At 66.7% G+C, this 54,239-nt stretch carries 58 protein-coding genes, 1 tRNA gene, 1 pseudogene and 1 riboswitch (1 of these 61 cut by a window edge); of the genes and pseudogenes, 27 read left to right on the top strand and 33 right to left on the bottom strand.

From position 1 onward, the window contains the following. Nucleotides 1-172 precede the first annotated feature (172 nt). Nucleotides 173-276, top strand: a riboswitch (TPP riboswitch). Between the two features lie 67 nt (nt 277-343). Genes thiD through ACDP63_RS06945 form a run of 10 tightly spaced genes read left to right on the top strand, consistent with a single transcriptional unit; the run spans nt 344 to nt 7,802 of the window. Then, nucleotides 344-1,171, top strand: a complete 828-nt coding sequence (gene thiD, locus ACDP63_RS06990; protein ID WP_024842862.1) for a bifunctional hydroxymethylpyrimidine kinase/phosphomethylpyrimidine kinase — start codon at nt 344-346, stop codon at nt 1,169-1,171. Further along, complete coding sequence (locus ACDP63_RS06985; RefSeq protein WP_147427454.1) at nt 1,168-2,145, top strand: FAD-dependent oxidoreductase; 978 nt, start codon at nt 1,168-1,170, stop codon at nt 2,143-2,145. Before thiD ends, ACDP63_RS06985 begins: the two co-directional genes overlap by 4 nt. Beyond that, nucleotides 2,129-2,326: a sulfur carrier protein ThiS gene (thiS, locus tag ACDP63_RS06980; protein ID WP_024842860.1), complete on the top strand. Its 198-nt coding sequence runs from the start codon at nt 2,129-2,131 to the stop codon at nt 2,324-2,326. The genes ACDP63_RS06985 and thiS overlap by 17 nt, the downstream gene beginning before the upstream one ends. A 1-nt stretch (nt 2,327) precedes the next feature. After that, nucleotides 2,328-3,092 (top strand): thiazole synthase, encoded by a 765-nt coding sequence (locus ACDP63_RS06975; protein WP_024842859.1) that lies wholly within the window; start codon nt 2,328-2,330, stop codon nt 3,090-3,092. Then, nucleotides 3,089-3,685, top strand: coding sequence for a thiamine phosphate synthase (locus ACDP63_RS06970; RefSeq protein WP_024842858.1), 597 nt, complete (start codon nt 3,089-3,091; stop codon nt 3,683-3,685). The genes ACDP63_RS06975 and ACDP63_RS06970 overlap by 4 nt, the downstream gene beginning before the upstream one ends. Further along, complete coding sequence (locus ACDP63_RS06965) at nt 3,682-4,659, top strand: HesA/MoeB/ThiF family protein (protein WP_024842857.1); 978 nt, start codon at nt 3,682-3,684, stop codon at nt 4,657-4,659. Before ACDP63_RS06970 ends, ACDP63_RS06965 begins: the two co-directional genes overlap by 4 nt. Next, a complete protein-coding gene (locus tag ACDP63_RS06960; protein WP_024842856.1) occupies nt 4,656-5,612 on the top strand; it encodes an ABC transporter substrate-binding protein in 957 nt (318 codons plus the stop codon). The genes ACDP63_RS06965 and ACDP63_RS06960 overlap by 4 nt, the downstream gene beginning before the upstream one ends. After that, the gene (gene tenA / locus ACDP63_RS06955; protein WP_409927874.1) at nt 5,609-6,283 is read left to right on the top strand and encodes a thiaminase II; all 675 of its coding nucleotides are present in this window, start codon (nt 5,609-5,611) and stop codon (nt 6,281-6,283) included. The genes ACDP63_RS06960 and tenA overlap by 4 nt, the downstream gene beginning before the upstream one ends. After that, nucleotides 6,280-7,074 carry an ABC transporter ATP-binding protein gene (locus ACDP63_RS06950; RefSeq protein ID WP_024842854.1) on the top strand — a complete coding sequence of 265 codons (795 nt, stop codon included), beginning with the start codon at nt 6,280-6,282 and terminating at the stop codon, nt 7,072-7,074. Before tenA ends, ACDP63_RS06950 begins: the two co-directional genes overlap by 4 nt. Then, nucleotides 7,071-7,802: an ABC transporter permease gene (locus ACDP63_RS06945; protein WP_024842853.1), complete on the top strand. Its 732-nt coding sequence runs from the start codon at nt 7,071-7,073 to the stop codon at nt 7,800-7,802. The genes ACDP63_RS06950 and ACDP63_RS06945 overlap by 4 nt, the downstream gene beginning before the upstream one ends. On the opposite strand, the gene mobA is transcribed toward ACDP63_RS06945, so the two are convergent. The 7 genes from mobA to ACDP63_RS06910 are packed head-to-tail and all read right to left on the bottom strand — an operon-like array spanning nt 7,799 to nt 13,314. Beyond that, a complete protein-coding gene (mobA, locus tag ACDP63_RS06940; protein ID WP_024842852.1) occupies nt 7,799-8,401 on the bottom strand; it encodes a molybdenum cofactor guanylyltransferase MobA in 603 nt (200 codons plus the stop codon). The genes ACDP63_RS06945 and mobA overlap by 4 nt on opposite strands. Next, nucleotides 8,398-8,994, bottom strand: a complete 597-nt coding sequence (locus ACDP63_RS06935; protein ID WP_024842851.1) for a hypothetical protein — start codon at nt 8,992-8,994, stop codon at nt 8,398-8,400. Before ACDP63_RS06935 ends, mobA begins: the two co-directional genes overlap by 4 nt. Continuing rightward, nucleotides 8,991-9,827 carry an ABC transporter permease gene (locus ACDP63_RS06930; RefSeq protein ID WP_147427452.1) on the bottom strand — a complete coding sequence of 279 codons (837 nt, stop codon included), beginning with the start codon at nt 9,825-9,827 and terminating at the stop codon, nt 8,991-8,993. The genes ACDP63_RS06935 and ACDP63_RS06930 overlap by 4 nt, the downstream gene beginning before the upstream one ends. After that, complete coding sequence (locus ACDP63_RS06925; RefSeq protein ID WP_147427451.1) at nt 9,824-10,543, bottom strand: ABC transporter ATP-binding protein; 720 nt, start codon at nt 10,541-10,543, stop codon at nt 9,824-9,826. The genes ACDP63_RS06930 and ACDP63_RS06925 overlap by 4 nt, the downstream gene beginning before the upstream one ends. Nucleotides 10,544-10,580: 37 nt before the next feature. Further along, complete coding sequence (locus tag ACDP63_RS06920) at nt 10,581-11,159, bottom strand: hypothetical protein (RefSeq protein ID WP_147427450.1); 579 nt, start codon at nt 11,157-11,159, stop codon at nt 10,581-10,583. 26 nt (nt 11,160-11,185) lie between these two features. Beyond that, complete coding sequence (locus ACDP63_RS06915) at nt 11,186-12,157, bottom strand: YVTN family beta-propeller repeat protein (protein ID WP_147427449.1); 972 nt, start codon at nt 12,155-12,157, stop codon at nt 11,186-11,188. An 8-nt stretch (nt 12,158-12,165) separates the two neighbouring features. Further along, nucleotides 12,166-13,314 (bottom strand): ABC transporter substrate-binding protein, encoded by a 1,149-nt coding sequence (locus ACDP63_RS06910; RefSeq protein ID WP_231486586.1) that lies wholly within the window; start codon nt 13,312-13,314, stop codon nt 12,166-12,168. Between the two features lie 190 nt (nt 13,315-13,504). On the opposite strand from ACDP63_RS06910, the gene ACDP63_RS06905 reads away from it, so the two are divergent. Then, a complete protein-coding gene (locus ACDP63_RS06905; RefSeq protein ID WP_024842845.1) occupies nt 13,505-14,020 on the top strand; it encodes a DUF3280 domain-containing protein in 516 nt (171 codons plus the stop codon). A 3-nt stretch (nt 14,021-14,023) separates the two neighbouring features. Continuing rightward, nucleotides 14,024-14,575, top strand: coding sequence for an SRPBCC family protein (locus ACDP63_RS06900; RefSeq protein ID WP_024842844.1), 552 nt, complete (start codon nt 14,024-14,026; stop codon nt 14,573-14,575). 9 nt (nt 14,576-14,584) lie between these two features. Here ACDP63_RS06900 and ACDP63_RS06895 read toward each other — a convergent pair whose 3' ends face one another. The 14 genes from ACDP63_RS06895 to rph all read right to left on the bottom strand — a co-directional run bounded on the left by ACDP63_RS06895 (nt 14,585) and on the right by rph (nt 25,911). After that, on the bottom strand, nt 14,585-15,115 hold the full coding sequence (locus ACDP63_RS06895; protein WP_024842843.1) for a PQQ-dependent catabolism-associated CXXCW motif protein: 531 nt from the start codon (nt 15,113-15,115) through the stop codon (nt 14,585-14,587). Further along, entirely contained in the window at nt 15,112-15,924 is an 813-nt protein-coding gene (locus ACDP63_RS06890; RefSeq protein WP_024842842.1) for a substrate-binding domain-containing protein, read from the bottom strand. Before ACDP63_RS06890 ends, ACDP63_RS06895 begins: the two co-directional genes overlap by 4 nt. Next, nucleotides 15,921-16,601 (bottom strand): c-type cytochrome, methanol metabolism-related, encoded by a 681-nt coding sequence (locus ACDP63_RS06885; protein ID WP_024842841.1) that lies wholly within the window; start codon nt 16,599-16,601, stop codon nt 15,921-15,923. The genes ACDP63_RS06890 and ACDP63_RS06885 overlap by 4 nt, the downstream gene beginning before the upstream one ends. Nucleotides 16,602-16,702: 101 nt before the next feature. Continuing rightward, entirely contained in the window at nt 16,703-18,505 is a 1,803-nt protein-coding gene (locus ACDP63_RS06880; protein WP_024842840.1) for a methanol/ethanol family PQQ-dependent dehydrogenase, read from the bottom strand. Nucleotides 18,506-18,692: 187 nt separating this feature from the next. Next, entirely contained in the window at nt 18,693-19,532 is an 840-nt protein-coding gene (gene fghA, locus ACDP63_RS06875; RefSeq protein ID WP_024842839.1) for an S-formylglutathione hydrolase, read from the bottom strand. Next, complete coding sequence (locus ACDP63_RS06870; protein WP_028709796.1) at nt 19,516-20,049, bottom strand: GNAT family N-acetyltransferase; 534 nt, start codon at nt 20,047-20,049, stop codon at nt 19,516-19,518. Before ACDP63_RS06870 ends, fghA begins: the two co-directional genes overlap by 17 nt. A gap of 10 nt (nt 20,050-20,059) precedes the next feature. Next, entirely contained in the window at nt 20,060-20,695 is a 636-nt protein-coding gene (locus ACDP63_RS06865) for an ATP-dependent Clp protease proteolytic subunit (RefSeq protein WP_024842837.1), read from the bottom strand. A 75-nt stretch (nt 20,696-20,770) separates the two neighbouring features. Continuing rightward, entirely contained in the window at nt 20,771-21,898 is a 1,128-nt protein-coding gene (locus ACDP63_RS06860; protein WP_024842836.1) for an S-(hydroxymethyl)glutathione dehydrogenase/class III alcohol dehydrogenase, read from the bottom strand. Nucleotides 21,899-21,996: 98 nt separating this feature from the next. Continuing rightward, entirely contained in the window at nt 21,997-22,581 is a 585-nt protein-coding gene (gfa, locus tag ACDP63_RS06855) for an S-(hydroxymethyl)glutathione synthase (protein WP_036747088.1), read from the bottom strand. Between the two features lie 90 nt (nt 22,582-22,671). Further along, complete coding sequence (locus ACDP63_RS06850) at nt 22,672-23,025, bottom strand: YbaN family protein (protein ID WP_024842834.1); 354 nt, start codon at nt 23,023-23,025, stop codon at nt 22,672-22,674. 1 nt (nt 23,026) lies between these two features. After that, nucleotides 23,027-24,220, bottom strand: a complete 1,194-nt coding sequence (hemW, locus tag ACDP63_RS06845) for a radical SAM family heme chaperone HemW (protein WP_024842833.1) — start codon at nt 24,218-24,220, stop codon at nt 23,027-23,029. A gap of 8 nt (nt 24,221-24,228) precedes the next feature. Beyond that, a complete protein-coding gene (locus ACDP63_RS06840; protein ID WP_024842832.1) occupies nt 24,229-24,603 on the bottom strand; it encodes a RidA family protein in 375 nt (124 codons plus the stop codon). Further along, nucleotides 24,596-25,201 (bottom strand): RdgB/HAM1 family non-canonical purine NTP pyrophosphatase, encoded by a 606-nt coding sequence (gene rdgB / locus ACDP63_RS06835; RefSeq protein WP_028709794.1) that lies wholly within the window; start codon nt 25,199-25,201, stop codon nt 24,596-24,598. The genes ACDP63_RS06840 and rdgB overlap by 8 nt, the downstream gene beginning before the upstream one ends. Then, the gene (gene rph / locus ACDP63_RS06830; protein WP_024842830.1) at nt 25,189-25,911 is read right to left on the bottom strand and encodes a ribonuclease PH; all 723 of its coding nucleotides are present in this window, start codon (nt 25,909-25,911) and stop codon (nt 25,189-25,191) included. Before rph ends, rdgB begins: the two co-directional genes overlap by 13 nt. An 85-nt stretch (nt 25,912-25,996) precedes the next feature. On the opposite strand from rph, the gene hrcA reads away from it, so the two are divergent. Next, complete coding sequence (gene hrcA, locus ACDP63_RS06825) at nt 25,997-27,052, top strand: heat-inducible transcriptional repressor HrcA (protein WP_024842829.1); 1,056 nt, start codon at nt 25,997-25,999, stop codon at nt 27,050-27,052. 7 nt (nt 27,053-27,059) lie between these two features. After that, nucleotides 27,060-27,602, top strand: a complete 543-nt coding sequence (locus ACDP63_RS06820; RefSeq protein WP_024842828.1) for a nucleotide exchange factor GrpE — start codon at nt 27,060-27,062, stop codon at nt 27,600-27,602. A 111-nt stretch (nt 27,603-27,713) separates the two neighbouring features. Here ACDP63_RS06820 and ACDP63_RS06815 read toward each other — a convergent pair whose 3' ends face one another. The 7 genes from ACDP63_RS06815 to ACDP63_RS06785 form a co-directional block, all read right to left on the bottom strand. Next, on the bottom strand, nt 27,714-28,592 hold the full coding sequence (locus ACDP63_RS06815; protein ID WP_024842827.1) for a ParB/RepB/Spo0J family partition protein: 879 nt from the start codon (nt 28,590-28,592) through the stop codon (nt 27,714-27,716). A gap of 9 nt (nt 28,593-28,601) precedes the next feature. After that, entirely contained in the window at nt 28,602-29,378 is a 777-nt protein-coding gene (locus ACDP63_RS06810) for a ParA family protein (protein ID WP_024842826.1), read from the bottom strand. Beyond that, nucleotides 29,371-29,952, bottom strand: a complete 582-nt coding sequence (gene rsmG / locus ACDP63_RS06805; protein ID WP_024842825.1) for a 16S rRNA (guanine(527)-N(7))-methyltransferase RsmG — start codon at nt 29,950-29,952, stop codon at nt 29,371-29,373. The genes ACDP63_RS06810 and rsmG overlap by 8 nt, the downstream gene beginning before the upstream one ends. Further along, complete coding sequence (mnmG, locus tag ACDP63_RS06800; RefSeq protein ID WP_024842824.1) at nt 29,952-31,811, bottom strand: tRNA uridine-5-carboxymethylaminomethyl(34) synthesis enzyme MnmG; 1,860 nt, start codon at nt 31,809-31,811, stop codon at nt 29,952-29,954. The genes rsmG and mnmG overlap by 1 nt, the downstream gene beginning before the upstream one ends. Before the next feature lie 8 nt (nt 31,812-31,819). Beyond that, the gene (mnmE, locus tag ACDP63_RS06795) at nt 31,820-33,079 is read right to left on the bottom strand and encodes a tRNA uridine-5-carboxymethylaminomethyl(34) synthesis GTPase MnmE (RefSeq protein ID WP_024842823.1); all 1,260 of its coding nucleotides are present in this window, start codon (nt 33,077-33,079) and stop codon (nt 31,820-31,822) included. A 16-nt stretch (nt 33,080-33,095) separates the two neighbouring features. Further along, the gene (gene rho / locus ACDP63_RS06790) at nt 33,096-34,367 is read right to left on the bottom strand and encodes a transcription termination factor Rho (RefSeq protein ID WP_024842822.1); all 1,272 of its coding nucleotides are present in this window, start codon (nt 34,365-34,367) and stop codon (nt 33,096-33,098) included. A 125-nt stretch (nt 34,368-34,492) separates the two neighbouring features. Further along, nucleotides 34,493-34,939, bottom strand: a complete 447-nt coding sequence (locus ACDP63_RS06785; RefSeq protein ID WP_024842821.1) for a CopD family protein — start codon at nt 34,937-34,939, stop codon at nt 34,493-34,495. A 587-nt stretch (nt 34,940-35,526) separates the two neighbouring features. On the opposite strand from ACDP63_RS06785, the gene ACDP63_RS06780 reads away from it, so the two are divergent. From ACDP63_RS06780 to ACDP63_RS06735, 10 genes and pseudogenes are all read left to right on the top strand, one after another. Continuing rightward, nucleotides 35,527-36,765 (top strand): aromatic ring-hydroxylating oxygenase subunit alpha, encoded by a 1,239-nt coding sequence (locus tag ACDP63_RS06780; RefSeq protein WP_024842820.1) that lies wholly within the window; start codon nt 35,527-35,529, stop codon nt 36,763-36,765. Then, nucleotides 36,765-37,841 (top strand): hybrid-cluster NAD(P)-dependent oxidoreductase, encoded by a 1,077-nt coding sequence (locus ACDP63_RS06775; protein WP_024842819.1) that lies wholly within the window; start codon nt 36,765-36,767, stop codon nt 37,839-37,841. Before ACDP63_RS06780 ends, ACDP63_RS06775 begins: the two co-directional genes overlap by 1 nt. A gap of 159 nt (nt 37,842-38,000) precedes the next feature. Continuing rightward, nucleotides 38,001-41,084 (top strand): formate dehydrogenase-N subunit alpha, encoded by a 3,084-nt coding sequence (fdnG, locus tag ACDP63_RS06770; RefSeq protein WP_081750439.1) that lies wholly within the window; start codon nt 38,001-38,003, stop codon nt 41,082-41,084. Next, entirely contained in the window at nt 41,081-42,079 is a 999-nt protein-coding gene (fdxH, locus tag ACDP63_RS06765; protein ID WP_024842816.1) for a formate dehydrogenase subunit beta, read from the top strand. Before fdnG ends, fdxH begins: the two co-directional genes overlap by 4 nt. Then, on the top strand, nt 42,079-42,765 hold the full coding sequence (locus ACDP63_RS06760; RefSeq protein WP_024842815.1) for a formate dehydrogenase subunit gamma: 687 nt from the start codon (nt 42,079-42,081) through the stop codon (nt 42,763-42,765). Before fdxH ends, ACDP63_RS06760 begins: the two co-directional genes overlap by 1 nt. Before the next feature lie 24 nt (nt 42,766-42,789). Further along, a complete protein-coding gene (gene fdhE, locus ACDP63_RS06755; RefSeq protein ID WP_409927873.1) occupies nt 42,790-43,698 on the top strand; it encodes a formate dehydrogenase accessory protein FdhE in 909 nt (302 codons plus the stop codon). A 19-nt stretch (nt 43,699-43,717) separates the two neighbouring features. Then, nucleotides 43,718-45,535: pseudogene (selB, locus tag ACDP63_RS06750) on the top strand (selenocysteine-specific translation elongation factor); the annotation flags it as partial. Nucleotides 45,536-45,649: 114 nt separating this feature from the next. Next, nucleotides 45,650-45,745: transfer RNA gene (locus tag ACDP63_RS06745), tRNA-Sec, on the top strand. Between the two features lie 20 nt (nt 45,746-45,765). After that, nucleotides 45,766-46,821 (top strand): aldo/keto reductase, encoded by a 1,056-nt coding sequence (locus ACDP63_RS06740; RefSeq protein ID WP_024842811.1) that lies wholly within the window; start codon nt 45,766-45,768, stop codon nt 46,819-46,821. Nucleotides 46,822-46,905: 84 nt separating this feature from the next. Then, complete coding sequence (locus ACDP63_RS06735) at nt 46,906-47,871, top strand: NAD(P)H-dependent flavin oxidoreductase (RefSeq protein WP_024842810.1); 966 nt, start codon at nt 46,906-46,908, stop codon at nt 47,869-47,871. Between the two features lie 121 nt (nt 47,872-47,992). Here ACDP63_RS06735 and ACDP63_RS06730 read toward each other — a convergent pair whose 3' ends face one another. Continuing rightward, nucleotides 47,993-48,796: a response regulator gene (locus tag ACDP63_RS06730; protein WP_024842809.1), complete on the bottom strand. Its 804-nt coding sequence runs from the start codon at nt 48,794-48,796 to the stop codon at nt 47,993-47,995. 93 nt (nt 48,797-48,889) lie between these two features. Here ACDP63_RS06730 and ACDP63_RS06725 point away from each other — a divergent pair, with 93 nt between their 5' ends. Genes ACDP63_RS06725 through ACDP63_RS06715 form a run of 3 tightly spaced genes read left to right on the top strand, consistent with a single transcriptional unit; the run spans nt 48,890 to nt 51,426 of the window. Continuing rightward, nucleotides 48,890-49,036: a NepR family anti-sigma factor gene (locus ACDP63_RS06725; RefSeq protein ID WP_019352327.1), complete on the top strand. Its 147-nt coding sequence runs from the start codon at nt 48,890-48,892 to the stop codon at nt 49,034-49,036. A 5-nt stretch (nt 49,037-49,041) separates the two neighbouring features. Next, nucleotides 49,042-49,635: an RNA polymerase sigma factor gene (locus ACDP63_RS06720; RefSeq protein ID WP_024842808.1), complete on the top strand. Its 594-nt coding sequence runs from the start codon at nt 49,042-49,044 to the stop codon at nt 49,633-49,635. A 9-nt stretch (nt 49,636-49,644) separates the two neighbouring features. Beyond that, complete coding sequence (locus tag ACDP63_RS06715; protein ID WP_024842807.1) at nt 49,645-51,426, top strand: histidine kinase dimerization/phosphoacceptor domain -containing protein; 1,782 nt, start codon at nt 49,645-49,647, stop codon at nt 51,424-51,426. 157 nt (nt 51,427-51,583) lie between these two features. Here ACDP63_RS06715 and ACDP63_RS06710 read toward each other — a convergent pair whose 3' ends face one another. The 4 genes from ACDP63_RS06710 to coaE form a co-directional block, all read right to left on the bottom strand. Further along, nucleotides 51,584-51,976, bottom strand: a complete 393-nt coding sequence (locus ACDP63_RS06710) for a GFA family protein (RefSeq protein WP_024842806.1) — start codon at nt 51,974-51,976, stop codon at nt 51,584-51,586. Nucleotides 51,977-52,011: 35 nt separating this feature from the next. Further along, nucleotides 52,012-52,890, bottom strand: a complete 879-nt coding sequence (locus tag ACDP63_RS06705; RefSeq protein ID WP_024842805.1) for a YihY/virulence factor BrkB family protein — start codon at nt 52,888-52,890, stop codon at nt 52,012-52,014. A 79-nt stretch (nt 52,891-52,969) separates the two neighbouring features. After that, nucleotides 52,970-53,689 (bottom strand): DNA polymerase III subunit epsilon, encoded by a 720-nt coding sequence (dnaQ, locus tag ACDP63_RS06700; protein WP_024842804.1) that lies wholly within the window; start codon nt 53,687-53,689, stop codon nt 52,970-52,972. Further along, on the bottom strand, nt 53,682-54,239 hold the 3' portion of the coding sequence (gene coaE, locus ACDP63_RS06695; protein ID WP_024842803.1) for a dephospho-CoA kinase. 39 nt of this gene lie beyond the right edge of the window; only the last 558 of its 597 coding nucleotides appear in the window; its start codon lies off the right edge, out of view — the gene reads right to left on this strand; its stop codon occupies nt 53,682-53,684. The genes dnaQ and coaE overlap by 8 nt, the downstream gene beginning before the upstream one ends.

The raw sequence follows: 54,239 nt of genomic DNA, 5'->3' as shown, positions 1-54,239 counted from the left end.
TTTCGCCGCGCCCAGATCGGCCGGAATTCCGGGCGGTGTAAAGCCCGAAACCGCCGCCGCCCGCCGGCCATCTTGGCTGGCAAGGCGGACGGATGCATGACAGCGCCGCGACGGGCCGGCCGCGCGCAGCCCTTGCAATAAGGGGCGCCGGGGCCTAGTGTCACGCGGAAGACTCATACACTTGGGGAGCCCCGCACGGGGCTGAGAGGTGCCCGGCACCGACCCATCGAACCTGATCCGGGTCATGCCGGCGTAGGGAAGGGTAGAGTGACGCGGCCCGCAATCCCAGGCCGCCACCCATCCGCCCCGCGTCCCCATGCCCGGCCGAAACGAAAGGCGGGCCATGTCGGGATTGCAGCCCCATCCCATCGCGCTGACCATCGCCGGCTCGGACAGCGGCGGCGGCGCCGGAATCCAGGCCGACCTGAAGGCCTTCTCGGCGCTGGGCGTCTATGGCGCCTCTGTGATCACGGCGATCACCGCGCAGAACACCCGCACCGTCGCCGCGGTCGAGGCGGTCAGCCCGGCCATGGTCGCGGCGCAGATCGACGCGGTCTTCGGCGATCTCGAGGTGCGCGCGGTCAAGATCGGCATGGTCGGCGGCGCCGATGTGATCACGGTCGTCGCCGACCGGCTGGCGGCGCTGCTGGCGGACAATCCGGTGCCGGTGGTGCTGGACCCGGTGATGGTGGCGAAATCCGGCGACGCGCTTTTGCCGGACGATGCCGTCTCGGCGCTGCGCGAGCAGCTGATCCCGCTGGCGACCGTGCTGACCCCGAACCTGCCCGAGGCGGCGCGGCTTCTGGGTCGCCCCCCCGCCGCGACGCCCGAGGAGATGCGCGAGCAGGGCGAGGCGCTGCGCGCCCTGGGCGCCGACCATGTGCTGATGAAGGGCGGTCATGCGACCGAAGACAGCTGCACCGACCTTCTGGTCGGGCCCCAGCCGCTGACCCTGACGGCCCCGCGCCAGCAGACGCCCAACACCCACGGCACTGGCTGCTCGCTGTCCTCGGCCATCGCGGCAGGGCTGGCGCAGGGGCTGACGGTGGCGCAGGCCGTGACCCGCGCCCATGGCTGGCTGCAGGCCGCCATCGCCCACGCCGACGAATTGTCGGTCGGACTGGGGCACGGCCCGGTGCATCATTTCCACGAGTTCTGGAGGCAGGCATGAACCAGATCACCATCCTGGGCGCCGGGGTCATGGGCCTGTGCATCGCCACCGAACTGGCGGCGCGCGGCATCCTGCCGCGCATCATCGACCCGGCCGGCAAGCCCGGATCCCAGGCCTGCAGCTGGCGCGCCGGCGGGATGCTGGCGCCCTATTGCGAGGCCGAAAGCGCCGAGCCGGCGGTGCTGCGCCTGGGCCTCGATGCCGCCGACTGGTGGCAGGCGAATGGCGCCGAGGTCATCCGCCGCGGCACGCTGGTCCTGGCGCCCTCGCGCGACCGGGCGGAACTCGACCGCTTTGCCCGGCTGACCGAGGCGCATCAGCCGGTGAACGGCGAGGAAGTCGCGGCGCTGGAGCCGGAGCTGGCCGGCCGCTTCCCGCGCGGCCTGCATTTCGCCACCGAGGCGCACCTGAACCCGCGCGCCGCCCTGCTGGCCCTGCGCGACCGGCTGGAGGCGCAGGGCGTCGCCATCGAAACCGAGGGCACGCCCACCGGCCTTGTCGTCGATGCCCGCGGCCTGGCCGCCAGGGACGAACTTTCCGACCTGCGCGGCGTGCGCGGCGAGATGCTGGTGATCCGCTGCCCGGAAGTGGCGCTGACCCGCACCATCCGCCTGCTGCATCCGCGCATCCCCCTGTATCTCGTGCCGCGCGGCGATGGCGTCTACATGATCGGCGCCACGATGCTGGAGACCGGCGGCAAGTATCGCGTCACCGCGCGCTCGGCGGTCGAGATGCTGTCGGCCGCCTATGCGCTGCATCCCGGCTTTGCCGAGGCCGAGATCCTCGAGCTTGGCTCGGATGCCCGCCCCGCCTTCCCGGACAACCTGCCCCGCCTGCGCCGGCGCGGCGGCACGCTTTACGCAAACGGCCTTTACCGCCACGGCTATCTTCTGGCCCCCGCCGTGGCCCGCATGGCCGCCGATTACCTTGTCGAGGGCCGGAAACCGGAGTTCATGGATGAAGATCACCCTTAACGGAGCGGCGCGCGACCTGACCGGCCCGACCGTGCAGGACGCGCTGGCCGAGATCGGATTGGGCGCGGCCAAGGTGGCGACGGCGCTGAACGGCGCCTTCCTGCCCGCCGCCGCCCGGCCCGCGACCACGCTGAAGGATGGCGACGCGCTGGAAGTCGTGGCGCCGATGCAGGGGGGCTGAGATGCCGGTCTTTTACGGAACCGAAGTCGCAAGCCCGCTGATGCTGGGCACGGCGCAATACCCCTCGCCCGCCATCATGGCCGAGGCGTTCCGCGCCTCGCGCGCCGGCATCGCCACCGTCAGCCTGCGGCGCGAAGGCGGCGAAGGCCAGGACTTCCATCGCCTGATCAAGGAGCTGGGCATCCCCGTCCTGCCCAATACCGCCGGCTGCCATTCGGTGCGCGAGGCGGTGACGACCGCGCAGATGGCGCGCGAGCTGTTCGAGACGCCCTGGATCAAGCTGGAAGTGATCCGGGACGACGACACGCTTTGCCCCGACGTGATCGCGCTGGTCGAAGCGGCGCGGCTGCTGTCCGAGGACGGCTTCCAGGTCTTTCCCTATTGCACCGAGGACCTTTCGGTCTGCGGCCGGCTGCTCGATGCGGGCTGCCAGGTGCTGATGCCTTGGGGCGCGCCCATCGGCTCGGGCCGGGGGCTGAACAACCCTTACGGGCTGCGCAGCCTGAGGGCGCATTTCCCCGATGTGCCGCTGGTCGTGGATGCCGGCATCGGCCTGCCCAGCCACGCGGCGCAGGCGATGGAGCTGGGCTATGACGCCGTGCTGCTGAACACCGCCGTCGCCAAGGCCGGCGATCCGGTGGCCATGGCCCGCGCCATGGCGCTGGCGATCGAGGCCGGGCAGCTGGCGCATGGCGCCAACCCGATCGAGGCCCGCGACATGGCCGCCCCTTCCACCCCCCTCTTCGGCATGGCGGTGCTGGGATGAGATTGCCGCGCTTTTACCCGATCTTCGACAGCAGCGACTGGCTGCGCCGCGCCCTGCCGCTGGGCGTGAAACTGGTGCAGATCCGCATCAAGGACCAGCCCCCCGCCCGGCTCTTGGGCGAGCTGGCGCTGTGCCAGGAGCTGTGCCGCGAACATCGCGCCACGCTGGTCGTCAACGACCACTGGCAGGCCGCCATCGACCTGGGCTGCGACTTCATCCACCTGGGGCAGGAGGATCTGGATACCGCCGACATTCCGGCGATCCGCAAGGCCGGGCTGCGGCTGGGCGTCTCGACCCACGACCATGCCGAACTGGACCGGGCGCTGGCGCTCAGGCCCGATTACGTCGCGCTGGGACCGGTCTGGCCGACGATCCTGAAGAAGATGAAATGGGAACAGCAGGGGCTGGACCGGGTGCGGGAATGGCGCAAGCTGGTCGGCGCGACGCCGCTGGTCGCCATCGGCGGCGTCACCCCGGAGCGCGCGCTGGAAGCCTTCGCCGCCGGCGCCGACCTGGCCTCGGCCGTGACCGACATCACGCTCAACCCCGACCCCGAGGGCCGCATCCGCGAATGGCTGCGGGTGGCGGCATGAACCGCTATGTTCGCCAGATGGTCCTGCCCGAGATCGGCGCCGAGGGGCAGGAGCGCATCGGCGCCGCCCATGCGCTGGTCGTCGGCGCCGGGGGCTTGGGCGTGCCGGTGCTGCAATACCTGGCCGGCAGCGGTATCGGCCGCATCACCCTGATCGACCCCGACACGGTCGAGGAGACCAACCTGCACCGCCAGCCGCTTTACCGCATGAAGGATATCGGCCAGCCCAAGGTCCGCGCCGCCGCACAGGCCGTGGCCCGGCTGAACCCCGCGGTGGAGATCGAGGCGCTGGCGGACCGGCTGACCCCCCTGAACGCCCCGGCGCTGGTTGCGGCGGCTGATGTGGTGCTGGATTGCGCCGACAGCTATGCCGCCAGCTACACGCTCTCGGACGCCTGCCTGGCGGCGGGCAAGCCGCTGATCTCGGCCTCGGCGCTGGGGCTTGCGGGCTATGTCGGCGGCTTCTGCGGCGACAAGCGGCAGGGGGGCGCCCCCAGCCTGCGCGCCCTGTTCCCCGACCCGCCCGACAGCGGCCAGACCTGCGCCACCGCCGGCGTGCTGGGCCCGGTGGTCGGCATGCTCGGCTGCATCCAGGCGCAGATGGCGCTGCGGCTGCTTCTGGGCACCACGCCCTCGCCGCTGGGCGAATTCATCCGCTTCGACAACGGCCGCTTCAGCCAGTTCCGCTTCGACACCGCCCCCGAGGCGACCGGTCCACGCTTCATCGCCCGCGACGAGATCCGCGCGACCGACCTGGTCATCGACCTGCGCCCCGAGGACGAGGCGCCGCGCAAGGCCACGCCGGACGCGCTGCGCATCCCCGATTACGGCGCGGCGGGCCCCCTGCCCGATCCCGGCGGCCGCGTGGTGCTGGCCTGCCGTTCCGGCCTGCGCTCGTGGCGCGCCGCCGACGCCCTTGCCCGCCGCTGGAGCGGCGAGATCACCCTTCTGGCCCTTGGAGACGACGACCGATGAAACACCTTACCCTTGCCGCCGCCTTCGCCATGCTGGCCCTGCCCGCCCATGCCCAGGACAAGGTGACGCTGATCCTGGACTGGTTCGTGAACCCCGACCACGGCCCGATCATCGTGGCCCAGGAAAAGGGCTTCTTCGCCGAGGAAGGGCTGGAGGTCGAAGTCATCGCCCCCGCCGATCCCTCGGATCCGCCGAAACTGGTCGCCGCCGGCAAGGCCGATTACGCCATCAGCTACCAGCCGCAACTGCACCTGCAAGTGCATGAGGGCCTGCCGCTGAAACGCGTCGGCACCCTGGTCGCGACGCCCTTGAACTGCCTGATGGTCAAGGCCGACGGCCCGGTGCAGGAGATCGCCGACCTCAAGGGCAGGAAGATCGGCTATTCCGTCTCGGGCGTCGAGGAGGCGCTGGTCGGCCAGATCCTCAAGACCGCCGGCCTGACCATGCAGGATGTCGAGATGGTGAACGTGAACTGGTCGCTGTCGCCGGCGCTGATCGCCGGCCAGGTCGACGCCACCATCGGCGCCTATCGCAATTTCGAGCTGACGCAGATGCGGCTGGAGGGCACTCAGGGCAAATGCTTCTTCGTCGAGGAACAGGGCGTGCCGACCTATGACGAGCTGATCTTCGTCGCCAACCCGGCCGATCTGGACCTGGACCGCACCCGCCGCCTGCTGCACGCGGTCGAACGCGGCGCGCAATACATGGTCAACCACCCGGACGAGGCCTGGGAGCTGTTCTCGGCCACCGCGCCCGATCTCAAGGACGAGCTGAACGCCGAAGCCTGGAAGGACACGCTGCCGCGCTTCTCGCAATCGCCGGCGGCGCTGGACCAGGGCCGCTATGCCCGGTTCGAAGCCTTCCTGCACGAGGCCGGGCTGGTCGACAGCGTGCTGCCGGTCTCGGACCTGGCCCTGGACGTGGCGGCGCAGGACATGGGGGCGGCGCAATGAGCCGCTACGGAGACGCCTTCGCCGCCTGGCGGGCCGCGGCGCAGCCCGACTGGGACGCCTATACCCGCCACCCCTTCGTCGAAGGGCTGCGCGACGGCACGCTGCCGCAATCGCGCTTCCTGACCTATCTGGTACAGGATTACCTGTTCCTGCAAAACTTCTCGCGCGCCTGGGCGCTGGCGGTGGTCAAGGCCGGAGACCTCGACGAGATGCGGGCCTGTTCGGCCACGGTCCACACGCTTCTGGATCACGAGATGGGCCTGCATGTGCAGACCTGCGCCCGCACCGGCATGGGCCCCGAGGTGCTGGCCAATGCGCAAGAGGCCGTCACCAATATCGCATATACCCGCTATGTTCTGGAATCCGGCTATTCGGGCGATTTCCTTGACCTCTTGGCGGCGCTGATGCCCTGCGTGCTGGGCTATGGCGAAATCGGACTGCGGCTCCAGGCCGAGGCGGCACCCGACACGCCCTATCGCGAATGGATCGACACCTATGCCGGCGCCGAATACCAGGCCGCCTGCATCTCGGCCGGCGAGCTGCTGGACAATGCCCTCCGCAAGCGGCTGGGCGATACGCCCCGGCAAAGCCCGCGCTGGGCCGCGCTGTCGGATCGCTTCGCCACCGCCACGCGGCTCGAAGTCGCCTTCTGGGAGCTGGGCCGCGCATGACCGCCGCGGCGGCCTCGGTTCGCGGCCGCGCCTGGGTCGGCGAGGCGCCGCTGTTCGCGCCGGTAGACCTGGTGCTGGAACCCGGCGGTTGGACCTGCCTGCTCGGCCCCTCGGGCGTCGGCAAATCGACCATCCTGCGGCTGATCGCCGGACTGGAAACCGGCGCGCGCTTCGAGGGCGAGGTGACGCGCAACCAGCCCGTTGCCCTGATGGCGCAGGATCCGGGCCTGATCCCCTGGCTGGACGTGACCGGCAATGTCACGCTGGGCGCGCGCCTGCGCGGCACGCTGCGGGCTTCTTTCTTGTCCAAATATCCCGGGGGACGCCCATCCGGCCCCATCGAGGGGCCGGATGGGCGGGGGGCAGAGCCCCCGGCCGACCCCGCCACCCGCGCGGCCCGTCTGATCAAGGCCGTGGGCCTGGCCGACCGCGCCCATCACCTGCCCGCCAACCTGTCGGGCGGCCAGCGCCAGCGCACAGCCCTGGCCCGGACGCTGTTCGAGGACCGGCCGCTGGTGCTGCTGGACGAGCCCTTTTCGGCGCTGGACGCGCGCACGCGGGCGCAGATGCAGGATCTCGCGGCGCGGCTGCTCGACGACCGCACGGTGCTCCTGGTCACGCATGACCCCGCCGAGGCCGCGCGGCTCGGCGACCGCATCCTGCTCTTGCGCGGGACGGGGCTGACCGAATGGCCCCGGCCCGCCCCGCGCCCGAAAGGCGCCGCCCGGCCCTATGACGCGCCCGAGGTGCTGGCGCTGCAAGCCGAGCTGATGCGGGGGATGATGGCATGAGAACCGTCGTGACCCTGGCCGTCACCATCCTGGCCCTGTGGCAGGGGGTGATCTGGCTGGCCGGCATGCCGCCCTTCCTGCTGCCCTCGCCGCTGGCCGTGACCGAGGCGCTGTGGCTGAACCGGGCCGAGATCGCCCGCCATGCCGGCTTCACCCTGACCGAGGTGATGCTGGGCTTCATCCTCGGCTCCACGCTCGGCGCCGCTCTCGCGGTGGCGATGGGGTTCTCGCAGAGGCTGGCCGGCGTGCTGCGGCCGATCCTGACCTTTAGCCAGACCATCCCGGTCTTTGCGCTCGCGCCGATCCTGACGCTGTGGCTGGGTTTCGGCATGGCGCCCAAGATCGCCATGACCGTGCTGATCGTGTTCTTCCCGGTGGCCAGCGCCTTCCTGGACGGGCTGATGCGCACGCCGCAGGCGGCGCTGGACCTGGCGCAGGTCATGGGCGCCGGCCGCATCCGCATCATGCGCCACCTGCGCATCCCGGCGGCGCTGCCCAGCCTGGCCACCGGGCTGCGGCTGGCGGCGGTCTATGCGCCCATCGGCGCGGTGATCGGCGAATGGGTCGGCGGCGCGCGCGGCCTGGGCGCGCTGATGATCCATGCCAACGGCCGGATGAAGACCGACCTGGTCTTTGCCGCGCTGCTGGTCTTGTCGGTGATGACGGTGATCTTCGCCAGGGCGGTGGCCATCGCGCTGCACCGGCTGCTCAGCCGCTACGGCGTCTAGAGCAGGCGCGCGGCGCGGGCCAGATCCTCGGGAGTGTTGAGGTTCAGGAACGGGTCCAGGGGGCGGCTGTCGAACACCGCCCGCCCCGGATCATGCGCGGCCGCGAACTGGCCGATCCGGTGCAGCCCCGATTCCAGCGCCTCGCGCAACTCCCCGCGCAGCGCGACCGGCCAGAGCGCGCAGGTCGGATGGTCGCGCAACTGCCCGCTGTCATCCGGGCTTGCGGCGATGGCCATGCCCGAGCGGCCGGCCGCCTCGCGCAGCCGATGCACCAGATCCTCGGGCAGAAAGGGCGTGTCGACGCTGACGCTGACCACGCTCTGGGCGCCCTCGCCCGCCGCCCATTCCATGCCGGCCAGGACCCCGGCCAAGGGCCCGGCGAAGCCGCCGATGCCGTCGGCGATCACCGGCAGCCCATAGGCCGCGAATTGCTCCGCCTCGCCATTGGCGTTGAGCGCCAGCATCCCGCATTGCGGCGCAAGCCGCGCGATCACCCGCGACAGCAGGGTCTCTCCCGCCAGCATCCGCAGCGCCTTGTTGCCGCCGCCCATGCGGCGCGACAGGCCCCCGGCCAGGATGACGGCGGGAACCGGGTTCATCGCAGCCCCGCCGCGATGGCGCGGGCCAGCGCGAACACCCGCTGCTCCAGGATCACCGGCGTCTCGCAGACATAGGTCAGGGCCTGCTGGCGGTCCTGGAAGATGCGCATGTCCCAGTCGAGCCGCTCTTCCTCGGCGTCGATGGCGTCGAAATCGGGCGTTTCTGCCTTTTGCATCTGTTCCATCTTGGCACGGTGATCCTCGATCCTTTGTGCCAGATCGACCTGCTTGTGGCCATAGCGCGCGATACCGGCGATCAGCGCCGCGCGATGCGGCTCGATCCGGTCGAAGATCGCCACCATCAGCGCCGTCAGCTTCTGGTTGTCGGCATCCCTGGCAAATTCGGCGATCTCGGCCTCGGCCTCGGCCAGCGGCAGGCGGCGCTGCTCCAGCCGGTCGGCCAGGGCGGCGATCTCGGGCGTGCGGGCCAGCTCGCGCGCGGCCTCGTCCGGCTCGGGCCCGCTCCACATCTGGCCCAGCGACAGGTGCGGCTGCTTGCGCTGCACGCAGGGCCAGTCGGGATCGGTGCCGTTTTCCGCCCGCGCCGCGCCGGCACCGGCGGCCAGGCAAAGCGCCAGAACCAGGTATCTCATGCTCCCCCCTTTCGCCGGGCCCAGAGCCCCTTGGCCGGATCATACATGATGACGGCCCCTGCAAAGAACAGGATCAGGCAACCCGACACCACCAAGAAGGACAGAAGATCGAAGCGCGCGTAAAGGGCAAAGCGGATCAACTCCACCGCATGGGTGAAGGGATTGGCCGCGCAGATGTCGTGCAGCAGCGGCGAGCTTTCGTTCATCCGCCACAGCGGGTAAAGCGCGCTGGAGGCGAAAAACATCGGGAAGATGACGAAATTCATCACGCCCGCGAAGTTTTCCAGCTGGCGGATGGCCGAGGACAGGAACAGCCCCATCGCCCCCAGCATCAGCCCCGACAGGAACAGCGCCGGCAGCACCGCCAGATAGCCGACGGGCGGCGGCTCGACCCGCCAGAACCAGGCGATGACCAGGAAGGCATAGACCTGGATGATCGACACGATCACCCCGGCGACCAGCTTGCTGGCCAGCAGGAACCAGCGCGGAAACGGGCTGACCAGCAGGGTGCGCATCGCCCCCGTCTCGCGGTCATGCACCATCGAGAGCGAGCTTTGCATGCCGTTGAACAGCTGGATCATCGCGCAAAGGCCGGGGGTCACATAGACCTCGTAAAGCACATAGGTCTGGTAGGGCGGCGTGATCGACAGGCCCAGCACGGCGCGAAACCCGGCGGCAAAGATGAACAGCCAGACCAGCGGCCGCACCAGCGCCGCCAGGAAACGGCCGCGCTGGTTGACGAAGCGCAGGGTCTCGCGCCGGGCAATGCCCAGGAAAGCGGTCAGCCACATGCGCGGGGTCAGGCGCGGTCCGGCCGGGTGGCGCGCGCTCATACCTGTTCCCCCGTCAGGCGCAGGAAGGTCGCGGTCAGGTCGTCGCCGCCGATGGCGCCGGCATTGCCGCGGGCCAGCACCTCGCCCTTGTGCAGGATGACCAGCCCGTCCTCGGGGCGGATCTCGTCCAGGATATGCGTGGCCCAGAGCGCCGAGACCCCGCCGCGGGTCAGCCCACGGGTCAGCGCCACCACCTCGGCGCGGGATTTCACGTCAAGCCCGACGGTCGGCTCGTCCAGCAGCAGGATCTCGGGGCGGTGGATCAGGGCGCGGGCGATCTCGGCCCGGCGTTGCTGGCCGCCCGACAGCGCCGAGACCCTGGCATGCAGCCGGTCCGACAGATCGACCTGCGCCAGCACCTCGATGCTGCGCGCCCGCGCCTCGCGCCGCGGGATGCCGTGCAGCGCGGCGTGATAGTCCAGGTTCTGCGCCACGGTCAGGTCGGCGTCCAGCGCGCGGGACTGGAACACCACCCCCAGCCGCGCCAGCGCCGCACCGGGCTGGCGGCGCAGGTCGTGGCCCGCCACCTCGATCCGGCCCGAGCGGTTGTCGTAAAGCCGGGTGATCAGCGAGAACAGCGTGGTCTTGCCGGCGCCGTTCACCCCCAGCAGCGCGGTGAAGCCGCCGCGCGGCACGGTCAGCGACACATCCTTCAGCGCGGGGAAGCGGCCGAAACTGTGGCTGACATGCTGGATGGAAAGCGCGTCCTGCGGCATCTGGCAAAGGGCGGGGCCGGGGCTCCGCCCCTCCTGCTTACTGGATATTGAACACCGCCTGCTGGGTTTCGCCCTGCGAGCCGGGGATCGACAGCGTATAGCGGCCCGGAACGATGGCGATGAAGCTGATCGTCGCGGTGCCGGCATCGTCGAATTCCAGCGAATGCACGCCCATCGGCCGGATCTCGATGTCGTTGATCACCACCTCGTTGATCCAGATCGCGCGGAAGAAGTCGCCGCCCGACAGCGCCAGTTCCTGGCTGCCATCCGCATTGATGTCGAGACGATAGAAGCCGCCCGATTTCAGCTTGTATTCCGCGGTTGCCACCGGCTTGCCCGAGGCCAGCGTCAACGGCGCCAGGTCGGTGCGGTTGTCGCGCGCCATGATCCCCGAGAAGCCGTAATCGAACTTGGCCCCCGCCTCGTGCACGCCCCCGGCGGCATCGGCTGCTTCGCCGCCATCATCATCGTCGTCGTCATCGTCATCCTGCTCGGCCGCGGCCGCGCCGTCGGTTGCGGCGCCGGCCTCGGGGCTGGCTTCGGGCGCGGTTTCCTGCGCCGCGGCAGGGGCGGCCAGCCCGGCCATGATTAGCAGGATGGTCAGCAAACGGGTCATGGTTCTTCCTCCCTCTTGAACGCTCATCAGTTGGGCGCGACGACCACGCCCCAGGGCTGCTGGCCCACGGGCACGGATTTGACGACCTTCAGCGCCGCCACGTCGATCACCGAGACATCGTTGGAATTGCCGTTGGTGGTGAACAGGTATTTCTCGTCCGGGGTAAAGGCCATCTGCCAGACCCGCTGGCCGACCAGCAGGTAATCCTGGACCTCGTCCGTTTCGCCGTCGATCACGGCGACGCGGTTGGCCGGGCCCAGGGCGACGAAGACCTTGCTGCCGTCGGCGGTGACGCGCACGCCGACCGGCTGGATCGCCTCGGGCAGCACGCCGGGGATCTCGAAGCTGATCTTCTTGGTGATCTGCTGCGTCGCCGGGTCGATCACGCTGACCGTGCCGCCGATTTCAGAACTGACGTAAAGCTTGGTCCCGGCATCGTTGAACTGCGCGAAGCGCGGGCGCGAATCCACCAGCACATTGGCAAAGATCTCGAAGCTTTCGCTGTCGATGAAATGCGCCATGTTGGTGGTTTCCGAGGTGTTGATGACCACCTTGCCATCGGGGCTGACGCCCATGCCCTCGGGTTCGACCCCGACCGGGATCTCGGCCAGCACCTTGTGGGTCTGGGTATCGACCACGGTCACGAGGTTGTCGTCCTCGTTCGCGATGTAGAGCGGGTTGCCCGAGGGGTGCAGCACGAACAGTTCGGGGTCGGGGCCCGAGGGCAAGGTATGCATCTCCTCCATCGTCTCGGGATTGAAGACCCGCACCAGGTCGTCATCCGAGGCGCAGACGTAAAGTTCCTTCCCGTCCGGGCTGATGGTGATGCCGCGCGGGCGGGCGCCGACCGGATAGGTGCCGATCACCTCCAGCGTCTCGCTGTCCAGCACGGTGACGTCATTGCCCTTTTCGTTGCTGACGAAGACCCGGTTGGCAGCGGCGGGCAGGGCGAAACCCAGGCACAGGGCCGAGGTCAGGATGGCGGTTGCAGCTTTCATCTTTCACCTCAGAACTTGCATTCGGTTTCGGGCCGGTCGAAGCCCAGCGTGTCCAGTGCCGAGCTTTGGTGCAGATACTGGTCTTGCGGGCTGACCGAGGCGGTAACGGAATCGGTGGCCAAGAGGATCGGCTGGCGCAGCTGGTGGTCCCAGTCGCGGATCGTCAGCTTCTGGCCCTTGAAGCCCGCCACCTCGAAATTCTCGGACAGCATGAATTCTTTCAGCGTGGCCGGATCGGTGCTTTGCGTGCGCGTCGCCGCCTCGCCGATCATGCGCAGCGCGATCCAGGTCTGGTAATCCTCCTCGCGGATCGGGCGGCCGGCGAGCTTTTCGAAACGGTTCTGGAACTGCGTCGCCCCCCAGGCCTCCAGCGAGGGCGCCCAGCTGCGCGGCACCAGCCCGGCCGAGCCGGCGACCGGACGCGGATCCCAGGTCGCATAGGGCAGCCAGTCGGCAAAGACGCCGTTCTCATCCGCCGCGATCAGCACGTCATGGGCCGGCGCGCGCTGGGTGAAGACCGGCATCTGCTGCTGGACCTGCACATGGCCGCTGTCGCTGCGCCGGCTGCCGCCGGTATCCTCATAGGTCCGCGTCTCGACGATCCTGGCGCCGAACTTGGTCGCGGCGCGGCGATAGGCATCGGCCAGAGCCACGTCCTCGGGATGGCTGCCGGCGATCAGAAGCCAGTTGGACCACTTCTTCCACATCAGGAATTGCGCCAGCGCATCGGCCAGCATGGCATGGCTGGGCGCGGCATGGATCACGTTGAAGCGGCAATCCTGGCCGCGCAGGTGGTCGCCGCGTGCCCGCGCATTCAGCACCAGCGCACCGTCGCCAGCCTGGTCGGCGAGGGCCAGCGTCTGCGCATCATCGGCCAGCGTGACGATGAAGGGGATGCCCGCGGCCAGCAGCTTGTCCATCTCGGCCGCCGCGGTCTCGGGCGTGGCCGTGACCTCCAGCGCCTCGAAATCCTGGTTCATGAAGCGGCCGGTGGTGTCGTTGTCCTCGATGGCGAGCCGCGCGCCGGCAAAGCCCAGATCCTCGGGCGGGGCATCCAGCCGCGAGATCGGCGGCAGGCTGGGCACATCCACCCGCAGCACGGCGGCATGCACGGTCTGCGGGGCCGCGGCATCTTGCGCAAGGGCCGGATTTGCCATGGACAAACCAGCCAAAAGTATGATGATTCTGCCTGTCATGGCTGTCCTCCCACCCGCATCATGCCGGGTCAATCCGCCTGCGCCAACCCGGCAGATACCCCGGATCCGGCTGGGTAAAATCACCTGATACCTAAGTCTTAGGGACTTTCGTCCTATGGACGGATGCGGGGGTCGGGGGCATGGTTTGCGCATGGGATTTCCGCGGCTCATCCTGATTGCCTGTGCCGTCGCCCTGGCCGGATCCGGCGCCGGGGCGGACCAGCGGCTTGGCCCCCCGCCGCCCGACAGCGCCGCCTGGTTCGGCCTGCATTTCATCGACACCTCGATCGAGGGCGCAATCGACGGCGTGCGCGAGGACGAGACCCGCCGCGTCGAGATGGCCGAGCAGGTCATCGCCGAGGATCTGCGCAGCCGCGGCTTCACCCTGCTGGACCCTCCCGCCGAGCAGGTCGCGCCGATCAAGAACCCCACGCAATCGAATGGCAGCGACAGCCGCATCGCGCGCGAGATGGGCGCGCATTACGCGATCTCGGGCGAGGTGCAGAAGGTTTCGAACCTGATCCTGTCGCTGAACCTTTACATTCGCGACGCAGCCAGCGGCGACACGGTCCGCGCTGGCGTGGTCGACATTCGCGGCAATACTGACGAAAGCTTTCGCCGCGGCTATCTTTATCTGTTGAAAAACATCATCTTTCGGGAGGAGTGACGGATGATCCGACTGTTGGCCCTGACGGTGGGGGCAACCATGGCAATGGCCCCGGCGGCCGAGGCGCATGGCCCGCCGCGGCTGAAGCTGGAGATGCAGCAAAAGCTGGATGCCACCCCGGATGAGGTCTGGGCCGCGATCGGCAGGTTCGACGACATGAGCTGGCATCCCGCCATCGCCAGCCTGGAACTGGCCGGCGATGGCTCGGCCGACCAGCCCGAGACCTCTACCCGCGTGCTGCATCTGAAAGCCGATGCGGGCGATCCGACCATCACCGAGGTGCTGTCGAGATGGCAGCCCGAGAAGCGCTGCTATGCCTATCGCATCGAAGCGGTCGAGGTGACGGTGCTGCCGGTGACGAACTACGCCGCGACGCTTTGCGTCACGGACGAGGGCGGCAAGGCGCTGGTCAACTGGAAGGGCGGCTTCTATCGCGGCTATCCCAACAACGAGCCCCCGCCCGAGCTGAATGACGAGGCCGCGATCCAGGCGGTCACCGGCGTCTATCAGGCCGGGCTCGACGCACTGGCCGAGCGGTTCGGCAAGGCGGAGTAAGCGAAGGAATCAGGGGCCGGCCGGGCCGATGGGCTCCAGCCGGCCGCCTTGTTCCTGCCAGCCCTCGACCCCGTCGGGAAACCAGATCACGCCGCGATAGCCCAGCGCCACGGCGCGCTTGGCGGCATTCCAGCTCATCCAGCAGTCGCGCTTGCAAAAGATCACCAGGGGCGCGGCCTTGTCGCCGCCCGACAGGCGCGCCAGCCCCTCGGCCAGCCGCGCCTGCTCTGCCGGGGCAAGCCGGTCATAGCCGGTATCGTAAAGCCAGATCGCGCCCGGAATGGAGAGATGCGGCGGCGCGTTCCACAGCGTGCCTTCGGGCAGGCCCTCGGGGCGGGCCTGGCGCGGCAGCACGTCGATGAAGGGCACGCCCTGCCCGTGCAGCCGCATCGCCTCGGCCGCGTCGATCACCTGCGCGCCGGCCAGGGTCGCCGGGGTTTCCGAGCGATAGGGCTCGCCATGGAAACCCTGCGGCTCGGGCACCTGGGCCTGGACCGCGCCGGCCATCAGGATCGCCAGCGCCGCCCAGGAAGGTTTCATGGTTTCAGCCCCTTGCCGTAATCGTCCAGCAGCGGCACGCCGGCATCGCGCAGGATGGCGTCGATCTCGTCCTGGTGGCGGCGAATCAGGCTGTTCAGCTGCCGCTTCCATTCCTGTTCGTCCAGCCGCACCCCCATGGTGATGCGATAGAACATGCGCGGACCGCCGGTTTCCTTGAGCAGCGGGGTGAATTGCAGCTCGGGATCCTGCTTGACCAGCGGACCGGCCAGCGGGCCCCAGATCACCGCGGCGGCCAGCTCGCCGGATTTCACCTGGGCCAGCATCTCGCCCGCCGGATCCTCGACCCGGCGATCCACGAACAGATCCCAGCCGCGCATGTCCTTGGCCAGCCCCGCCCGCGCCAGGTTGGTCGCCGGCGGCGTGCCCGCCACCACGCCGATCGGATGGCCGCGAAGCGCCGGATCCTCCAGCATCTCGACCGAGGCCAGCGGGCTGTCCAGCCGCGTCACGATGCCATAGGCCGAGGTATAGTAATGGTTGGTGTTCTGCACCATCTCGTCGCCCTGGGCATAGCCGATGACGACATCGCAAAGCCCGGCGCGCAGGGTCTTGCGGATGAAGCCGGGGCCCTGCGGGAACCAGGTATAGGCCACCGGCAGGCCCAGCTTTTCGGCGAAAAGCCGGGCGATTCGATTCTCGAAACCCTGTTCGTCCTGCGAGGACATCGGCACCGCGGCCGGATCGGCGCAGACCCGGAACTCGGTCTTGGAGCGCAGGTCGGCAACCTGCGCCGCCGCGGGCAGCGCGGCGCAGGCCAGAAGCGCGGCCAAGGCAAGCGCGCGCCTCATCCGCTCATGCAGGAATCTTCCTGCGCCACGAATTCGTCGGACTTGTCCTCTCTTTTCGCGGGGCGGCCGCGCGGCAGTTCCTCCAGGCCGCGTGCCAGCAGATAGGCGTAGATGTCGTCGATATAACACCAGACGTTCTTGTTGGTACCAAAGGCCGGCATGACTAGGTTGGCAGCCACATTGACCTCTTGCTTGCCCGAGGCGGCGATTTCCAGGAAATCGTAATAGCCCAGCGTCAGCACCGATTTCTTCAGCGCCGGCGCATAGGTCGAGCCCTCGCCATCCGGACCGTGGCAGACATGGCATTCCGCCGAATAGCGGCGATAGCCCGAGAAGGTCGCCCAATCCACCGTGCCGTCCTCGGCGATCTTGAAGGTGGGGATGTCCTCGGCCGTATACCAGCGGCCGTTCTCCATGTGGTCGGGGGTGATGTCCTGGCCGTTCGGCAGCACAAGCTTGCCATCCGCCTCGGCGACCGCGGGCGCCTCCTCCGCCTCGGCCGGGGCCCCTGCGGCCGGCTGCTGTTGCTGCGCATCGCCCGATACGGCGGCGGCAGCGCCGGCCCCGGCCTGCGCCGGGGGCGTGTCGGCGGTCTGTGCAAGGGCCGTTCCGGTGATGGCAAAGGCCGCGCATGCGACACGGATCGCCATCAGGCTGGCGGTCGTCTTGCTGGTCATGAATTTCCTCCCTGGCTGTCACCCGAAGATGATGGCTCGCCCCAAGGTTACCCCTGGGGCGGCCAGTTTCGAGTCACAGTTTGCTTTCCGGCACCAAAGTATTAGCCCGGCAGTTCGAACACGGTCAGCTGGCCGCCCAGCTCGGTATATTGCGACAGCGCGGCATAGCCGCCCACCGCACCAAGCCCGTCGTTGGGATTGGTCAGCCCCGCGGCAAGGCCGATGCCGGCCCAGCCGCCGACGCCCGACAGCACGCCGATATACTGCTTGCCGCCATGTTCGTAGGTCATAACGTTGCCGATGATCCCCGAGGGGGTCTTGAACTTGTAAAGCTCTTCGCCCGTCTGGGCGTCGACGGCCTTCAGATAGCCTTCCAGCGTGCCGTAGAAGACCACGTCGCCCGCCGTCGCCAGCGCGCCCGACCAGACCGAGAACTGTTCGGGGATGGACCACTTGATCTCGCCCGTGGTGTTGTCCCAGGCGATGAAATTGCCCATGCCGCCATGGCTGTTCGGCGCGGGATACATGGACAGCGTGGCGCCGACATAGGGCTGGCCGGCGGTATAGGCCACCCGGAAGGGCTCGTAATCCATGCAGACATGGTTGGTCGGCACATAGAACAGGTTGGTCTTGGGCGAGAAGGCCGCCGGCTGCTGGTCCTTGGTGCCCAGCGCCGCCGGGCAGACGCCGGTGGTGTTCACGTCCTCGCCGTTCTGGGCGGTCGAATATTCGGGCACCACGGCCGGGCGGCCATAGGTTTCCGAATTGGGGTCCATGTCCACGCCGGTGGTCCAGTTCACCACCGGGTCGTATTTCTCGGCCACCAGCAGCTCTCCGGTCTCGCGGTCCAGCGTATAGGCCAGGCCGTTGCGGTCGAAATGCGTCAGCAGCTTGCGTTCCTGGCCGTCGATGGTCTGGTTGGTCAGGATCATCTCGTTGACGCCGTCATAGTCCCATTCGTCGTGGGGCGTCATCTGGTAGAACCACTTGGCCATGCCGGTATCGGCATCCCGCGCCATGATGGTCATAGACCACTTGTTGTCGCCCGGCCGCTGCGAGGGGTTCCAGGTCGAGGGGTTGCCGGTGCCGTAATAGACCAGATTCAGATCCGGGTCATACGAGAACCAGCCCCAGATCGTGCCGCCGCCGATCTGCCACTGATCGCCCTCCCAGCTGCTCAGCGAGCTGTCGGCGCCGATGGGCTTGCCCAGATGCGTGGTGTTCTCGGGATCGACCAGCAGTTCCTCGTCGGGGCCGGTGGACCAGGCTTTCCACGCCTCGGAGCCGTCGGCCAGGTTCAGCGCGGTCATCCGGCCGCGCACGCCGTATTCGCCGCCCGATATGCCGACCAGAACCTTGTCCTTGACCGGCACGACGGTCGCGGTCAGCGTCTCGCCGATGGCGGGATCGCCGATCTTGGTCGACCATTTCGGCTCGCCGGTATTGGCATCCAGCGCGACCACCGTGGTATCGGCCTGTCCCAGCAGGATCATGCCGTCGGCATAGGACAGGCCGCGATAGACCGTGTCGCAGCACATCACCGCGATGACGTTCGGATCCTGCTGCGGCTCATAGCGCCACAGGATCTTGCCGCCGTCGTTCAGGTCCAGCGCAAAGACCTTGTTCGGGAAGGGGGTGTGGACATACATCACGTCGCCGATCACCAGCGGCGAACCTTCGTGCCCGCGCAGCACCCCGGTCGAGAAGGTCCAGGCAACGCGCAGATCCTTGACGTTGTCCTTGTTGATCTGATCCAGGGTCGAATAGCGCGTGTTCGCGTAATCGCCCATCTGGATCGCCCATTGCTGGGGCTTGGCGATCTCGGCCAGCACGCTGTCATTGGCCAGCACCGACGTGCCGGACATGAGCAGCGCAAGGCAGGCGCCGTTCATCAGGGTTTTCATGAATTTTCCTCCGCATGCCGGTGGTCGCGCTTCTCCTCATGCGCAAGCACCTACTGCTGGAAGGTTCGGGTCCGGCCGCATTTGCGTCAACGCGGCCGGCAGGCTCCTTGGACCAAAGTATTAGGGAAATTCGGCAATAGGTATGGGGCAATCGCCCCGCCCCAGGCCGGCGGGCGGTCCCGGCCGCCTAGGCCAGCCGCTCGGCATGCCAGCGGATATGGTCCTCCATGAAGGTCTGCACGAAGAAATAGCTGTGATCATAACCCTGTTGCATGCGGAAGCTGCCGGGCTGGCGGCGCTCGGCCATGGCATGGGCCAGTGCCTCGGGCTTGAGCAGGTCCAGGAACTGATCGCTGGCGCCCTGATCGACCAGCACCTCGCCGGGATAGCCGCGCTGCCGCATCAGCAGGGTCGAATCGTGGCGTTCCCAGGCATCGCGATCCTCGCCCAGATAGGCGGCGAACTGCTTGCGCCCCCAGTCGGATTCGCTGGGATGCGCGATCGGCGAAAAGGCCGAGACGGATCTGTAGCGTTCGGGCAGGGTCATGGCGATGGTCAGCGCGCCATGGCCGCCCATGGAATGACCGGTGATGCCCTGCGCCTCGCGCTCCAGGGGAAAATTGCCGAAGACCAGTTCGGGCAGTTCATGGGTGATATAGTGCCACATGCGGAAATGCGGCGCCCAGGGCGCCTGGGTCGCATCGACATAGAAGCCGGCGCCCTGGCCCAGGTCATAGGCCTGATCATCGGCCACGCCCTCGCCGCGCGGCGACGTGTCGGGAAAGATCACCGCGATGCCGTATTCCGCCGCCCATTGCTGCGCGCCGGCCTTGGTCATGGCGTTCTCATGCGTGCAGGTCAGGCCGGACAGATACCACAGCACCGGCACCTTGCCGTGCCGGGCGTCGGGCGGCAGATAGAGGGCAAAGGTCATCGGCGTGCCGGTCGCCTGCGACTGGTGGCGATAGACGCCCTGGATGCCGTCGAAGCTGCGGTTTTCCGATACGGTCTCATAGGCCAGCGTCATGGGTTTTCCCTTCTGTCAGGTCGTGAAACATGACCAGCGCGTCCACATAGCCATGCCGGGGATGAAGAAACGCACCCGGCAGGCGGCCGACAATATCGAAACCGGCTTTCTGCCACGAATGAACGGCATCGGCATTGGTCGAGACGACGAAGTTGAACTGCATCGCCCGGAAGCCCTGCGCCCGCGCCCAGTCCTTGGCATGGGCGACCAGCCGCCCGGCGATGCCGCGGCCCCGCGCATCCGGGTGGGTGGCAAAGCTGGCATTGGCGACATGGCCGGCCGGGCCGGGCCGGTTGCGGCCGACATGGCTGGTGCCCAGCACCCGGCCGTCCCGCTCGGCCACGAAAGCGGTGAAGGGCGCGGCGAACCAGTCGGCCAGCGCCTCCTCGCGCGAGATGTCGGGCGGGATGCAATAGGTCTCGCCCGCGCGATAGACCGGTTCAAGGATCGTCCAGATCGCCTCGTGGTCGGAAGGCGTGGCGGGACGGATCAGGATGTCAGCCCCGCCCGCCATCATTGCAGGCCCGTCATTTCAGCTCGTCCACGGTGCGGATGACCCTGCCCAGAAGGCCGTAATCCAGCGCCTCTTGCGTGTTCAGCCAGAAGTCGCGCTGGGTGTCCTTTTCGATCCGCTCGACGGTCTGGCCGGTCGCCTCGGCAAAGATCTGGTTCAGCCGGTCGCGCATCAGCCGCACCTGCTCGGCCTGGATCATCATGTCCGTGGAGGTGCCGCCGATCCCGCCCGAGGGCTGGTGGATCAGGAACCGGGTATTGGGCAGGCAATAGCGGTTTTCCTTGTCCGCGCCGACGAAGATCAGCGCCCCGGCCGAGGCCACCCAGCCCGAGCCGATGGTGCGCACGGTCGGACGGATGAACTTGATCACGTCATGGATCATGTCGCCGGATTCGACATGGCCGCCGGGCGAGGAGATCAGCATGTTGATCGGTTCCTCGCTGTCCTCGGCCAGGGCCAGCAGATGCGCCACGGTGCGCTGCGCCAGCTTGTCGGTGATCGGCCCGGCGACGATCACCGTGCGCGACTTGAAATAGAGCTTGCCGATCCTGTCGCCCTCGGGCAGGCCGAGACCCTCGTCCTTCTGGCCCTCCTGGCGGCGCTCGTCTTCGTCGTCGTCATCGTCGTCCAGGTGGAAATGCTTTGCCATGATCGGTCCTTTCATGTTGACGGCGGGGCCGGTCGCCCGCCCCCGCCGTCCTTTTAACTAAGCAGCCCTTGACGATCAGTAAAGCACGACCGAGCGGATGGACTTGCCCGCATGCATCAGGTCGAAGCCCTTGTTGATCTCGTCCAGCGTCAGGGTGTGGGTGATCATCGGGTCGATCTCGATCTTGCCGTTCATGTACCAGTCGACGATCTGCGGCACGTCGGTGCGGCCGCGGGCGCCACCAAAGGCCGTGCCCTTCCAGACCCGGCCGGTGACCAGCTGGAACGGCCGGGTGCTGATTTCCGCCCCCGCGGGCGCGACGCCGATGATGATCGACTGGCCCCAGCCCCGATGGGTGCATTCCAGCGCGTCGCGCATCACCTTGACGTTGCCGGTGCAGTCGAAGCTGTAATCGGCGCCGCCGATCTGGTCGAAGGGGGTCTTGGTCAGGTTCACGATCTCCTGGACCACGTTCTCGCAATTCTTCGGGTTGATGAAATGCGTCATGCCGAAATGCTCGGCCATCGGCTTCTTGTCGTCGTTCAGGTCGACGCCGATGATCATGTCCGCGCCGGCCAGGCGCAGGCCCTGCAGCACATTGAGCCCGATGCCGCCCAGGCCGAAGACCACCGCCTTGGCGCCGATTTCCACCTTGGCGGTGTTGATCACCGCGCCGATGCCGGTGGTGACGCCGCAGCCGATATAGCAGATCTTGTCGAAGGGCGCGTCCTCGCGCACCTTGGCCACCGCGATTTCCGGCAGCACGGTGTAGTTCGAGAAGGTCGAGCAGCCCATGTAGTGATGGATCGGCGTGCCGTCGAGCATGCTGAACCGGGTGGTGCCGTCCGGCATCAGGCCCTGGCCCTGGGTGGCGCGGATCGCGGTGCAAAGGTTGGTCTTGCCCGACAGGCAGGACGCGCATTGCCGGCATTCGGGCGTGTAGAGCGGGATGACATGGTCGCCCGGCTTGACCGAGGTGACGCCCGGCCCGACCTCGACCACCACGCCCGCGCCCTCATGGCCCAGGATCGAGGGGAAGATGCCTTCCGGGTCGGCGCCCGAGAGCGTGAATTCGTCGGTGTGGCAGATGCCGGTGGCCTTGATCTCGACCATCACCTCGCCGGCCTTGGGGCCTTCCAGGTTGACCTCCATGACCTCCAGCGGCTTGCCGGCTTCCAGCGCGACGGCGGCACGGGTTCTCATGACTTCTTCTCCTTCGGTGACGGCCCTTGGCCTGCGTTTTCTCATGGTTTCGGGGGCCGGTAAACCGACCCCCGCAATTGTCGCGACCGATCCGGTGCTTAGGCCGCAAGCGCGCCGGACCGCTTGGCGATATGGGTGGCGATCGCATCCATCAGCGGCGGCGACAGCGCGTCATAGGGCTCCAGCCCCAATTCGCGCAGCCGGGCGCGGATCGCCTCCATACGGCCGGGATCGACCCCCGATTCGATGATCGAGCTGACGAAGGCGGCAAATTCCGGCGCCGACCAGCCGTCCTCGTCCGAAAGCTCGGTATGGACGAAATCCAGACCGTAAAAGGGATGGTCCCGATTCTCGATCCGGCCGTACATATGCACGCCGCATTCCCTGCAGCGATGGCGCTGGATCGGCGCGTCGGGATTGACGATCTCCAGCTTCTCGGCGCCCTCCAGCACCTCGAGCGCATCGCGGCCGACCACGGCCACCTGCGAGAAGATCGCGCCCTCGGGTTTCCAGCATTTGGTGCAGCCGCAGACATGGTTATGCGCGGTCTGCGCCCGGACCGCGACGCGGACCGGGTTGGTGCTGCACTTGCAATGCAGCGTGCCGCCCGCAAATCCGGGCTGCGCGGGCTTGATGCCGTTATCGACTGCGGGGTGGATCTTCACCCCCGATGTGTCCGCCATGTTGCCGTTCCTCCCCTCAGAGCCATGCGCCGAGGTTCGCGCCATGGCGGGGCCGGGACAAGTGGGCAAAAGGTTGTAATCCCTGCCGGCTCAGGCTTCCGGCCGGGATACCAGCCAGGCGGCGATGGCGGTGCAGGCCAGAACCTGAAGGGCGATGAAGCGCATGTCCAGCCCCAGCCAGATCGCCCAGGCGATGCCGGCCGTCATGCCGGCCACCGCCCAGATCTTGGCGTTGCGCCCGATGACGCCGCGCTTGCGCCAGGCGCGGATCGGCGGGCCGAAGCGGGGATGGCGCATGATCCGGGCACCCAGCCGCGGCGAGGAACGCGCAAAGGCCCAGACCGAAAGCAGCAGGAAGGGCACCGTGGGCAGGACCGGCAGGAAGATCCCGATCGTTCCCAGCGTCAGGGTCAGCCAGCCCATCGAGAGCCACAGGTATCGCATCTTACTCCGCCAGTTCACGCAGGATCGCATTCAGCACCGGCCGACCCGCCGCCGTCGCCGCCAGACGGTCGCCCCGCAGCGAGATAAGTCCCAGTTCGGCCAGATTCATCAGCCGGCCCTGCGGCAATTCGGCGCCATGGGCAAGATAGCGGGGAATCTCCAGCCCCTCGACCAGCCGCATGGCCATCAGCAGATATTCCAGCGCCCGGTCGGACAGGCCCAACAGGTCGCGCTGGCTGTCGCCGTTGCCGCGCGCCTCGACCGCCTCCAGCCATGCGCCCGGCGCCCGGTGCGCCTCGGTCGCCCAGCGGCCCGAGGGCAGCGTCAGGCGGCCATGCGCGCCCGGCCCCACCGCGGCCCAGTCGCCCTGCCGCCAATAGATCAGGTTGTGCCGGCTTTCCGCGCCCGGCCGGGCATGGTTCGAGATCTCATAGGCCGGCATCCCGGCCGCCGCGCAGATTTCCTGCGTGTCCAGATACATGTCGGCGGACAGATCGTCGTCGGGCAGGCCCGTGAGCCCGCCTTTGGCATGGCGGGCGCCGAAGGCGGTGCCGGGCTCGATGGTCAGCTGATAGGCCGAAAGGTGATCGACGGCCATGCCGAGCGCCTGGGTCAGCTCGCGCCGCCAATGCGCGCGGTCCTGGTCCTGGCGGGCATAGATCAGGTCGAAGCTGACCCGCGTGAAACAATCGCGGGCGATATCGAAGGCGGCACGGGCCTCGGCCGCCGAATGCATCCGTCCCAGCCGGCGCAGGTCGTCGTCGTTCAGCGCCTGCACCCCCATCGAGACGCGGTTGACGCCGGCATCGGCATAGGCGCGGAAGCGGCCGGTCTCGACGCTGGTCGGGTTGGCTTCCAGCGTGATCTCGATGTCATTGGCAAAAGGCCAGGCGGCGCGCGCGGCCTCGATCACCCCGGCCACGGTTTCGGGCGCCATCAGGCTGGGGGTGCCGCCGCCGAAGAAGATGCTGTTCAGCACCCGGCCGGGCATCTCCTGCCCCAGCCGGGCGATCTCGGCACGATAGGCGGCCATCCAGCGGCCCTGGTCGATCGCGGAAGCGACATGGCTGTTGAAATCGCAATAGGGGCATTTCGCGGCGCAAAAGGGCCAGTGGACGTAAAGCCCGAAGCCGCCCGCCCGCCAATCCTCGGCAAGATCCTGGGCGGGCGCGGCGCTGGCGGCGAGGGCTGGCATGGGCTGGGTCACTCCCGAAAGGCGGTCACTTCGATCTCGACCTTCATTTCGGGCCTGATGAGCCCGGCGACAACCATGGTCGCGGCGGGTAACGCATCCTTCATCGCCTCGCCCAGGACCGGCGTGATCTCGTCGAGGACCGCCGGGTCGGCGATGGTGTATTGCACGCGCACGATATCGGCAGGTGCGAAACCGGCCTCGGCCAGGGTTGCGAAGATGGTAGCAAAGGCGTTCTGCGCCTGTTCGGCGGCGCTGTCGGGCATGGCCATGGCCGCGTAATCGTAACCGGTGGTGCCCGAGACGAAGCACCACGGCCCCTTCACGACCGCCCGGCTGTAGCCGAGCGCCGATTCGAAGGGCGATCCGGTCGAGATCCTATGCAAAGAGCGCCTCCAGCTTGCGGAAGGCGCGGGCGCGGTGGCTGATGGCATTCTTCTGCTCGGGCGGCATCTCGGCATAGGTCAGGTCATGGCCGTCGGGCACGAAGATCGGGTCGTAACCGTGGCCCTGCTGGCCGCGCGGCGGCCAGACCAGCCGGCCGGGCGCGACGCCCTCGAAGATCTCCTCGTGCCCGTCGGGCCAGAGCAGGATCAGCGTGGCGCGGAACTGCGCGCTGCGCGGCTCGGCCACGCCACGCTCGTCCAGCTCGCGCCAGGTGCGGGTCATGGCCTGCATGAAATCGCGGCCCTGCGGGGTCTCGGCCCAGTCGGCGGTATAGACGCCGGGCGCGCCGTCCAGCCCGTCGACGGTGATGCCGCTGTCATCGGCCAGCACCGGCAGGCCGGTCGCCTGCATGGCGGCGCGGGCCTTGATACGGGCATTGCCGATGAAGCTCGACTCGGTCTCGGCCGGTTCGGGCAGGCCCATCTCGCCGGCCGAGGTCACCTCGATGCCATGCGGGGCCATCATGGCGCGGATCTCGTCCAGCTTGCCCCTGTTGTGGGTCGCGACCAGCAGCTTCTTCTCGGTCAGCTTGCGCATGCGACAGCCTCGTTCTGGGCACGGACCAGCTCGGCGATGCCGGATTCGGCCAGGTCGAGCAACTGGTTCATCTCGGGGCGCGAGAAGGTGGCGCCCTCGGCCGACATCTGCACCTCGATCAGCCGCCCGGCCCCGGTCATGATGAAATTGCCGTCGGTGCCGGCCTCGCTGTCCTCGGCATAGTCCAGGTCCAGGATCGCCTGCCCGGCATAGATGCCGCATGACACCGCGGCGACATGGTCCATGATCGGGTCGGCGGTGACGATGCCGGCCTTCAGGAGCCTGTTCACCGCCATCCGCAACGCCACCCAGCCGCCGGTGATCGCAGCGCAGCGGGTGCCGCCATCGGCCTGGATCACGTCGCAATCGATGACGATCTGCCGTTCCCCCAGCGCGCGGCGGTCCACCCCGGCGCGCAGGGCGCGGCCGATCAGGCGCTGGATCTCCTGCGTGCGGCCGGATTGCTTGCCGGCTGCCGCCTCGCGCCGGTTGCGGCTGTTCGTGGCCCGCGGCAGCATGCCGTATTCCGCCGTCACCCAGCCCTGGCCCGAACCCTTGAGAAAGGGCGGCGCCTTCTCCTCGATCGTGGCCGAGCAGAGCACGCGGGTGTCGCCGCAAGAGATCAGGCAGGAACCCTCGGCATGGCGCATGATGCCCGTTTCGATTGAAATCGGACGCATATCACTTAAATTCCGGCCAGAGGGGCGCATCTTTCATTCCTTTCGGGGGTTTTGCCGTTCAGATACAGGTCGGAGGCCCCCGACCGCAACCCGAGAACGTCCTGACAGAATGCCGATGCCAGAAACCGCGCTGCTTTCCGATCTCAACGACCGCTCGCGCGAAGTCTTTCGCCGCGTGGTCGAAGCCTATCTTGCCACCGGCGAGCCGGTCGGCTCGCGCACCTTGACCCGCGAAATGTCCGAAAAGGTCAGCGCCGCGACGATCCGCAACGTGATGCAGGATCTGGAACTGCTGGGGCTGCTGGACCACCCGCATATCTCGGCCGGACGCATGCCCACGCAGCTGGGGCTGCGGCTGTTCGTGGACGGGCTGATGGAGGCCGGCCCGGTCGCCGACAGCGACCGGGAGATGATCGACGAGACGCTGGGCGACGACAGCGGCAATACCGGCGTCATGCTGGACCGGATCAGCACCGCGCTGTCGGCGCTGACCCAGGGCGCCTCGCTGGTGCTGATGCCCAAGCAGGAGGCACCGGTCCGGCACATCGAATTCGTCAGCCTGGCCCCCGACCGGGCGCTGGTGGTGCTGGTCTTTGCCGACGGCCGGGTCGAGAACCGGGTCTTTACCCCCCCGCCCGGCCATACCGCCAGTTCGATGCGCGAGGCAGCGAATTTCCTGAATGCCGTGGCGGAAGGTCGCACCCTGGCGGAATTGCGGCGCAGCGTCGCGCAGGAAATCGAGGCGAGCCGGCAAAAGCTGGACAGCATCGCCGCGGCGCTGGTGTCCTCGGGCCTGGCGCTGTGGGAGGGGGAAAGCAGCGATCCGCGGCTGATCGTGCGCGGCCGCGCCAATCTTCTGGCGCATGAACTGGCCGATCTGGACCGAATCCGCAGCCTGTTCGACGACCTGGAGCGCAAGCGCGACATCGCCGAATTCCTGGAACTGGCCGAGCAGGGCGAGGGCGTGCGCATTTTCATCGGCTCCGAGAACAAGCTTTTTTCACTTTCCGGTTCCTCTCTCGTCGTTTCGCCCTATATGAATGCCGACCGAAAGATTGTTGGCGCGGTCGGCGTCATCGGTCCGACGCGGCTGAACTATGGCCGCATCGTGCCGATCGTGGACTATACTGCGCAGCTTGTCGGCCGGTTGATTTCGGGCCGGAAAGGATGATGAGGACATGACGAAGGAAAACCCGAACGGCAGCCCGCTGGATGAGGAGATCATCGACCCGCCGGCCGATGAGACCCCCTCGCCCGATGTCGAGGCGCTGATCGCCGAGCGGGATGAATACCGCGACCGCTTCATGCGGGCACTGGCCGATGCCGAGAATGCCCGCAAGCGGGCCGAGAAGGATCGCCGAGATGCCGAGCAATACGGCGGCTCGCGCCTGGCGCGCGACCTGCTGCCGGTGCATGACGCCCTGACCCGCGCGCTGGATGCCGCGGGCGACGAGCAGCGCACCGCGGCGGCGGCCCTGATCGAGGGTGTCGAGCTGACCCTGCGCGAACTGAACAACGTCTTTGCCAAGCACGGCATCAAGGTCATCACCCCGACCCTGGGCGAGAAATTCGATCCCCAGCAGCACGAGGCCATGTTCGAAGCGCCGGTTCCCGGCACCATGGCGGGAAACATCATCCAGGTCATGGATAACGGCTTCATGCTGCATGACCGGCTGTTGCGCCCAGCCAAGGTGGGCGTCAGCTCCACCCCCGCAAGCTGAGCCGATTACGTCGTCGGAAAGCGCCGAACCCCGGAGGAGACTCCGGGGTTTTTTCTGGCCAAGTATAGCAAGTCTAGGCGTGCTGACGCTGTGATATACCAGATATTGTGGTCAGTTGCCGGCAAGAATCTGGCACAGCCGATCAAGCTGATCCAGGTCGCGATAGGTGATGACGACCTGGCCGCCATCGACCCCGGCATGGTTGATCGCCACCTTCATTTTCAGATGTGCGGTCAAATCGCCTTCGAGCGCACGGGTGTCGGCATCCTTTTCGTACCTGGGATTGCGGGGCTTTTGCGTCCGGGCGCCTTCGGCCTGGCGGCGCACCAGATCCTCGGTCTCGCGCACCGAGAGGTTCTTTTCGATCACCTTCCGCGCCAGTTCGACCGGATTGGCCGCGGTGATCAGGGCGCGGGCATGTCCGGCGGTCAGCTTGCCTTCCTTGAGCCAAGCCTGGACCTGTTCCGGCAGGTTCAGCAAGCGCAACAGGTTGGCGATATGGCTGCGGCTCTTGTTCAGCGCCTCCGCCAGCTTTTCCTGGGTATGGCCGAAACGGTCCATAAGCTGGCGATAGGATGCCGCCTCCTCGATGGCATTCAGGTCGGCGCGCTGGATATTCTCGACGATGGCGACCTCCAGCACCTCGGTATCGTCGAGGTCGCGGACGATGACCGGCACCTCGTGAAGCTGGGCAATCTGCGCAGCGCGCCAGCGCCGTTCACCGGCAACGATCTGGTAAAGGCCGCGATCCGACGGGTGCGGGCGGACGATCAGCGGCTGCAACATGCCGCGCGTCCTCAGCGAATCGGCCAGTTCCTGCAAGGCCTCGGGGGCGAAGCTGCGGCGCGGCTGGTCGGGGTTGGGGGTCAGCTGCTCGACCGGAAGGATCTGCCGCGGGGCCGGACGTTCGGATGGAATCAGGTCGACATCGGCCATCAGGGCCGAAAGGCCACGACCCAGACCGCGCTTTTCAAGCTTGTTCTCTGCCATAATTCCTCCTCAGGCGGTCGCGAATTGACGGGACAGGAACTCGGCAGCCAATTCGCGATAGGCGTGGCTTCCCTTGGAGTTCGGATCGTATTGCAGCACCGGCATGGCATGGGACGGCGCCTCGGACAGCCGGACATTGCGCGGAATCACCGTGCGATAGACCAGCCCGGAAAGGGTGTTGCGCGCATCTGCCTCGACCTGCTGCGACAGGTTGTTGCGATTATCCGCCATGGTCAGCAACACGCCCTCGATCCGCAGGTCGGGATTGGCGGTCTGGCGAACCTCGCGCACGGTCATCAGCAGTTGCGAAAGCCCCTCCAGCGCATAGAATTCGGCTTGCAGCGGCACCAGGACGCTGTCCGAAGCTACCATGGCATTGACGGTCAGAAGGCCAAGCGCCGGCGGGCAATCGATCAGGATATAGTCCAGCTCCGCAGGAACCGTCAGCTTTCGCCGCAGGAGCTGGGTCCGGCCGGAACGATTGGACAGTTCGAAATCTGCCGAGGCCAGATCCCGATTGGATGGGACAAGACGAAGGTTGGCGATCGCCGTGTCGCGCAGGGTCTCGGATAACGCCTGCTCGCCGGTCAGCAGATCGTAAGAGGTCAGAACCCGATCCTCCAGCGCCACCCCAAGTCCTGTCGAAGCGTTGCCTTGCGGATCAAGATCTATGATCGCGACCCGCTGGCCTTGCTCGGCCAGGGCAGCGCCAAGATTGATCGCCGTGGTGGTCTTTCCCACGCCGCCCTTCTGGTTTGCAACGGCAATGATGCGTGTCTCATGCATGGCGAACTTCCGTAATTTCCAGAATGGCCGCGTCAGGGTCAGTCGTGCTTTGATGGGGCTTTAGTTCGAATTTCCAATCGGTTCGCGCCTGAGCGACCTCGTCCTGCCAGTTTCGGCCCTTCATGAGCCATGCCGTTCCAGATGCGCTCAGGTGCCGGTCCACATATGCCATGAGCTGAGGAAGCGGGGCAAGGGCCCTTGCGCTGATATTGGCAGCATCAAGCCTATCCACGGCCTCGATGCGCTTGCACAGCACTCGCGCATGCGGCAGCGCCAGCTCACGCAGCACATTGCGCAAGAAGGCAGCCTTGCGTTGGTCGCTTTCCACCATGGTCAATTGCAGCTCAGGCCGCATGATCGCCATCACGACACCGGGAAATCCGCCACCGCTGCCCAGATCGACCCAATTTCCCGGAGAATTTTCAGCAATCTCGGCCAATTGCAAGCTGTCCGCGATATGCCGGGTCTCGATCTGCTCTACCGTGGACGGTGCGATCAGGTTGATCGCCGGGTTCCATTTCCGCAGCAACCCCACATAGGCAGCAAGACGCTCTGTTTCACGTGAAACACCCATCACGCGGTTTTCCGGGCACCAATGCGGATCACGGCGAGAATCAGCGTCAAGGCCGCGGGAGTCATGCCCTCGATCCCCGCGGCCGCGGCGAGGGTTCCGGGCCGATATCTGTTCAGCTTGGATTTGAGTTCATTTGACAGGCCCGAAAGCGCATCATAGTCGAACTCGGCCGGAATGACCACGGACTCTTCCTTGCGCAACAGTTCGGCATCTTTGCCCTGGCGGTCCATGTATTGATGATAGAGCGCATCCGCTGCCAGTTGCGCAATAGTGGCCGGGTCGTACGAAGAAAGCTCGTCGTCCAGTGCAAGAACTTGATCTTGCGGTATTTCCTGCTGAGCAAGCAGCGCGAACAGGCTGCGCCTAACACCATCTTGCCGCACCTCGATCCCGGCTCGGGAAAGTTCCGTAGGGGTAAGGCTTACGGATTCGGCCCGAATCCGCGCCGCGGAATAGCGCCGCATCTTTTCGGAGAACGCCTGCTGGCGCGCTTGCCCCACGCAGCCGATCTCAATCCCCAGCGGGGTCAGGCGCTGGTCTGCATTATCCGCCCGCAGAGAAAGGCGAAATTCTGCGCGGGAAGTAAACATCCGGTAAGGTTCACTGACGCCTCGGGTGGTAAGATCGTCGATCATCACTCCGATGTAGCTTTGAGAACGGGAGAAATGCAGCATCTCTCGGCCTTGCGCTTTCAGCGCGGCATTGAGGCCCGCCACCAAGCCTTGCGCTGCGGCCTCCTCATAGCCGGTCGTGCCGTTGATTTGTCCGGCAAGGAACAGCCCCGACAGGGCCTTGGTTTCCAGCGTCGGCGTCAGCGCCCGCGGATCGACATAGTCATATTCCACCGCATAGCCGGGCTGCACGATTTCAGCCGCTTCCAGGCCGCGGATCGACCGGACATAGGCCAGCTGGACATCTTCGGGCAAGGATGTCGAAATGCCATTGGGATAGACCAGATCACTGTCCAAACCTTCTGGCTCCAGGAAAATCTGGTGCGAATCCTTCTGGGCAAAGCGGACGATCTTGTCTTCGATCGATGGGCAGTAGCGAGGCCCCACCCCATCAATGCGGCCGCCATACATCGCCGAACGGGCCAGGTTGTCGCGGATGATCCCGTGGGTTTCTGGATTCGTATGGGTAATCGCGCAGCTGATCTGCCGTATCTTCGGGCCCGAGGACAGATAGGAGAACATTGTCGGCTCATCGTCGCCCGGTTGCTGATCCAGGCTTTCCCAGTCGATGCTGCTGCGAAGAATGCGCGGGGGAGTGCCCGTTTTCAGTCGACCCAGCGGTAGGTTGAGCGGGCGAAGCGATGCAGCAAGCTGCACCGATGCCGGCCCGCCCCAACGGCCGGCGGGACGGGTCACATCGCCTATGTGAATCAACCCGTTAAGAAAGGTTCCCGTGGTCAGGATGATCTGCCGGGCCTGCAATTCTGTGCCATCGGCCAGCCGCAAACCGCGCAACTCGGCCTGTTCATGCAGCAATTCGGCTGCTTCGCCAAGCACCAGGGACAAGCCGGCCTGCCCGGCCATGACCCGCGCCGCAGCGGCTCGATAGATCTTGCGGTCAGCTTGTGCGCGCGGTCCCTGCACAGCAGGCCCCTTGCGGCGATTCAGCAGCCGGAACTGGATGCCGGCGGCATCGGCCAGTCTTCCCATGACACCGTCAAGCGCATCGATTTCACGCACCAGGTGGCCTTTTCCCAACCCGCCAATCGCGGGATTGCAGGACATCGTACCCAGATCATCGCGATTCAGCGTTATCAGCGCGGTTTCCGCGCCCATGCGCGCAGCAGCCATGGCGGCTTCCAAACCGGCATGGCCTCCACCAATCACGATTACGTCGAATTGTTTCACGTGAAACCCTATTTTCCGATACAGAAGGAACTGAAGATCTCGTCCAGATAATCCTCGGCCCCCACCCGCCCAACCATCATCGCCAAAGCTTGTGCCGCTTGCCGCAAGGCTTCGGCAAGAAACTCCGGTGCGGTGCTATACTCGACTTCAAGGGCTGCCAGGGCGCGCTGCAAGGCTTCCGCCTGCCTCTTGTGTCCCACCAGCCCGGACGCTGCCGCCCTGACTCGCAGGCGATCATAGACCAGATCCAGCAATTCCGCGACCCCTTCCCCGGTCAGGCCCGAGATCGATATTCCTGCGCCTCGCCCAAGATCTGCCTTGGCACGAACGATGATATCGTCCTCCTTCGCGGCTTCGCCGGCAAGCCCATCAACCGAAAGGTGGATGCGCAAGTCGGCCTCGGCCGCTTTCTGCACCCCCCGCGCAACCCCCATGGCCTCCACGGGATCACTGCTTTCGCGCAACCCGGCCGTATCCAGGAAGGTCACCGGCAAGCCGCGCAGATCGGTATGAAGTTCCAGAATATCCCGCGTCGTCCCCGCGATCTCGGAAACCAGGGCGATGTCGCGCTGGCCGATGCGATTCAGAAGCGTCGATTTCCCGGCGTTCGGCGGCCCGATTATCGCCACGACATAACCTTGCCGCAACCGTTCGGTCGCCGGATAGCCTGCCAGCATCAGCCGGATATCGCTACGAACCGCCTCGATCAAATCCAGCGCCTCTGCCGGAACCTCCTCGGGCACCTCCTCATCGGCGAAATCGATGCTGGCTTCGATCAGGGCCCCGGCACGAACCAACTTGGCGCGCAGTTCATCGGCCTTTCGACCCAGTTCCCCTTCTGTTGCCCGCATTGCCAGCTTTCGCTGTGCTTCCGTCTCAGCGGAAAGCAGATCGGCCAACCCTTCGGCTTCAGCCAGGTCCATGCGGCCATTGAGAAAGGCCCGGTTGCTGAACTCTCCTGCCTCGGCCCTTCGCAATCCCCGGGCCAGAAGCGCCTGCGCCAGCCTGTTGGCAATGACCGGCGCACCGTGCAGATGCATTTCGGCCACTTCCTCACCCGTAAAGCTGTGGCCTTCCTCGAACCAGATGACCAACGCGCGGTCAATCAGATCCTCTCCGTCCCGCAGCGCCCGCAGCGCCGCCATGCGCGGCGTCGCCACTGGTCCGGCCAAGGATTCCAAGACCGCACGCGCCTTCGGTCCGCTCAGGCGGACGACGGAAACCCCCCCTCGGCCGGGCGGGGTGGCCTCGGCAAAGATCGTATCCACCGCATCCTCCGCGCCGTCAGGCGTTCATCGAATCGAAGAATTCGCTGTTGGTCTTGGTCTGCTTCAGCTTCGAGATCAGGAATTCGATCGCATCCGTGGTTCCCATCGGGTTCAGGATGCGCCGCAGCAGATAGGTCTTTTGCAGATCCTTGGCATCCACCAGCAGTTCTTCCTTGCGGGTGCCGGACTTGAGGATGTCCATCGCCGGGAACACGCGCTTGTCGGCCACCTTGCGGTCCAGAACGATCTCGCTGTTGCCGGTGCCCTTGAATTCCTCGAAGATCACCTCGTCCATGCGCGAGCCGGTATCGATCAGCGCCGTGGCGATGATGGTCAGCGAACCGCCTTCCTCGATGTTGCGCGCCGCGCCAAAGAACCGCTTCGGACGCTGCAAGGCATTCGCATCGACGCCGCCGGTCAGCACCTTGCCCGAACTGGGCACCACGGTGTTGAAGGCCCTACCAAGTCTTGTGATAGAATCCAGAAGGATAACAACATCTCGTTTATGCTCGACCAGGCGCTTGGCCTTTTCGATCACCATTTCCGAAACGGCGACATGGCGGCTGGCGGGTTCGTCGAAGGTCGAGGAAATGACCTCGCCCTTCACCGAACGCTGCATGTCCGTCACCTCTTCCGGCCGCTCGTCGATCAGCAGCACGATCAGATAGCACTCTGGATGGTTCTTCTCGATCGAATGGGCGATGTTTTGCAGCAGCACGGTCTTGCCGGTGCGTGGCGGCGCCACGATCAGCGAACGCTGGCCCTTGCCGATCGGCGCCACCAGGTCGATGATCCGGGCGGAACGGTCCTTGATGGTCGGATCCTCGATCTCCATCTTCAGCCGCTCATTGGGGTAAAGCGGCGTCAGGTTGTCGAAGGCGACCTTGTGGCGGGCCTTTTCGGGATTCTCGAAATTGATCTTCTCGACCTTGGTCAGGGCGAAATAACGCTCATTCTCGCCCGGCGCGCGGATCACGCCCTCGACCGTGTCGCCGGTGCGCAGGCTGTGCTGGCGGATCATGTCGGGGCTGACATAGATGTCGTCAGGACCCGGCAGGTAGTTCGCCTCGGGCGAGCGCAGGAAACCGAAACCGTCCTGGACCACCTCCAGCACGCCGTCGCCGCCGATCTCGAAGCCCTCCTCGGCATGTTCCTTGAGGATCGAGAACATCATCTCGCCCTTGCGCATGGTCGAGGCGTTCTCGATCTCCCATTCCTCGGCCATGGCCAGCAGATCGGCCGGGCTCTTGGCCTTGAGATCGGACAGGTTGAGACGTTCTTCGGTCATATCTAGCCTATGGGCGCGCGCTGCCCGACGCATGATCGGCCCGCGCAGGAAACTGTGTCAGGAAAAATCCGCCGGACGGCGGATGCCGCGTCACATAGGCATAATCCGCGCGCGAGTCAATTCTTCTAGAATTTCACGATCACCGACAGCACGATCAGGACCATCAGCAACGTCGGCACCTCGTTCATCATCCGATAGCGCCGCCCGCTCAGGCCCCGGCCCTGCAGCAGCGCCTTGCGCTGGCCGGCCAGCCACATGTGAAACCAGGTCATGCCCAGCACGCCGGCTGCCTTGGTCCAGGGCCAGATCATCGTCCAGTCCACGATTCCCGGCGTCAGCACCAGCGCAAGGCCGGCGATCCAGGTCACGATCATCGCCGGATTCATGATCAGCCGCAGCAGCTTGTCCTCCATGATCTGGAAGGATTGCGCTGGCTCTTGCCCGATATGGCCGCGTTCCGCGTGATAGACGAACAGCCGCGGCAGGTAAAACAGCCCCGCCATCCAGGAAAGCACCGCCATGACATGCAACGCTTTGATCCAGGGGTAAGCAAGGGGCAGGAAATCGTTCATGGCACACCTCCGCCGTCCTCTCTCTATCAAAAAGAAATGAAGATAAAGATAAGGATGATGATGTTGTTGGGCCTGTGGATGACTGGAAATCCTGGCTCCGCCTTGACCTTCCCCAGACCGCGGCGCTTGGGGAAAAAAACACCGTTAACGATTTGTTAACGAAAAATTCCATCACAAACAGCATGATAAGCAAAAACCACCTGTGGATAAGTTTGTGAAAATTTTTCTTTTCCACAGCTTGTGGGTGGTTTGCAGCCGGTTATGGACATGTGGAGAAGCCGGCTCCGTTCCTGCTCTGTCCCAAGCGGCGATCCGTAGACATGGAAAAGGCCGCGCGATCTCCACAGATTCGACCTCCCGAGTCGCGGCCGTTTATCCCCAGGCTTATACCCGCGCTTGCTGGCGGCGTGGCAGCTGCTTCCGAATGACCCCTTTCGGGGCCTGCCTGTCTCTGGAGGCGGGGCTCGGGGCTACGCAAAAGCGCCCGAGGTGCGTTTGCGTCATCCGGGCGTCGCATTTGGCGAATTGCGACCCGCCAAAGCGGTGCAATGCTTTGCCAAGGACGCCCCTTGTGACGGAATCAAGCCATGCTGAACACAGCCGAAATCCTGGACCAGCTCGCCAACCGGCGAAAGAACTTCTCGCTCAGCCGCGACCTCTATTGCGACCAGGGCGTCTACCAGGCCGATCTGGAGAATCTCTGGTATCGCGAATGGGTGTTCGCCATCCCTTCCTGCGACATTCCCAAGACCGGCAACCACGCCACCTTGCAGATCGGGCAGTATCCGGTGGTGATCGTGCGCGGCGCCGACGGCCAGATCCGTGCCTTCCACAACGTCTGCCGCCATCGCGGCCAGCGGCTGTGCCCCAAGCAGAACGGCAGCTCGCCCAAGCTGGTCTGTCCCTATCACCAATGGACCTACGACCTCGACGGCAAACTGCTGTTCGCCCGCGACATGGGGCCGGATTTCGATGCCTCGAAATACAGCCTCAAGCCGGTCCATTGCCGGACCGAGGGCGGCATGGTGTTCATCTGCCTGGCCGACAACCCGCCGGATTTCGAGCCGCTGGGCGGTTATCTGCGTGATTACGTCGGCGCCAGCGACCTCGCAAACGCCAAGGTCGCCTTCACCTCGACCATCGTCGAGAAGGGCAACTGGAAGCTGGTGATCGAGAACAACCGCGAATGCTACCATTGCGGCGGCAGCCATCCCTCGCTGTGCCGGACCTATTCCGACAACCCGCTGATGACGGTGATGGAGGGGCCCAACGCCGCCTCGCCCGAGATCCTGGCGCATTGGAACCGCTGCGACCAGGCCGGCCTGCCCGCGCGCTTCGTGAACGAGCCGGGGATGCAATGGCGCTTCGCCCGCGTGCCGCTGCTGAACAATGCCGAAAGCTTCACCATGTCCACCAAGGCGGCGGTGAACCGGCGCATGGGCACGATCCCGTGGAACGACGCCGGCAGCCTGATGTTCTATCACTTCCCGTCCAGCTGGAACCACTTCCTGCCCGACCATGCCATCGTCTTCCGCCTGCTGCCGATCTCGCCCACCGAGACCGAGGTGACCTCGAAATGGCTGGTCCACAAGGATGCGGTCGAGGGTGTCGACTACGACCTGCAGAAGCTGACCGAGGTCTGGCTGGCCACCAATGACGAGGACCGCCGCGTGGTCGAGGAGAACCAGAAGGGCATCCTGTCCCCGGCCTATGAGCCCGGCCCCTATTCGCCCCACCAGGAAGAGGGCGTGATCCATTTCGTCGACTGGTATGTGCGGCAGATGCTGGATCGCCTGTCGCCGCGTCCGGCCATGGCGGCGGAATAATGGCGGTCCTGGTCAAGGCATTCGGCGACAAGCCGTGGAAGGACGACGAGCCGCTGGAATGCGTGATGGTGGTGCCCGAGACCTCGGACACCGCCACCTTTACCTTCCGCGCGCCTTCGGGGGCCTGGTTCGATTATCAGCCCGGCCAGTTCGTCACCCTGGACCTGCCGGTTCCGGGCGGCAACGTGCAGCGCACCTATACGATCAGCTCCAGCCCGTCGCGGCCGCTGTCCATCTCGGTCACGGTCAAGGCGCAGCCGGGCAGCGTCGGCGGGCGCTGGATGATCGACCACCTGCGGCCGGGCATGCGGCTCAAGGCCTTCGGGCCGGCGGGGATTTTTTCCTTCGTCCGGCACGAGGCGCCGAAATACCTGTTCATCTCGGCCGGTTCGGGCATCACCCCGGTAATGTCGATGACCACCTGGGCCTGGGATTCGGGAGAGATGCCGGACATCGTCTTCGTCCATGCCGCGCGCAGCCCTAGCGAGATCATCTTCCGCCAGCGGCTGGAAGGCATGGCCGACCGGGTGCCGGGGCTGCAATTGCGCTTCACGGTCGAGGACTCCGACCCGTTCCGCACCTGGCACGGCTATCGCGGCCGGCTGAACCAGATCATGCTGGGCCTGATGGCGCCGGACTACCTGGAGCGCGAGGTGTTCTGCTGCGGGCCCGAGCCCTTCATGCAGGCGGTGCGCGACATGCTGATCGCGCTGGGCTTCGACATGGACCATTACCACCAGGAAAGCTTCGGCGCCCCGATCCGCACCGAGGCCGAGGCCCCGGTGCTGGACGACGTGGTCCCGGACGAGGACAGCGCCGCCCAGATCACCTTCGAAAGTTCAGGCGTGGTGGCGAAATGCAACGAGACCGACACGGTGCTGGCGGTGGCCAAGGCCAATGGGCTGAACATCCCTTCGGGCTGCACCTTCGGCCTGTGCGGCACCTGCAAGATTCGCAAGACCGCCGGCGAAGTGCATATGGTCCATAACGGCGGCATCACCGACGAGGATATCGAGGAGGGCTATATCCTGGCCTGCTGCTCGCATCCGATCGGGGCGGTCTCGGTCGAGGTCTGACCGGCACCACGGTCACAGCATGGCAAAAACCCCCGGTTTTTCTGGGAAAAGGGGCGGGCCGAAAGGTTCCGCCCCTTGTCCTGCCGCGCTTGACAGAACTACCATACCGGGTGATCCTGACCCGGTACCTATCTCTACGACAGGCAAAAGGAGGGCACGATGAATATCGACCTCTCGCGGCGCGGTTTCCTGAAACTGGCGGGTGCGGGTGTCGCGGCGACATCGCTGGGGGCCATGGGCTTCGGCGGGGCGGAGGCGGCGGAACAGGCGCATGTGCGTGCCTTCAAGCTGGCCTCGACGACCGAGACGCGCAATACCTGCCCCTATTGCTCGGTCGCCTGCGGCGTCATCATCTATTCCGACGGCGACCTGAAGGCCGGCGAAGAGGCCAGGGTCGTCCATATCGAGGGCGATGCCGACCATCCGACCAATCGCGGCACGCTTTGCCCGAAAGGCGCGGCGCTCAAGGACTTCGTCAATGCCGAGACGCGCCTGACCACGCCGCGCATCCGCCGGCCCGGCGCAGCCAGCTTCGAGGAGATCTCCTGGGAAGAGGCGCTGGACAAGATCGCCCGCGCGCTCAAGGACGACCGCGATGCCAACATGGTACTGACCAACGACGACGGCGTGCCCGTCAACCGCTGGACCACCACCGGCTACCTGGCGGCCTCGGCCACCACCAATGAAACCGCATGGCTGACCTACAAGGTGGTCAGGTCCATGGGGATCGTCGGATTCGACAACCAGGCGCGCGTCTGACACGGCCCCACGGTGTCCAGTTTGGGCCCGACATTTGGCCGTGGAGCGATGACCAACTCCTGGACCGACATCAAGAATACCGACCTCGTGGTCGTCATGGGCGGCAATGCCGCCGAAGCCCATCCCTGCGGATTCAAATGGGTGACCGAAGCCAAGGCCACGCGCGGCGCCCGGCTGATCGTGGTGGACCCGCGCTTTACCCGCACCGCCTCGGTGGCCGATTACTATGCGCCGATCCGGCCCGGCTCGGACATTGCCTTCCTGATGGGCCTGATCAACTGGTTGATCCAGAACGACAAGGTGCAATGGGATTACGTCCGCAACTTCACCAATGCCGCCTGGCTGGTGAAGGACGAGTTCGGCTGGAGCGACGGGCTGTTCACCGGCTACGACCCGGAAAAGCGCGACTATGACAAGTCGGGCTGGGACTATGTCATCGGCGAGGACGGCTTTGCCACCGTGGACATGACGCTGGAGCATCCGCGCTGCGTCTGGAACCTGCTCAAGGAACATGTCTCGCGCTATACGCCGGAACTGGTCGAACAGGTCTGCGGCACGCCCAGGGACCGCTTCCTCAAGATCGCCGAGATGATCGGCGAATGCTCGGCGCCCGACAAGACCATGACCTCGATGTATGCGCTGGGCTGGACCCAGCATGCCAAGGGTTCGCAGAACATCCGCGGCATGGCGATGCTGCAGCTGATCCTGGGCAATATCGGCGTCCGGGGCGGCGGGATGAACGCGCTGCGCGGCCATTCCAACATCCAGGGCCTGACCGATATCGGGCTGATGTCGAACCTGATTCCCGGCTACCTGAACATCCCGACCGAGAAGGAGCCGGACTGGCAGACCTATATGTCCAGCCGCAGCTTCACGCCGCTGCGGCCGGGCCAGACCAGCTATTGGCAGAACTATCCCAAGTTCATGGTCAGCTTCATGAAGGCCATGTGGGGCGACGCGGCCACGGCCGAGAACGACTGGGCCTATCACTACCTGCCCAAGCTGGACGTGCCGACCTATGACATCCTGCGCATGTTCGAGCTGATGGATGCCGGCCGGGTCAACATCTATTTCTGCCAGGGCTTCAACCCGCTGCTGTCCTTCCCGAACCGGGGCAAGGTCACGGCGGCGCTCAGCAAGCTGAAGCTCCTGGTGGTCATGGACCCGCTGGCGACCGAGACGGCGCATTTCTGGGAAAACCACGGCGAACATAACGACGTGGACACCGCCTCGATCCAGACCGAGGTGCTGGAACTGCCCTCGTCCTGCTTTGCCGAGGATGATGGCGCGCTGGTCAATTCCGGCCGCTGGCTGCAATGGCACTGGTCGGCGGCGACGCCGCCCGGCCAGGCCAGGCATGACACCTGGATCATGGCGCAGATCTTCCTGCGCGTGAAAAAGCTCTACCAGGAGGAAGGCGGCGTCTTCCCCGACCCGATCCTGAACCTGACCTGGGACTATGCCGACCCCGACGAGCCCTCGCCCGAGGAACTGGCCAAGGAGCTGAACGGCCGGGCGCTGGAGGATGTCTACGACACCGCCGACCCGACGAAACTGCTGACCGCCAAGGGCAAGCAATTGCTGAATTTCAGCCAGTATCGTGACGACGGCACGACCATGGGCGCCTGCTGGATCTATTCCGGCTGCTGGAACGAGGACGGCAACAACATGGCGCGACGGGACAATATCGACCCCGATGAGACCGGCGCCTATCCGAACTGGGCCTTTTCCTGGCCGCTGAACCGGCGGATCCTTTACAATCGCGCCTCTGCCGACATGCAGGGCCGGCCCTGGGATCCCTCGCGCAAGCTGCTGGAATGGGACGGCGAGAAATGGACCGGCTACGACGTGCCCGACATTGCGCCCACGGCCAGGCCCGGCGATGTCGGTCCCTTCATCATGAACCCCGAAGGCGTTTCGCGCCTGTTCACGCGGGGCTTGATGCGCGACGGTCCCTTCCCGACGCATATGGAGCCGTTCGAGTCGCCCCTGGCCAACGTGTTCAACCCGCAGATGCGCGGCAACCCGGTGGCACGGGTCTTTGCCAGCGATGCCGAGCAATTCGCCACCAGCGAGGAGTTCCCGATCGCGGCGACCTCGTATCGCCTGACCGAGCATTTCCACTACTGGACCAAGCACAACCGCATCAACGCTGCCCTGCAGCCCGAGTTCTTCGTCGAGATCAGCGAAGAGCTGGCCGCCGAAAAGGGCATCCGGCGCGGCGGCTGGGTGCGGGTCTGGTCCAAGCGGGGCGAGGTCAGGGCCAAGGCCCTGGTGACGGGACGGCTGAAGCCGATGCAATGCGGCGACAAGCTGGTGCATGTCATCGGCATCCCGCTGCACTGGGGCTTCATGGGCGCGGCGCGCAAGGGGTTCGGGCCGAACAGCCTGACGCCCTTTGTCGGCGATGCCAATGTGGAAACGCCTGAATTCAAGGCGTTCTTGGTCAATATCGAACCCGCGACAGGGGAGGCGGTGTCATGACGACCGATCCGAACCTCGACAGCCCGCGCACCGCGGTCTCGAACCCGCCGGTGCAGCCGATGCAGGCCAACCTGGGGCCGGGCGATGTCGTCCGCGCCTCGGCCATGCCCGACCTGCCGCCGCCGACGCGCGAACTGACGCCGGTGGCCAAGCTGATCGACGTATCGAAATGCATCGGCTGCAAGGCCTGCCAGTCGGCCTGCGCCGAATGGAACGACACCTATCCCGAGATCGAGGAAAATGTCGGCCTTTACGAAAATCCGCACGACCTGACGCCCGACATGTTCACCCTGATGCGGTTCTCGGAATACGAGAACCCGCAGACCGGCGATTTCGAATGGCTGATCCGCAAGGACGGCTGCATGCATTGCGCCGATCCGGGCTGCCTCAAGGCCTGCCCGGCCCCCGGCGCCATCGTGCAATATTCGAACGGCATCGTGGATTTCATCCACGAGAATTGCATCGGCTGCGGCTATTGCGTGACCGGCTGTCCCTTCGACATCCCGCGCATCAGCCAGAAAACCCATGTCAGCTACAAATGCACGCTGTGTTCGGACCGGGTGGCGGTGGGCCAGGGGCCGGCCTGCGCCAAGGCCTGCCCGACCCAGGCCATCGTCTTCGGCACCAAGGAGGACATGCTGGCCCATGCCGAGGCCCGCGTCGACGACTTGAAGTCGCGCGGCTACGACAATGCCGGCATCTACGACCCGCAAGGGGTGGGCGGCACGCATGTCTTCTATGTGTTGCACCATGCCGACCAGCCCTCGCTTTATTCCGACCTGCCAGAGCAGCCACGCATCTCGCCCGTGGTCGAGGGCTGGAAGGGCGTGACCAAGACGCTGGGCCTGGCCGCCATCGGCGCGGCGGCCGTCGGCTCGGTCCTGCACGGGCTGATGACGCGCGCCAACAAGGTCTCGGCCGAGGATGAGGTCCATGCCGAGGAACTGGTCTCGGGGCGCGAGCCCCCGATCCCGCCGGAAAGAGAGGTGCTGTGATGGCCAAGCGCATGTTCTCGGCCCCGGGCGACCATATCGAAAGCCGCCGTCCGGTTACGGTCAGCCGCTATCGCGGCATCACGCGGCTGAACCACTGGGTGACGGCGGCCAGCCTGATCGTGCTGCTGCTTTCGGGGTTGGCGCTGTTTCACCCCTCGCTCTACTTCCTGACCGGGCTGTTCGGCGGCGGGCAGATGACGCGCTGGCTGCATCCTTTCGTGGGCATCCTGCTGTTCTTCAGCTTCCTTTTGCTGTTTTTGCAGATGTGGCGGCTGAACCTGCCCCGGCCCGAGGACCGCACCTGGGTCAGCCATATCGGCGAGGTCGTCCGCGGCGAAGAGGAAAAGCTGCCCGAGCTGGGCAAATACAATGCCGGGCAGAAATTCGTCTTCTGGGCCATGTCGGTGCTGATCGTGGTGCTGATCGTATCGGGGGTGATGATCTGGCAGGAATATTTCCCGCATCTGGTCTCGATCCCGGTGCGGCGCTGGGCAGTGCTGATCCATGCGGTGGCGGCGGTGGCGATCATCCTGACCTTCATCCTGCATGTCTATGCGGCGATCTGGACCCGCGGCACCATCCGCGCCATGACCCGCGGCACCGTGACCGGCGGCTGGGCCTGGCGGCACCATCGCAAATGGTTGCGCGAACTGGCTGGACGCGAGGGCGGCGGCCCGGCAGAGTAGGCGCAAGCGACCCGAAAGGAAGCCATGTCCACCGCCCTGAAGCCTGATCCCTCGATGATCGGCGACGTCGCCAAGGTTCCCCTGGCGCGCCTGCCCGAACCCGCGGCGCTGTTCTCGACCCGCGCCGAGCGGTTCGATTTCCTGGCCGGGCACAGCCCGAACCTTGCGCCCTACCTGCGCTTCCTGGCCGGGATCTGCCGGGCGCAGGCCGATCTGGCCCGCGAACTGCCCCAGCCCGAGCCGCTGTCGCCCGAGCGGATCGACCTGGCCCGCGCCAGCCGCATGCCGCCGCTTGATCGCAACGCCATGCGCGACGGGCTGGCACAGGCGCTGCCGCTGCTGCTCGGGCGGCTGGCGGCGCTGGACATGCCCGAGCCGGCGCGGCTGGCGCTGGCGGCCTTGCAGGCGGCCGAGCCTGCGGATCTGGACTGGGTCATGGGCAATGTGCTGGCCGACACCATCCCCGAGGCCAGCGTGGCCCCGCATCTGTTCGCCGCCGCCGCCTTGCAGGTCCATGCCGCGATGCGGGCGGCGATACTGGACGCGGCGCAACTGGTGCCGATCCGCACCGGCATCTGCCCGGCCTGCGGCGGCCGCCCGGCGACCAGCATCGTGACCGAAAGCATCGGCGCCGAGGGCGCGCGCTATTGTTCCTGCGCCACCTGCCAGACGCTGTGGAACGAGGTGCGGGTGAAATGCCTCTGCTGCGGCTCGACCAAGGGCATTTCCTATCGCTCGGTCGAGACTGGCGAGGCCACGGTCAAGGCCGAGGTCTGCCGCGAATGCGACCGCTGGGTCAAGATCCTGTATCAGAACCGCAATCCCTCGCTTGAGCCCATCGCCGACGATGTGGCGAGCCTCGGCCTGGACCTGATGATGCGGGACACCGAATGGAAGCGGGGCGGCTTCAACCCCTTCCTGGCCGGCTATTGACGGCGGCTCGGCGCGGGCGATGATTGTCGGCACGGCGGGGCATATCGACCATGGCAAGACCGCGCTGGTCCGGGCGCTGACCGGCATCGAGACTGACCGGCTGGCCGAGGAACAGGCCCGCGGCATCACCATCGAGTTGGGCTTCGCCTATGCCGACCTGGGCGGCGGTGCCGTCACCGGCTTTGTCGATGTACCGGGGCACGAGAAATTCGTCCACACCATGCTGGCCGGGGCCGGCGGCATCGACCTGGCGCTGCTGGTCGTCGCCGCCGATGACGGCATCATGCCGCAGACGCGCGAGCATCTGGCGATCCTCGACCTGCTGGGCATCGCCGACGGCATGGTCGCGCTGACCAAATCCGACCTTGCGCCCCCCGACCGCATCGCCGCCCTGACTGCCCAGATCGCGGACCTGCTGGCCCCGACCGGGCTGGCCGGGGCGCCGGTCTTTCCTGTCTCGTCCCTGACCGGGGCGGGCATCGACGCCCTGCGCGCCGCGCTGGTGCAGGCCGAGGCGCAGACCGCCGCCCGCGCCGCCGAGGCGCGCTTTCGCATGGCCATCGACCGCAGCTTCACCCTGGCCGGAACGGGCACCGTCGTCACCGGCACGGTGCTGTCGGGCCGGGTCGCGCCGGGCGACCAGATCCTTCTCAGCCCCTCGGGGCTGCCGGCCCGCGTGCGGGGCATTCACGCCCAGAACCGCAAGGCCGAAACCGGCCTTGCCGGCCAGCGTTGCGCCCTGAACCTAGCCGGCGAGGGGGTGACGCGCGAGGCGATCCATCGCGGCGACGTGGCGCTGGACCCCGTGCTGCACGCACCGACCCGGCGCATCGACGTGATGCTGCGCGTGCTGGGGACCGAGCCCAAGCCGCTGGCCACCTGGTTTCCCGCCCGCCTGCATCTGGGCGCGGCGGAAACCGGCGCCCGCATCGTGCCGCTGCAAGGGCCGCTGGCTCCGGGCGAGGAAGGGCTGGCGCAGCTCGTCCTCGACCGCCCCCTGGCCGCGACCCTGGGCGAGCACTTCATCCTGCGCGACGTCTCGGCCCGGCGCACCATCGGCGGAGGCCGGCTGATCGACCTGCGCGCCCCCGCCCGCCACCGCAGCCGGCCCGAGCGGCTGGCCGTGCTGCGCGCCATGGCCCTGCCCGACCCGACCGAGGCGCTGTCGGCGCTGGCCGGGCTGGCGCTGGTCGATCTCGGTGCCTTTGCCCGCGACCGCGCGCTGGCCCCGGCCCAGCTTGACCGCGCCATCGCGGCTTCGGACATCACCATCGTCCCCGGCACGCGGCAGGCGCTCAGCCCCGCCCGGCTTCAGGCGCTGCGCCAGCAGATGCAGGCGGAACTCGCCGCCTTTCACGCCGAGAATGCCGATCTTCAGGGGCTGGGCCGGGAAAAGCTGCGGCTGATGCTGGACCCGCGCCTGCCCAAGCCCGATTTCGCCACCTTCCTGCGCACCGAGGCGGCGGCAGGGCGCATCGCGCTGGACGGCGCCTTCATCCGCCTGCCCGGCCACCTGCCCCGGCTTGCGCCCGAGGACGAGGCGCTGCTGGAGCGCATCCTGCCCCGGCTTTCGGGCGAGGAACGCTTTCGTCCGCCCCGCGTGCGCGACTTCGCCCATGCCTTCGACGCCGAGGAACCCGAGGTCCGCCGCATCCTGCGTATGGCTGCCCGCCAGGGCCGCATCGACCAGATCGCGCATGACCATTTCTTTGCCCGCGCCACCACCATCGAGATGGTCGGCATCATCCGCGACCTTGGCGCCGCCAGCCCAGACGGCTGGTTCACCGCCCCGGATTTCCGCGACCGGGTGCAGAACGGCCGCAAGGTGGCGATCCAGATCCTTGACTTCTTCGACCGGCTCGGTCTGACCTTGCGTCGGAGCGATCTTCGTCGCATCAACCCGCACCGGATCGACCTGTTCACGCCGGACAGGCCGGACGAGCGGGAACAGGGAAGAGAAGCGTCCCCGGTGGGGCGGCCGGACTTCAAATCCGGTTGGGGCAGTGAGCCTGTCTCGGGTGGGTTCGACTCCCACTCTCTTCCGCCAGATGCGACGAAAGGACGGTAATGGACAGCACGACGCTTGGCAGCAGCGGGGTTCGGGTCAGCGCGGTCTGCCTGGGCACCATGACCTTCGGCAACCAGACCGGCGCGGCCGATGCCCATGCGCAGATGGACCGCGCCTTGGCCGCCGGCATCACCTTCATCGACACGGCCGAGCTTTACCCGGTGAACCCGGTGCGGCGCGAGACCGTGGGCCGGACCGAGGAAATCGTCGGCGACTGGCTGTCCGCGCGCGGCACCCGCGACCGGGTGCAGATCGCCACCAAGGCCGCCGGCCCCGGCGACAAGGTGCGGGCCGAGGGCTTCGACGGCGCCATCCTGCGCCGCACCATCGACGCTTCGCTCCGGCGGCTGAAAACCGACTATATCGACCTCTACCAGCTGCATTGGCCGGTGCGCGGCAGCTATGCCTTCCGCCAGAACTGGCGCTACGACCCTTCGAAACAGGACCGTGCGGCGACGCTCGCGCATATGCAGGACGTGCTGGGCGCCTTGGATGAGGCGGTGCGCGCCGGCAAGGTCCGCGCCATCGGCCTGTCGAACGAATCGGCCTGGGGCACGGCGCGCTGGATCGACACGGCCGAACGCATGGGCGCGCCGCGCATGGCCAGCATCCAGAACGAATATTCCCTGCTCTACCGCGCCTTCGACACCGACCTGGCGGAACTGGCGGTGAACGAAGGGGTGACGCTCTTGGCCTATTCGCCGCTGGCGGCGGGGCTGCTGACCGGGAAATACCGCAACGGGGCCGAGCCCGCCGGCAGCCGCGCGGCAGCCGACCGGGCCAGCGGCGGGCCGGGCAACCTGGGCGGGCGGCGCACCGCCCGCGCCGATGCCGCGGTCGCCGCCTGGCATGGGCTCGCGGCCGAGCTGGGGCTGGACCCGATCCACATGGCCATCGCCTTCACCCGCCAGCGGCCGTTCCATGCGATCCCGATCATCGGCGCCACCGATCTTGCGCAGCTCGACCACCTGCTGCCCGGGCTGGACCTGCGGCTGTCCGACGAGGCGCTCAAGCGCATCGACCAGCTGCACTGCAGCCACCCGCTGCCCTACTGAGACGCCCTCGCGACGCCACGGCAGGGTTGGCAGCATGGTGCGGCGCGGGCAATCTGCCCGCGTCACCCGAGCCCGAGGAACCCCATGCTGCCCCCGATCCTGTCGCATCTGCGCATCCCCGTCGTCGCCTCGCCCATGTTCATCGTCTCGGGGCCCGAACTGGTGATCGCGCAATGCAAGGCCGGGATCGTCGGCAGCTTCCCGGCGCTCAACGCCCGCGAAAAGGACGGCGAGGCCCCGCTGCTCGACGCCTGGCTGACCCGGATCCAAGAGGAACTGGACCGCCACAACCAGGCCAATCCCGACCATCCCGCGGCGCCCTTCGCGGTGAACCAGATCGTGCATCGCTCGAATGCACGCCTCCAGCGCGATATCGAGATCTGCCACAAGCATCGCGTGCCGATCTGGATCACCAGCCTGGGCGCCCGCCCCGAGGTGAACGCGGCCGCGCATGATTGCGGCGGCATCGCGCTGCATGACGTCATCAACAACCGCTTCGCCCGCAAGGCCATCGAAAAGGGCGCCGACGGGCTCATCGCCGTGGCGGCGGGTGCCGGCGGCCATGCCGGGCCGCAATCGCCCTTTGCGCTGGTGCAGGAGATCCGCGAATGGTTCGACGGCCCGCTGCTGCTGTCGGGCGCCATCGCCACCGGCCGCGCGGTGCTGGCGGCGCAGGCCATGGGTGCGGACCTGGCCTATGTCGGCAGCCCCTTCATCGCTACCGAGGAAGCCAATGCCCAGCCCGAATACAAGCGCATGATCGTGGATTGCGGGGCCGAGGACGTCGTCACCTCCTCGCTCTTTACCGGGGTGTCGGGGAATTACCTCGCGCCCTCGATCCGCGCCGCCGGGCTCGACCCGGCCAGGCTGGAGCGTGGCGATGTGTCGGACATGAACTTCGCCGACGCCTCGTCGCGGCCCAAGGCCTGGAGCCAGGTCTGGGGCTCGGGCCAGGGCATCGGCGCGGTGCGTGAAATCCTCCCCGCCGCCCGGCTGATCGACCGCCTGGCCCGCGAACATGCCGAGGCCCGCGCCGCCCTCTGCGCCTGACCCCCGGCTTCTTCGTTCCCCAAATACCCATGCAACGGCGCGGCGGGGCGCCAGGGTCCGCGTCTTTCACCGTTTCCCAAACACTCCTTTCCAGCGCGCCACCCGGCGCGGCGGCGGTGCGTCAGGACACCGCAAGCCCCTCGGTCGAGGCAAAGAACATCGCCTGGCTGACCGCCGAGCGCACCTGCTCCTCGGAATAGGGCTTGGAAATCAGGAAGGCCGGTTCCGGCCGGTCGCCGGTCAGCAGCCGCTCGGGGAAGGCGGTGATGAAGATCACCGGGATGTCGCCCATGCTGGCAAGAAGCTCGTTCACCGCCTCGATCCCGGACGAGCCGTCGGCCAGCTGGATGTCGGCCAGGATCAGGTCCGGACGGCTTTGATGCGCCAGGTCGACGGCGGCGGCATGGGTGCGGGCGATGCCGGTGACCTCGTGGCCCATGGCCTGCACGATGCCCTTCAGGTCCATGGCGATGATGGTCTCGTCCTCGATCACCATGACCTTGCCGGTCAGCGCCTGCCCCATCTCGTTCAGCGCGATCTGCACCAGCTCCTCGGCCTCGGCCTGCGGGCATTGCATGACCTGCGCGATCTGGTCGTAGCGCAATTCCTCGATGGTGCGCAAAAGCAGCGCCTCGCGCGAATTGGGCGTCAGGCCGCGCATATGCGCCTGGGCACGGGCCTCGCGCGGGCTCTGCGCCCCCAGCTCGACCGGCTGGCCCGAGCTTTGCCAGATGGCGTGGAAGGTGCGGAACAGCCCGAGGCGGGTGTCCTCGCCATCCATCAGGCTGCGATCGGTCAGGATCGCCTCCAGCGTGGCGGCGGCGTAATTGTCGCCGGCGGTCTGGCTGCCGGTCAGCGCGCGCGCATAGCGACGCAGATAGGGCAGTTCCCGGCTGATGGACTGGGCAAGATCCGCTGCGGTCATGGCTACCTCGAAAAATGCGTCGTGTGTCGGAACCTGATCGGATAGGTAACGGTTGGGCAAGGTGCGCACAAGATTACCGGGAATAACTAAAAAATGAATACCAGGCGTGAGGAACGCAGGCGAGCAGCCATAGAAAAGCAGATCGACGAGAATCTGCGCCGCGTCTATGAGCAGGATGCGACCCAGCAGATCCCCGACAGGTTCCTGCAGTTGCTCGACAAATTGCGCGAGCAGGAGTGAACCGGATGACCGATCGGAAACCGGCGCGGACGGCCCGCCCCCAGGACCACGGCGATCCGCGGGACGAACTGGTCGATCACCTGCCGGCGCTGCGCGCCTTCGCTTTGTCGCTCACGCGCGAGGGGGCCTCGGCCGACGATCTGGTGCAGGACACCATCGTCAAGGCCTGGACCCATATCGACAAGTTCCAGCCCGGCACCAACCTGCGCGCCTGGCTGTTCACCATCCTGCGCAACACCTTCTATTCCGCCCGCCGCAAGACCCGGCGCGAGATCAGCGATACCGATGGTCTCCACGCCGCCCGCCAGGCCGCGCGGCCGGAACATGACGGCCGGCTGGCGCTGAACGATTTCCGCACCGCCTTCGAGCAATTGCCCGACGAGCAGCGCGAGGCGCTGATCCTTGTCGGCGCTTCGGGCTTTTCCTATGAGGAAGCGGCGGCGATGACCGGTGTCGCCGTGGGCACCGTCAAGTCGCGTGCCAATCGCGGCCGGCGCAAGCTGGCCGAGCTTCTGCACCTGGAAGAGGGCGAGGAACTGGAGATGACCGACCGTGCCACGCTGGCGGTGATGGCGCAGAACACCCCGATCCTGCGCTGAGATGGCGTCGTGCTGCGGCGCATCCTGGACAGGCTGGAATTCACCAAGGGCCTCGGCTTTCGGCTGGGTGGCCTGTTGTCGGTGGCGATCCTGCCCATCGGGCTGATCTCGGTCATCCAGACGCTGCACCTGTCGCGCGAATACCAGCGATCCTCGGAAATCGCGCTGCTGGGCCGCACCGCCACCGCCGCTGCCGGGGAAAGGGCGCTGTTGCAAAGTGCGCTCGGCACCGCCGATGCGCTGGGCCCGGCGGTGCTGGAGACCATGGACCGGCCGCAGGCCTGTTCCGACATCATGCGCGGGTTGGTGCAGCGCACGGTGAACTTCGTCTATGCCGGCTTCACCCGGCTGGACGGGGTGACGGAATGCTCCTCGGTGCGCGGCGTGCACGACCTTTCCGGCGAATCCGCCTTTCGCCAGTTCAGCGAAAGCCCCGGCACGCTGGTCACGACCAGCGAGGACGGGCCGGTCACCGGCAAGTCGGTGGTGGTGGTGATCCAGCCGCTTTACCGCGGGGTCGAGTTGCTGGGCTTCATCGCCGTCTCGATGTCGCATGACCTGCTGCGCTCGACCCATGTCTCGGGCCTGGGGACCGAGGGCGCGCGCATCCTGACCTTCAACAACCAGGGCGAGGTGATCTCCTCGGACCGCGAGGGCGCCGGCGACATTGCCGAGGTGCTGCCGCGCGGCAAGTCGCTGCCCTCGCTCCTGTCGCGCAGCGAGACCACCTTCCGCGACATTTCCAACTCGGGCGAGCGGCGGGTGTTCAGCGTCGTGCCGGTGGTGCCGGGCCTGGTCTATGCGCTGGGGTCGTGGAACCGCGCCGAATCCGGCATCACCGGCATCGACATCACCCGGCGCACGGCGCTGATCCTGCCGCTGATCCTGTGGGCCGCCTCGCTGGCCGTGGCCTATTTCGCCGTCTATCGCCTGGTGCTGCGCCATATCCGCGAATTGCGCAGCCAGATGCGTCGCTTTGCCATCGGCGACCGTTCCGCGCCCCCGCCGGTGCTGGCCGACGCGCCGGCCGAGATCGAGGACATGAGCCAGACCTTCCACAACATGGCCCGCATCCTGATCCGCGACGAAGAGGCGATGGAGGCCGCGGTCAACGAAAAGACCGTGCTGTTGAAAGAGGTGCATCACCGGGTCAAGAACAACCTGCAATTGATCGCCTCGATCATCAACATGCAGATCCGGGTGATCGAGCATGACGATGCGCGCCGCGTGCTGCGCTCGGTCCAGGACCGGGTGGCGTCGCTGGCGACGATCTATCGCAACCTCTACCAGGCCGAGCATCTGGATTCGGTCCAGGCCGATCGGCTGATCCGCGACATCATCAACCAGATGACCAATGCCTCGGTCGGCCCCGGCACCGGGCTGCGCATCGACACCCGGCTGGAGCCGCTGGTGCTGATGCCCGACCAAGCGGTACCGCTGAGCCTGCTGGCGACCGAGGCCTTCACCAATGCGCTGAAATATTCCGGCGTTTCCAACCCCGAGGCCGAGCCCTGGGTGCGGGTCTCGCTGCGGGCGGACGGGCCGGGCCATGCGGTGCTGGAGGTCGAGAACTCGATCGGCGCCAGCAGCCTGGCCGAGGGCACCGGCCTTGGCAGCCAGCTGATCGAGGCCTTCGCCACCCAGCTGGAAGGCGAGGCCGAGCAGGAGACGGGCGACGGCCGGTTCCTACTGCGGCTGCGCTTCCGGGTCGAGAACCTGCACAAGCGCGATGGCGCCGAGATGCCGCAGGTGGTGCTGACCTCGGCCGCCCGGCCGGGGTCGCGGCACTAGCTAGGCAAGGGGTCTGTGGCGATCCGTGCCCGGCCAGGGCAGCATCGCGGTCTTCCTGACCGGGCGCCGCTTTGGATGGTCGTCCGGCGCTGGCTGATGGGAACGGTTCTGGCGGGGCTTGCGCTGCGGATGATGGGCGAAACCTGCCGCTGCCCCCTTATTCCTCGAAGCGGCCCGTGGCGACCCGGTCCCGCTCGTATCGCCTTGCAAGCGGAAACGGCGGCAACCAGGATTCGCGGCGGATGGTCCATAGCTCATAGGTCGGCGCCAGCTGATTCGGGGCATCGAGCGAGCCCAGATTCACCTCGATCTCATCCGCGCTGTGCGCAAGGACGGACGAGCCGCAGCGGGGGCAGAAGAGCCGCCCGGCGTAATCGCGGGTTTCGCCCTCGATCGTCACCGCGTCGCGGGGAAACACTGCCGAGGCGTGAAACAGCGCCCCGTGATGCTTGCGGCAGTCGAGACAATGGCACAGGCCGACCCGCCAGGGGCGCCCGGATGCAACGATTCGAACCTTGCCGCACAGGCAACCACCGGTGAATCGCTCCATGCTGCGTCTCCTTCAAGTTCGAGCGGGCAAGCCGTTCACGATGCCTTGCCCGCGTCCTTCCGCGCCGCCTGCCGCAGCTTCTTGGCGGCGATGAAGCGGCGACGGCGGGACAGTTCCACGTTGATCAGCGCCCCCAGCATCACCGTAAACCCGCCCAGGTAGAACCACATCAGCAGCGCGATCACCGCGCCGATCGAGCCATAGATGCGGTTGTAGCTGTTGAAGCTGGCCAGATAGGCCGAGAACCCATAGGAGGCCGCCGCCCAGGCCAGCGCCGCGAAGACCGAGCCCCAGGTGAAGATCGCCGTGCGCGGCGTCTTCACGTTCGGCCCATAGCGATACAGGATGCCGATCACCACCAGCACGATGAAAAAGATCGCCATCCAGGGCAGCGCGCCGATCAGCCAGTTGCGCAAGGGCACGTCGGGCAGGAAGTTGAAGGCGATGGGTACCACGATGATCGTGGCCAGCCCCAGGGCGATCACCAGCACGATGACCAGCGTCAGCACATAGGCCAGCAGGAAGCCCATCACCGTGGAATGCGAGCGCACGCCATAGGCCGCGTTCAGGCCGCGGATCAGCCCGTCCACCCCGGCCCGCGCCGAGACGGTGGCGATGATGAAGGAAATCGCCGTGGTCCAGCCCAGCTGCGTGCGCCCGGCCGCCACCAGCGCGCTGATCTGGCCATAGATGATGTCGGCGGCGCTTTGCGGGATGAAGCCGTCGGTGGTGTGGATGTATTGCTCGATCACCTCGGGGTCGTTCCACAGCCCCCACAGCGCAAACAGCGCCGCCATTCCGGGAAACACCGCGAACATGGCATAGAAGGCCACGCCGGCGGCGATCAGGCTCATGTGGATCTTGTCCATCCGCTCAAAGACCGCCAGGACGAACTGCCACCAATCCCTGATCAAAGTTCCCGTCCTTTTTTCCGTTTCGGTTGCCGGCCCTGCGGAGGAAACCCGCTTCCCCGCGGGCAAGGTTCCGGCCCTTCTAGTGCTTCCCGTCCCCATAGCGCAGCCAGACCGCCTTTTCGCCCAGTTTCGCGACGAAGGCGGCATGGGCCTCGGCCTCGGCCTCGGTGATGCGGGGGGCAAGCGGGCGCGGCCTTTGCCCCCGTGGGGCGGCGCCGCCCTGCATCCGCGCCCCGGCGCCCGAGCCGCCGTGCAGAGGCCCGGTCTCCAGCACCAGCCCCGGCTGACGGCCGCCGCGCAGCGCCAGATAGACCTCGGCCAAAAGCTCGCTGTCCAGCAGCGCGCCATGCAGCGTGCGGTCCGAATTGTCGATGCGGAAGCGCCGGCACAGCGCGTCGAGCGAGTTCTGCGCGCCGGGAAACTGGCTGCGCGCCAGTTCCAGCGTATCGACCGCCCGGCTGAAGGGCATGACCGGATAGCCGCAAAGCCGCAGCTCGGCGTTCAGGAATTTCATGTCGAAGCCGGCATTGTGGATCACCAGCCGGGTGTCCTCGCCGATGAAGGCAACGAAATCCGCCGCGATCTCGGCGAATTTCGGCTTGTCGCGCAGGAAATCGTCGCCCAGTCCGTGCACCTCGAAGGCCTCCTGCGGCATCGGGCGCTCGGGGTTGATATAGACGTGGAAGGTGCGTCCGGTGGGCAGGTGGTTCATCAGCTCGACCGCGCCGATCTCGACGATGCGGTCGCCGGTATCGGGGTCGAAGCCCGTGGTTTCGGTATCGAGAACGATCTCACGCATGGGGCCGTTCTGCCATGATCCGGGCGCAGATGTCCACGATGGCCGCGCGCGCGCCGTCCAGCGTGTCCGAGGGGATCAGGAAATCCGCCCGCCTGCGCTTTTCCGCATCCGGCATCTGCCGCGACAGGATCATCTGGAAATCCGCCTCGGTCATGCCGGGGCGGGCCAGCACCCGCGCCCGCTGCACCTCGGGCGGGGCCGAGACCACCGCCACCCCGTCCATCTGGCGCTCGGACCCGCCCTCGAACAGCAGCGGGATGTCCAGCACCACGATGGGCGCGTCCTGGTGCGCGGCGATGAAGCCGGCGCGGTCCTCGGCCACCAGCGGATGCACGATGGCCTCCAGCCGGGCAAAGCCCGAGGGGTCGGTGGCCAGCGCCTCGCGCAGCGCGGCGCGGTCGATGCCGCCATCCCGCAGCACGCCGGGAAAGGCGGCGGCCACCGGCGCGACGGCCGCGCCGCCGGGCGCGTAAAGCCGATGCACGGCCGCATCCGCGTCCCAGACCGGATGGCCCAGGTCGCGGAACATCTGCGCGGCGGTGGATTTCCC

Source organism: Paracoccus sp. P2, from assembly GCF_046335115.1.
Taxonomy (GTDB): domain Bacteria; phylum Pseudomonadota; class Alphaproteobacteria; order Rhodobacterales; family Rhodobacteraceae; genus Paracoccus; species Paracoccus pantotrophus.
This window is presented reverse-complemented; position numbering and strand designations above follow the sequence as displayed.

Bases quoted from the DNA above. Each gene is read 5' to 3' on its own strand.
- ACDP63_RS06815 (WP_024842827.1), bottom strand. From the start codon at position 28,592: ATGGCAGAGAACAAGCTTGAAAAGCGCGGTCTGGGTCGTGGCCTTTCG.
- ACDP63_RS06965 (WP_024842857.1), top strand. From the start codon at position 3,682: ATGAACCGCTATGTTCGCCAGATGGTCCTGCCCGAGATCGGCGCCGAG.
- ACDP63_RS06975 (WP_024842859.1), top strand. From the start codon at position 2,328: ATGCCGGTCTTTTACGGAACCGAAGTCGCAAGCCCGCTGATGCTGGGC.
- thiD (WP_024842862.1), top strand. From the start codon at position 344: ATGTCGGGATTGCAGCCCCATCCCATCGCGCTGACCATCGCCGGCTCG.
- gfa (WP_036747088.1), bottom strand. From the start codon at position 22,581: ATGGCGGACACATCGGGGGTGAAGATCCACCCCGCAGTCGATAACGGC.
- ACDP63_RS06960 (WP_024842856.1), top strand. From the start codon at position 4,656: ATGAAACACCTTACCCTTGCCGCCGCCTTCGCCATGCTGGCCCTGCCC.
- ACDP63_RS06935 (WP_024842851.1), bottom strand. From the start codon at position 8,994: ATGAGATACCTGGTTCTGGCGCTTTGCCTGGCCGCCGGTGCCGGCGCG.
- ACDP63_RS06885 (WP_024842841.1), bottom strand. From the start codon at position 16,601: ATGACCAGCAAGACGACCGCCAGCCTGATGGCGATCCGTGTCGCATGC.
- ACDP63_RS06860 (WP_024842836.1), bottom strand. From the start codon at position 21,898: ATGAGAACCCGTGCCGCCGTCGCGCTGGAAGCCGGCAAGCCGCTGGAG.
- ACDP63_RS06900 (WP_024842844.1), top strand. From the start codon at position 14,024: ATGATCCGACTGTTGGCCCTGACGGTGGGGGCAACCATGGCAATGGCC.
- ACDP63_RS06920 (WP_147427450.1), bottom strand. From the start codon at position 11,159: ATGACCCGTTTGCTGACCATCCTGCTAATCATGGCCGGGCTGGCCGCC.
- ACDP63_RS06760 (WP_024842815.1), top strand. From the start codon at position 42,079: ATGGCCAAGCGCATGTTCTCGGCCCCGGGCGACCATATCGAAAGCCGC.
- ACDP63_RS06945 (WP_024842853.1), top strand. From the start codon at position 7,071: ATGAGAACCGTCGTGACCCTGGCCGTCACCATCCTGGCCCTGTGGCAG.
- ACDP63_RS06810 (WP_024842826.1), bottom strand. From the start codon at position 29,378: ATGCATGAGACACGCATCATTGCCGTTGCAAACCAGAAGGGCGGCGTG.
- ACDP63_RS06780 (WP_024842820.1), top strand. From the start codon at position 35,527: ATGCTGAACACAGCCGAAATCCTGGACCAGCTCGCCAACCGGCGAAAG.
- ACDP63_RS06725 (WP_019352327.1), top strand. From the start codon at position 48,890: ATGAATACCAGGCGTGAGGAACGCAGGCGAGCAGCCATAGAAAAGCAG.
- ACDP63_RS06950 (WP_024842854.1), top strand. From the start codon at position 6,280: ATGACCGCCGCGGCGGCCTCGGTTCGCGGCCGCGCCTGGGTCGGCGAG.
- tenA (WP_409927874.1), top strand. From the start codon at position 5,609: ATGAGCCGCTACGGAGACGCCTTCGCCGCCTGGCGGGCCGCGGCGCAG.
- mobA (WP_024842852.1), bottom strand. From the start codon at position 8,401: ATGAACCCGGTTCCCGCCGTCATCCTGGCCGGGGGCCTGTCGCGCCGC.
- ACDP63_RS06785 (WP_024842821.1), bottom strand. From the start codon at position 34,939: ATGAACGATTTCCTGCCCCTTGCTTACCCCTGGATCAAAGCGTTGCAT.
- ACDP63_RS06735 (WP_024842810.1), top strand. From the start codon at position 46,906: ATGCTGCCCCCGATCCTGTCGCATCTGCGCATCCCCGTCGTCGCCTCG.
- ACDP63_RS06820 (WP_024842828.1), top strand. From the start codon at position 27,060: ATGACGAAGGAAAACCCGAACGGCAGCCCGCTGGATGAGGAGATCATC.
- ACDP63_RS06890 (WP_024842842.1), bottom strand. From the start codon at position 15,924: ATGAGGCGCGCGCTTGCCTTGGCCGCGCTTCTGGCCTGCGCCGCGCTG.
- dnaQ (WP_024842804.1), bottom strand. From the start codon at position 53,689: ATGCGTGAGATCGTTCTCGATACCGAAACCACGGGCTTCGACCCCGAT.
- fghA (WP_024842839.1), bottom strand. From the start codon at position 19,532: ATGACGCTGGCCTATGAGACCGTATCGGAAAACCGCAGCTTCGACGGC.
- ACDP63_RS06970 (WP_024842858.1), top strand. From the start codon at position 3,089: ATGAGATTGCCGCGCTTTTACCCGATCTTCGACAGCAGCGACTGGCTG.
- ACDP63_RS06850 (WP_024842834.1), bottom strand. From the start codon at position 23,025: ATGCGATACCTGTGGCTCTCGATGGGCTGGCTGACCCTGACGCTGGGA.
- fdhE (WP_409927873.1), top strand. From the start codon at position 42,790: ATGTCCACCGCCCTGAAGCCTGATCCCTCGATGATCGGCGACGTCGCC.
- ACDP63_RS06915 (WP_147427449.1), bottom strand. From the start codon at position 12,157: ATGAAAGCTGCAACCGCCATCCTGACCTCGGCCCTGTGCCTGGGTTTC.
- fdxH (WP_024842816.1), top strand. From the start codon at position 41,081: ATGACGACCGATCCGAACCTCGACAGCCCGCGCACCGCGGTCTCGAAC.
- rph (WP_024842830.1), bottom strand. From the start codon at position 25,911: ATGCGCCCCTCTGGCCGGAATTTAAGTGATATGCGTCCGATTTCAATC.
- ACDP63_RS06985 (WP_147427454.1), top strand. From the start codon at position 1,168: ATGAACCAGATCACCATCCTGGGCGCCGGGGTCATGGGCCTGTGCATC.
- ACDP63_RS06740 (WP_024842811.1), top strand. From the start codon at position 45,766: ATGGACAGCACGACGCTTGGCAGCAGCGGGGTTCGGGTCAGCGCGGTC.
- ACDP63_RS06910 (WP_231486586.1), bottom strand. From the start codon at position 13,314: ATGGCAAATCCGGCCCTTGCGCAAGATGCCGCGGCCCCGCAGACCGTG.
- ACDP63_RS06925 (WP_147427451.1), bottom strand. From the start codon at position 10,543: ATGCCGCAGGACGCGCTTTCCATCCAGCATGTCAGCCACAGTTTCGGC.
- ACDP63_RS06775 (WP_024842819.1), top strand. From the start codon at position 36,765: ATGGCGGTCCTGGTCAAGGCATTCGGCGACAAGCCGTGGAAGGACGAC.
- rho (WP_024842822.1), bottom strand. From the start codon at position 34,367: ATGACCGAAGAACGTCTCAACCTGTCCGATCTCAAGGCCAAGAGCCCG.
- hrcA (WP_024842829.1), top strand. From the start codon at position 25,997: ATGCCAGAAACCGCGCTGCTTTCCGATCTCAACGACCGCTCGCGCGAA.
- ACDP63_RS06930 (WP_147427452.1), bottom strand. From the start codon at position 9,827: ATGAGCGCGCGCCACCCGGCCGGACCGCGCCTGACCCCGCGCATGTGG.
- ACDP63_RS06905 (WP_024842845.1), top strand. From the start codon at position 13,505: ATGGGATTTCCGCGGCTCATCCTGATTGCCTGTGCCGTCGCCCTGGCC.
- ACDP63_RS06720 (WP_024842808.1), top strand. From the start codon at position 49,042: ATGACCGATCGGAAACCGGCGCGGACGGCCCGCCCCCAGGACCACGGC.
- ACDP63_RS06895 (WP_024842843.1), bottom strand. From the start codon at position 15,115: ATGAAACCTTCCTGGGCGGCGCTGGCGATCCTGATGGCCGGCGCGGTC.
- rsmG (WP_024842825.1), bottom strand. From the start codon at position 29,952: ATGGGTGTTTCACGTGAAACAGAGCGTCTTGCTGCCTATGTGGGGTTG.
- thiS (WP_024842860.1), top strand. From the start codon at position 2,129: ATGAAGATCACCCTTAACGGAGCGGCGCGCGACCTGACCGGCCCGACC.
- rdgB (WP_028709794.1), bottom strand. From the start codon at position 25,201: ATGCGCAAGCTGACCGAGAAGAAGCTGCTGGTCGCGACCCACAACAGG.
- ACDP63_RS06870 (WP_028709796.1), bottom strand. From the start codon at position 20,049: ATGATGGCGGGCGGGGCTGACATCCTGATCCGTCCCGCCACGCCTTCC.
- hemW (WP_024842833.1), bottom strand. From the start codon at position 24,220: ATGCCAGCCCTCGCCGCCAGCGCCGCGCCCGCCCAGGATCTTGCCGAG.
- ACDP63_RS06880 (WP_024842840.1), bottom strand. From the start codon at position 18,505: ATGAAAACCCTGATGAACGGCGCCTGCCTTGCGCTGCTCATGTCCGGC.
- ACDP63_RS06730 (WP_024842809.1), bottom strand. From the start codon at position 48,796: ATGACCGCAGCGGATCTTGCCCAGTCCATCAGCCGGGAACTGCCCTAT.
- ACDP63_RS06710 (WP_024842806.1), bottom strand. From the start codon at position 51,976: ATGGAGCGATTCACCGGTGGTTGCCTGTGCGGCAAGGTTCGAATCGTT.
- ACDP63_RS06865 (WP_024842837.1), bottom strand. From the start codon at position 20,695: ATGGCAAAGCATTTCCACCTGGACGACGATGACGACGACGAAGACGAG.